The sequence below is a fragment of the Mycobacterium sp. 852014-52144_SCH5372336 genome (assembly GCF_001665615.1).
Taxonomy (GTDB): Bacteria; Actinomycetota; Actinomycetes; order Mycobacteriales; family Mycobacteriaceae; genus Mycobacterium; species Mycobacterium neumannii_A.
Window position 1 is genome coordinate 1 of record NZ_LZSW01000064.1, and the last position, 57181, is coordinate 57181.

At 66.7% G+C, this 57181-nt stretch carries 55 protein-coding genes and 2 pseudogenes (1 of these 57 cut by a window edge); 36 read left to right on the forward strand and 21 right to left on the reverse strand.

Annotated features, from left to right (window positions below):
* Window positions 1–50: 50 nt before the first annotated feature.
* From A5759_RS22790 to ribD, 5 genes are read left to right on the forward strand one after another with little or no spacing between them, the layout of a single operon-like run.
* Window positions 51–587 carry a LemA family protein gene (locus A5759_RS22790; protein ID WP_064348342.1) on the forward strand — a complete coding sequence of 179 codons (537 nt, stop codon included), beginning with the start codon at window positions 51–53 and terminating at the stop codon, window positions 585–587.
* A 42-nt stretch (window positions 588–629) separates the two neighbouring features.
* Entirely contained in the window at window positions 630–1559 is a 930-nt protein-coding gene (fmt, locus tag A5759_RS22795) for a methionyl-tRNA formyltransferase (protein ID WP_068201481.1), read from the forward strand.
* Window positions 1556–2929, forward strand: coding sequence for an RsmB/NOP family class I SAM-dependent RNA methyltransferase (locus tag A5759_RS22800; protein ID WP_068201482.1), 1374 nt, complete (start codon window positions 1556–1558; stop codon window positions 2927–2929). The genes fmt and A5759_RS22800 overlap by 4 nt, the downstream gene beginning before the upstream one ends.
* A gap of 4 nt (window positions 2930–2933) precedes the next feature.
* Window positions 2934–3611 (forward strand): ribulose-phosphate 3-epimerase, encoded by a 678-nt coding sequence (rpe, locus tag A5759_RS22805; protein ID WP_064395458.1) that lies wholly within the window; start codon window positions 2934–2936, stop codon window positions 3609–3611.
* A complete protein-coding gene (gene ribD / locus A5759_RS22810) occupies window positions 3608–4609 on the forward strand; it encodes a bifunctional diaminohydroxyphosphoribosylaminopyrimidine deaminase/5-amino-6-(5-phosphoribosylamino)uracil reductase RibD (protein WP_068201484.1) in 1002 nt (333 codons plus the stop codon). Before rpe ends, ribD begins: the two co-directional genes overlap by 4 nt.
* Before the next feature lie 115 nt (window positions 4610–4724).
* On the opposite strand, the pseudogene A5759_RS22815 reads toward ribD, so the two are convergent.
* The 3 genes and pseudogenes from A5759_RS22815 to A5759_RS22825 form a co-directional block, all read right to left on the reverse strand.
* Window positions 4725–5714 (reverse strand): annotated as a pseudogene (locus A5759_RS22815) (ATP-binding cassette domain-containing protein); the annotation flags it as partial.
* Between the two features lie 4 nt (window positions 5715–5718).
* Window positions 5719–6768, reverse strand: a complete 1050-nt coding sequence (locus tag A5759_RS22820; RefSeq protein ID WP_068201486.1) for an ABC transporter permease — start codon at window positions 6766–6768, stop codon at window positions 5719–5721.
* Between the two features lie 47 nt (window positions 6769–6815).
* Window positions 6816–7370 carry a type 1 glutamine amidotransferase domain-containing protein gene (locus tag A5759_RS22825; protein WP_197506170.1) on the reverse strand — a complete coding sequence of 185 codons (555 nt, stop codon included), beginning with the start codon at window positions 7368–7370 and terminating at the stop codon, window positions 6816–6818.
* Between the two features lie 174 nt (window positions 7371–7544).
* Between A5759_RS22825 and A5759_RS26185 the strand changes: the two genes are divergently transcribed.
* The gene (locus A5759_RS26185) at window positions 7545–7715 is read left to right on the forward strand and encodes a hypothetical protein (protein ID WP_197506172.1); all 171 of its coding nucleotides are present in this window, start codon (window positions 7545–7547) and stop codon (window positions 7713–7715) included.
* A gap of 15 nt (window positions 7716–7730) precedes the next feature.
* Here the strand turns inward: A5759_RS26185 and A5759_RS22830 are convergent, their stop codons facing one another.
* Window positions 7731–9356 (reverse strand): MFS transporter, encoded by a 1626-nt coding sequence (locus A5759_RS22830; protein WP_082962255.1) that lies wholly within the window; start codon window positions 9354–9356, stop codon window positions 7731–7733.
* Window positions 9314–10018: an LppX_LprAFG lipoprotein gene (locus A5759_RS22835; protein WP_068201487.1), complete on the reverse strand. Its 705-nt coding sequence runs from the start codon at window positions 10016–10018 to the stop codon at window positions 9314–9316. Before A5759_RS22835 ends, A5759_RS22830 begins: the two co-directional genes overlap by 43 nt.
* A gap of 103 nt (window positions 10019–10121) precedes the next feature.
* Here A5759_RS22835 and A5759_RS22840 point away from each other — a divergent pair, with 103 nt between their 5' ends.
* A complete protein-coding gene (locus A5759_RS22840; protein ID WP_068201488.1) occupies window positions 10122–10721 on the forward strand; it encodes a riboflavin synthase in 600 nt (199 codons plus the stop codon).
* A 34-nt stretch (window positions 10722–10755) separates the two neighbouring features.
* On the opposite strand, the gene A5759_RS22845 is transcribed toward A5759_RS22840, so the two are convergent.
* Window positions 10756–11082 carry a hypothetical protein gene (locus A5759_RS22845; protein ID WP_068201489.1) on the reverse strand — a complete coding sequence of 109 codons (327 nt, stop codon included), beginning with the start codon at window positions 11080–11082 and terminating at the stop codon, window positions 10756–10758.
* Window positions 11083–11260: 178 nt separating this feature from the next.
* On the opposite strand from A5759_RS22845, the gene A5759_RS22850 reads away from it, so the two are divergent.
* From A5759_RS22850 to A5759_RS22860, 3 genes are read left to right on the forward strand one after another with little or no spacing between them, the layout of a single operon-like run.
* On the forward strand, window positions 11261–12580 hold the full coding sequence (locus A5759_RS22850) for a bifunctional 3,4-dihydroxy-2-butanone-4-phosphate synthase/GTP cyclohydrolase II (RefSeq protein ID WP_064395633.1): 1320 nt from the start codon (window positions 11261–11263) through the stop codon (window positions 12578–12580).
* A complete protein-coding gene (gene ribH, locus A5759_RS22855) occupies window positions 12577–13056 on the forward strand; it encodes a 6,7-dimethyl-8-ribityllumazine synthase (RefSeq protein ID WP_068201490.1) in 480 nt (159 codons plus the stop codon). Before A5759_RS22850 ends, ribH begins: the two co-directional genes overlap by 4 nt.
* The gene (locus tag A5759_RS22860) at window positions 13053–13502 is read left to right on the forward strand and encodes a PH domain-containing protein (RefSeq protein WP_068201491.1); all 450 of its coding nucleotides are present in this window, start codon (window positions 13053–13055) and stop codon (window positions 13500–13502) included. The genes ribH and A5759_RS22860 overlap by 4 nt, the downstream gene beginning before the upstream one ends.
* On the opposite strand, the gene A5759_RS22865 is transcribed toward A5759_RS22860, so the two are convergent.
* The gene (locus A5759_RS22865; protein ID WP_068201493.1) at window positions 13489–13956 is read right to left on the reverse strand and encodes a GNAT family N-acetyltransferase; all 468 of its coding nucleotides are present in this window, start codon (window positions 13954–13956) and stop codon (window positions 13489–13491) included. The genes A5759_RS22860 and A5759_RS22865 overlap by 14 nt on opposite strands.
* Window positions 13953–15917, reverse strand: a complete 1965-nt coding sequence (locus tag A5759_RS22870; protein ID WP_197506174.1) for a gamma-glutamyltransferase family protein — start codon at window positions 15915–15917, stop codon at window positions 13953–13955. Before A5759_RS22870 ends, A5759_RS22865 begins: the two co-directional genes overlap by 4 nt.
* A gap of 53 nt (window positions 15918–15970) precedes the next feature.
* Here A5759_RS22870 and uvrC point away from each other — a divergent pair, with 53 nt between their 5' ends.
* From uvrC to ppc, 12 genes and pseudogenes are all read left to right on the forward strand, one after another.
* Window positions 15971–17965 (forward strand): excinuclease ABC subunit UvrC, encoded by a 1995-nt coding sequence (gene uvrC / locus A5759_RS22875; RefSeq protein WP_068201495.1) that lies wholly within the window; start codon window positions 15971–15973, stop codon window positions 17963–17965.
* An 11-nt stretch (window positions 17966–17976) separates the two neighbouring features.
* Window positions 17977–18876, forward strand: a complete 900-nt coding sequence (rapZ, locus tag A5759_RS22880) for an RNase adapter RapZ (RefSeq protein ID WP_197506180.1) — start codon at window positions 17977–17979, stop codon at window positions 18874–18876.
* On the forward strand, window positions 18873–19886 hold the full coding sequence (yvcK, locus tag A5759_RS22885) for a uridine diphosphate-N-acetylglucosamine-binding protein YvcK (protein WP_066842311.1): 1014 nt from the start codon (window positions 18873–18875) through the stop codon (window positions 19884–19886). Before rapZ ends, yvcK begins: the two co-directional genes overlap by 4 nt.
* The gene (gene whiA / locus A5759_RS22890) at window positions 19883–20860 is read left to right on the forward strand and encodes a DNA-binding protein WhiA (RefSeq protein WP_094286752.1); all 978 of its coding nucleotides are present in this window, start codon (window positions 19883–19885) and stop codon (window positions 20858–20860) included. Before yvcK ends, whiA begins: the two co-directional genes overlap by 4 nt.
* A 105-nt stretch (window positions 20861–20965) precedes the next feature.
* Window positions 20966–23575 (forward strand): NB-ARC domain-containing protein, encoded by a 2610-nt coding sequence (locus A5759_RS22895; protein ID WP_068201638.1) that lies wholly within the window; start codon window positions 20966–20968, stop codon window positions 23573–23575.
* An 8-nt stretch (window positions 23576–23583) separates the two neighbouring features.
* Window positions 23584–23856: a hypothetical protein gene (locus A5759_RS22900; protein ID WP_156617008.1), complete on the forward strand. Its 273-nt coding sequence runs from the start codon at window positions 23584–23586 to the stop codon at window positions 23854–23856.
* Between the two features lie 4 nt (window positions 23857–23860).
* Window positions 23861–24570 (forward strand): annotated as a pseudogene (locus tag A5759_RS22905) (ABC transporter substrate-binding protein).
* Between the two features lie 78 nt (window positions 24571–24648).
* Window positions 24649–25668, forward strand: a complete 1020-nt coding sequence (gap, locus tag A5759_RS22910; protein WP_066842305.1) for a type I glyceraldehyde-3-phosphate dehydrogenase — start codon at window positions 24649–24651, stop codon at window positions 25666–25668.
* Between the two features lie 4 nt (window positions 25669–25672).
* Complete coding sequence (gene pgk / locus A5759_RS22915) at window positions 25673–26911, forward strand: phosphoglycerate kinase (protein WP_068201497.1); 1239 nt, start codon at window positions 25673–25675, stop codon at window positions 26909–26911.
* A gap of 14 nt (window positions 26912–26925) precedes the next feature.
* Window positions 26926–27711 carry a triose-phosphate isomerase gene (tpiA, locus tag A5759_RS22920; protein WP_068201501.1) on the forward strand — a complete coding sequence of 262 codons (786 nt, stop codon included), beginning with the start codon at window positions 26926–26928 and terminating at the stop codon, window positions 27709–27711.
* A gap of 46 nt (window positions 27712–27757) precedes the next feature.
* Window positions 27758–27991, forward strand: coding sequence for a preprotein translocase subunit SecG (gene secG, locus A5759_RS22925; protein WP_066842301.1), 234 nt, complete (start codon window positions 27758–27760; stop codon window positions 27989–27991).
* A 51-nt stretch (window positions 27992–28042) separates the two neighbouring features.
* Window positions 28043–30841 (forward strand): phosphoenolpyruvate carboxylase, encoded by a 2799-nt coding sequence (gene ppc, locus A5759_RS22930; RefSeq protein ID WP_068201503.1) that lies wholly within the window; start codon window positions 28043–28045, stop codon window positions 30839–30841.
* Between the two features lie 9 nt (window positions 30842–30850).
* Here ppc and A5759_RS22935 read toward each other — a convergent pair whose 3' ends face one another.
* Together A5759_RS22935 and A5759_RS22940 are read right to left on the reverse strand one after the other, a co-directional pair.
* Window positions 30851–31222: an ATPase gene (locus tag A5759_RS22935; protein WP_066842294.1), complete on the reverse strand. Its 372-nt coding sequence runs from the start codon at window positions 31220–31222 to the stop codon at window positions 30851–30853.
* A 213-nt stretch (window positions 31223–31435) separates the two neighbouring features.
* Window positions 31436–32872: an HNH endonuclease signature motif containing protein gene (locus A5759_RS22940; RefSeq protein WP_068201506.1), complete on the reverse strand. Its 1437-nt coding sequence runs from the start codon at window positions 32870–32872 to the stop codon at window positions 31436–31438.
* Between the two features lie 143 nt (window positions 32873–33015).
* Between A5759_RS22940 and A5759_RS22945 the strand changes: the two genes are divergently transcribed.
* Window positions 33016–34248, forward strand: coding sequence for a DDE-type integrase/transposase/recombinase (locus tag A5759_RS22945; RefSeq protein WP_068201508.1), 1233 nt, complete (start codon window positions 33016–33018; stop codon window positions 34246–34248).
* 131 nt (window positions 34249–34379) lie between these two features.
* Here the strand turns inward: A5759_RS22945 and pgl are convergent, their stop codons facing one another.
* The 5 genes from pgl to tkt are packed head-to-tail and all read right to left on the reverse strand — an operon-like array spanning window position 34380 to window position 40780.
* Window positions 34380–35120, reverse strand: coding sequence for a 6-phosphogluconolactonase (gene pgl / locus A5759_RS22950; RefSeq protein WP_068201509.1), 741 nt, complete (start codon window positions 35118–35120; stop codon window positions 34380–34382).
* The gene (opcA, locus tag A5759_RS22955) at window positions 35117–36028 is read right to left on the reverse strand and encodes a glucose-6-phosphate dehydrogenase assembly protein OpcA (RefSeq protein ID WP_068201639.1); all 912 of its coding nucleotides are present in this window, start codon (window positions 36026–36028) and stop codon (window positions 35117–35119) included. The genes pgl and opcA overlap by 4 nt, the downstream gene beginning before the upstream one ends.
* Window positions 36025–37551 carry a glucose-6-phosphate dehydrogenase gene (zwf, locus tag A5759_RS22960; RefSeq protein WP_068201510.1) on the reverse strand — a complete coding sequence of 509 codons (1527 nt, stop codon included), beginning with the start codon at window positions 37549–37551 and terminating at the stop codon, window positions 36025–36027. The genes opcA and zwf overlap by 4 nt, the downstream gene beginning before the upstream one ends.
* Entirely contained in the window at window positions 37548–38666 is a 1119-nt protein-coding gene (tal, locus tag A5759_RS22965; protein WP_068201511.1) for a transaldolase, read from the reverse strand. The genes zwf and tal overlap by 4 nt, the downstream gene beginning before the upstream one ends.
* A 20-nt stretch (window positions 38667–38686) precedes the next feature.
* Window positions 38687–40780 (reverse strand): transketolase, encoded by a 2094-nt coding sequence (gene tkt, locus A5759_RS22970; protein WP_068201512.1) that lies wholly within the window; start codon window positions 40778–40780, stop codon window positions 38687–38689.
* A 188-nt stretch (window positions 40781–40968) separates the two neighbouring features.
* Here tkt and A5759_RS22975 point away from each other — a divergent pair, with 188 nt between their 5' ends.
* Window positions 40969–41895 carry a heme o synthase gene (locus A5759_RS22975; RefSeq protein ID WP_066850427.1) on the forward strand — a complete coding sequence of 309 codons (927 nt, stop codon included), beginning with the start codon at window positions 40969–40971 and terminating at the stop codon, window positions 41893–41895.
* A 3-nt stretch (window positions 41896–41898) separates the two neighbouring features.
* Here the strand turns inward: A5759_RS22975 and A5759_RS22980 are convergent, their stop codons facing one another.
* Entirely contained in the window at window positions 41899–42870 is a 972-nt protein-coding gene (locus tag A5759_RS22980; protein ID WP_068201513.1) for a quinone oxidoreductase, read from the reverse strand.
* 18 nt (window positions 42871–42888) lie between these two features.
* Here A5759_RS22980 and A5759_RS22985 point away from each other — a divergent pair, with 18 nt between their 5' ends.
* Window positions 42889–43830 (forward strand): RimK family alpha-L-glutamate ligase, encoded by a 942-nt coding sequence (locus A5759_RS22985; protein WP_068201515.1) that lies wholly within the window; start codon window positions 42889–42891, stop codon window positions 43828–43830.
* Here the strand turns inward: A5759_RS22985 and A5759_RS22990 are convergent.
* Both A5759_RS22990 and A5759_RS22995 read right to left on the reverse strand, forming a co-directional pair.
* On the reverse strand, window positions 43780–44709 hold the full coding sequence (locus A5759_RS22990) for a heme A synthase (RefSeq protein ID WP_197506181.1): 930 nt from the start codon (window positions 44707–44709) through the stop codon (window positions 43780–43782). The two genes, A5759_RS22985 and A5759_RS22990, sit on opposite strands and share 51 nt — an antisense overlap.
* Window positions 44710–44780: 71 nt before the next feature.
* Window positions 44781–45350 (reverse strand): TetR-like C-terminal domain-containing protein, encoded by a 570-nt coding sequence (locus tag A5759_RS22995; RefSeq protein ID WP_068201518.1) that lies wholly within the window; start codon window positions 45348–45350, stop codon window positions 44781–44783.
* 90 nt (window positions 45351–45440) lie between these two features.
* On the opposite strand from A5759_RS22995, the gene A5759_RS23000 reads away from it, so the two are divergent.
* Complete coding sequence (locus A5759_RS23000; RefSeq protein ID WP_068201520.1) at window positions 45441–46124, forward strand: hypothetical protein; 684 nt, start codon at window positions 45441–45443, stop codon at window positions 46122–46124.
* Here A5759_RS23000 and A5759_RS23005 read toward each other — a convergent pair.
* The 3 genes from A5759_RS23005 to mptB are packed head-to-tail and all read right to left on the reverse strand — an operon-like array spanning window position 46038 to window position 49440.
* Entirely contained in the window at window positions 46038–46811 is a 774-nt protein-coding gene (locus A5759_RS23005; RefSeq protein ID WP_068201521.1) for an ABC transporter permease, read from the reverse strand. The two genes, A5759_RS23000 and A5759_RS23005, sit on opposite strands and share 87 nt — an antisense overlap.
* A complete protein-coding gene (locus tag A5759_RS23010) occupies window positions 46811–47758 on the reverse strand; it encodes an ABC transporter ATP-binding protein (protein ID WP_066850412.1) in 948 nt (315 codons plus the stop codon). Before A5759_RS23010 ends, A5759_RS23005 begins: the two co-directional genes overlap by 1 nt.
* Entirely contained in the window at window positions 47755–49440 is a 1686-nt protein-coding gene (gene mptB / locus A5759_RS23015) for a polyprenol phosphomannose-dependent alpha 1,6 mannosyltransferase MptB (protein WP_068201524.1), read from the reverse strand. The genes A5759_RS23010 and mptB overlap by 4 nt, the downstream gene beginning before the upstream one ends.
* Before the next feature lie 91 nt (window positions 49441–49531).
* Between mptB and A5759_RS23020 the strand changes: the two genes are divergently transcribed.
* The 10 genes in view from A5759_RS23020 to A5759_RS23065 are tightly spaced (at most 49 nt apart) and all read left to right on the forward strand, a layout consistent with a single transcriptional unit that may run on beyond the window.
* The gene (locus tag A5759_RS23020; RefSeq protein ID WP_066850408.1) at window positions 49532–50251 is read left to right on the forward strand and encodes a metalloregulator ArsR/SmtB family transcription factor; all 720 of its coding nucleotides are present in this window, start codon (window positions 49532–49534) and stop codon (window positions 50249–50251) included.
* Complete coding sequence (gene sufB / locus A5759_RS23025) at window positions 50248–51693, forward strand: Fe-S cluster assembly protein SufB (RefSeq protein WP_066850403.1); 1446 nt, start codon at window positions 50248–50250, stop codon at window positions 51691–51693. Before A5759_RS23020 ends, sufB begins: the two co-directional genes overlap by 4 nt.
* Window positions 51693–52892 (forward strand): Fe-S cluster assembly protein SufD, encoded by a 1200-nt coding sequence (gene sufD / locus A5759_RS23030; protein ID WP_068201534.1) that lies wholly within the window; start codon window positions 51693–51695, stop codon window positions 52890–52892. Before sufB ends, sufD begins: the two co-directional genes overlap by 1 nt.
* The gene (gene sufC, locus A5759_RS23035; RefSeq protein ID WP_066850399.1) at window positions 52889–53659 is read left to right on the forward strand and encodes a Fe-S cluster assembly ATPase SufC; all 771 of its coding nucleotides are present in this window, start codon (window positions 52889–52891) and stop codon (window positions 53657–53659) included. The genes sufD and sufC overlap by 4 nt, the downstream gene beginning before the upstream one ends.
* 1 nt (window position 53660) lies before the next feature.
* Window positions 53661–54914 (forward strand): cysteine desulfurase, encoded by a 1254-nt coding sequence (locus tag A5759_RS23040; RefSeq protein ID WP_068201539.1) that lies wholly within the window; start codon window positions 53661–53663, stop codon window positions 54912–54914.
* Between the two features lies 1 nt (window position 54915).
* A complete protein-coding gene (gene sufU, locus A5759_RS23045) occupies window positions 54916–55374 on the forward strand; it encodes a Fe-S cluster assembly sulfur transfer protein SufU (protein WP_064395499.1) in 459 nt (152 codons plus the stop codon).
* Complete coding sequence (locus tag A5759_RS23050) at window positions 55371–55718, forward strand: metal-sulfur cluster assembly factor (RefSeq protein ID WP_068201541.1); 348 nt, start codon at window positions 55371–55373, stop codon at window positions 55716–55718. Before sufU ends, A5759_RS23050 begins: the two co-directional genes overlap by 4 nt.
* A gap of 49 nt (window positions 55719–55767) precedes the next feature.
* The gene (locus tag A5759_RS23055) at window positions 55768–56400 is read left to right on the forward strand and encodes a hypothetical protein (protein WP_068201542.1); all 633 of its coding nucleotides are present in this window, start codon (window positions 55768–55770) and stop codon (window positions 56398–56400) included.
* Window positions 56401–56440: 40 nt separating this feature from the next.
* Window positions 56441–56806: a thioredoxin gene (gene trxA / locus A5759_RS23060; protein WP_064395502.1), complete on the forward strand. Its 366-nt coding sequence runs from the start codon at window positions 56441–56443 to the stop codon at window positions 56804–56806.
* Window positions 56807–56832: 26 nt separating this feature from the next.
* On the forward strand, window positions 56833–57181 hold the 5' end (the start) of the coding sequence (locus A5759_RS23065) for an enoyl-CoA hydratase (RefSeq protein WP_068201543.1). It continues 500 nt past the right edge of the window; only the first 349 of its 849 coding nucleotides appear in the window; its start codon is at window positions 56833–56835; the stop codon falls past the right edge of the window.

Genomic DNA, 57181 nt, shown 5'->3' on the forward strand with positions numbered 1-57181 from the left:
GATCGGTCTCGTGGGCTCGGAGATGTGTATAAGAGACAGGGAGGCGGCTCATGGTGACGCTGCTACTGACGATCGCACTGGTGCTGGCGGTGCTGGCGTTCATCGTCTTCGTCGTCGGCTACAACAAACTGCGCTCGGCCGACGTACGCGTCGCCGAGGCGCTGAGCGGAATCGACGTCGAACTCACGCGTCGCGCGTCGCTGATCCCGAGCCTCGTGCACACCGTGCAGACCTTCGCCGCGCACGAGAAGGGCATCCTCGACCACGTCACCAACGCGCGCGCCGCGCTGACCTCGGCCACCACCGGCACATCGGTGGCCCAACGAAGCGCCGCCGAGAAGCAACTCGACACGGCGCTGGCCCCGCTGTTGGCGCTCGGCCAGAACTACCCGCAGCTGAACTCGTCGAACAACTTTCTCAACCTGCAGGAGAACCTCACCGACAGCGAGAACAAACTCGCGTTCGCGCGCCAGTACTACAACGACTCGGTCGCCACACTGAACCGGTTGATCACCACGATCCCGTGGATGTTCGTCGCACCGATGACCGGCGTGTCCGAACGCGAGTACTACCAGACCCCGCGCTGAGCACCCGGACGTCGTCACCGCCGCCGTCTCTAGACTGACGCGGTGCGCATCGTCTTCGCCGGCACCCCGGAACCCGCCCTGCCTGCGCTGCGCCGTCTCATCGAATCGCCACGTCACGACGTTGTCGCGGTGCTGACCCGCCCCGATGCGGCATCGGGTCGGCGCGGCAAACCGTCACCGTCGCCGGTCGCGCGGCTGGCGCTCGAGCACGACATCCCGCTGCTGCGGCCGTCGAAGCCGAACTCCGACGAGTTCATCGCCGAACTGACCGAACTGGCACCGGAATGCTGCGCGGTGGTCGCCTACGGCGCACTGCTCAGCGAACGACTGCTCGCAGTGCCCGAAAACGGCTGGGTGAACCTGCACTTCTCGGTGCTGCCCGCGTGGCGTGGAGCCGCGCCGGTGCAGGCGGCGATCGCCGCAGGGGACAGCGTGACCGGCGCGACCACATTCCTCATCGAACCGGCCCTCGACTCCGGTCCCGTCTACGGCGTCGTCACCGAAACCATCCGGCCGACGGACACGGCCGGTGATCTCCTTGAGCGACTGTCGATTTCAGGTGCGGAGCTGCTCGATCGCACGCTCGACGGAATCGCCGACGGCACGCTGACGGCGGTACCGCAGCCGCCGGAGGGGGTGACGATCGCCCCCAAGATCACCGTCGACGAGGCACGCGTGCGGTGGGATCTGCCCGCCCATGTCGTCGAGCGGCGGATCCGCGCCGTGGCACCGAGTCCCGGCGCCTGGACGATGATCGGTGACCTTCGCGTCAAAGTCGGTCCCGTCACCATCGACGAGGCCTCGCAGCCCCTGGCGCCGGGCGCGATCCGCGTCAGTCGCGACGGTGTGCGCATCGGCACCGCGTCGCACCCTGCGCTGCTTGGGCAGGTTCAGCCACCGGGCAAGAAGCTCATGAACGCGGCCGACTGGGCCCGCGGCGCCCGCCTCGACGATTCGGCACGAGCCGAATGACCAAGCCGCGCAGCGACCGTCCGCAACGGCGCAAGCCCCTGGACCCGGCTCGCCGGGTCGCGTTCGACGTGTTGCGCGCCGTCTCGGAGAAGGACGCCTACGCCAACCTCGCGCTGCCGGCGTTATTGCGGGAACGTGGCATCAGCGGCCGTGACGCGGCCTTCGCCACCGAACTCGCGTACGGCGCCTGCCGGACCAAAGGACTGCTGGACGCGGTCATCAGTCACGTGGCGGGCCGCCCCACCGACAGGATCGACCCCGTCCTGCTGGACCTGCTGCGGCTGGGCGCCTACCAGCTGCTGCGCACGCGGGTCGAACAACACGCCGCGGTGTCCACCACCGTGGAGCAGGCCGGCATCGAGTTCGATTCGGCCCGTGCGGGTTTCGTCAACGGCGTGTTGCGCAAGATCGCCTCGCGCGACGAACAGTCCTGGGTCGCGGAACTGGCCCCCGACGCGACGACCGACCCCATCGGTCATTCGGCGTTCGTGCATGCGCACCCCCGGTGGGTCGCGCAATCCTTCGCCGATGCGCTGGGCGGCGACGCCGGTGAACTCGACGCGCTGCTCGCCGCCGACGACGCTCGGCCCGCCGTGCACCTCGCCGTGCGCCCGGGGGCGTTGACCGCGCATGAGCTGGCCACGCAGGTCGACGGCACGGTCGGCCGGTATTCGCCGTACGCGGTGTACCTCACCGGCGGTGACCCGGGGCGGTTGCAGGCGGTGCGTGACGGCAATGCGCTGGTACAGGACGAGGGCAGCCAACTCGTCGCGCAGGCGCTGACCCTGGCCGAAATCGACGGCACCGACGGCGGACGTTGGCTTGACCTGTGCTCGGGCCCCGGCGGGAAGACGGCCATGCTGGCCGCGTTGGCGCCCGACGGCGCCCGGGTCACCGCGGTGGAGCCCGCACCCGCGCGCGCCGAGCTCGTCGAACAGAACACCGGCGGCCTGCCCGTGGACGTGCTGCGCGTCGACGGTCGCGAGCCCGGCGTGGAACCCGGCTTCGACCGGGTGCTCGTGGACGCCCCCTGCACGGGCCTCGGCGCGCTGCGGCGCAGGCCCGAGGCACGGTGGCGACGCAAGCGCGGTGACGTGCCGCCGTTGACGAAGCTGCAACGTGAACTCCTGGCGTCGGCGATCCGGCTGACGCGGCCGGGAGGGGTGGTCCTCTACGCCACCTGTTCGCCGCACCTGGCCGAGACCGTGGGCGTCGTCTCCGACGCGATGCGCCGACACCCCGTGACGGCGCTGGACACCCGGCCGCTGTTCGCGCCCGCGGACAATCTCGGCGACGGGCCGCACGTGCAGTTGTGGCCGCACCGCCACGGCACCGATGCGATGTTCGCCGCCGCGCTCAAAGTAGGGTAGGTCCATGGCAGGACCCCTAATCGCGCCGTCGATCCTGGCCGCCGACTTCGCCAGGCTCGCCGACGAAGCCGAGGCCGTGCGCGGTGCGGACTGGCTGCACGTCGATGTGATGGACAACCATTTCGTTCCGAACCTGACCATCGGTCAGCCCGTCGTCGAGTCGCTGTTGAAGGTGACCGACATTCCGATGGACTGCCACCTGATGATCGAGAACCCCGAGCGGTGGGCGCCGCCGTACGCCGAAGCGGGCGCCTACAACGTCACGTTCCACGCCGAAGCCACCGACAACCCGGTCGGCGTCGCCCGAGACATCCGCGCCGCGGGCGCCAAGGCGGGGCTCTCGGTCAAGCCGGGCACCCCGCTGGAGCCGTACCTGGAGATCCTGCCGGAGTTCGACACGCTGCTGATCATGTCGGTGGAGCCGGGATTCGGCGGCCAGAAGTTCATTCCGGAAGTGCTGGTGAAAGTCGGCACGGCGCGGCGCCTCGTGGACGCCGGCGAGTTGACGATCGTCGTCGAGATCGACGGCGGCATCAACGCCGACACCATCGAGCAGGCGGCCGAAGCCGGGGTGGACTGCTTCGTCGCAGGCTCGGCCGTCTACAGCGCAGAGGACCCCGCGGCGGCGGTGGAGTCGTTGCGCAGGCAGGCCGCCGCCGCCTCCAAGCACCTGCGGGCATGAATCTGGAGGCCGCGATGCGGCTGGCGGTCCAACAGGCCGAGAAGGTCAAGGGCACGACCTATCCCAATCCGCCGGTCGGAGCGGTAATCCTGGACCGCGACGGCGAGGTGGCCGGTGTGGGGGCCACGGAGCCTCCCGGCGGGCCGCACGCCGAGGTGGTGGCCTTGCGTAGGGCGGGAGAGCGCGCCGCGGGAGGCACCGCCGTCGTGGCGCTCGAACCGTGCAATCACTACGGCCGCACCCCGCCCTGCGTGGATGCGCTTGTCGCTGCCGGTGTTTCGGCGGTCGCGTATGCGGTCGCCGACCCGAACCCGATCGCTGCGGGTGGGGCAGCGCGGCTCGCCGAGGAGGGGGTGGCCGTGACCGCGGGCGTGCTCGGCGACGCGGTGGCTGGCGGCCCGCTGCGCGAGTGGTTGCACAAGCAGCGCACCGGATCGCCGCATGTGACATGGAAATTCGCGACCAGCGTGGATGGTCGCAGCGCGGCGGCCGACGGCAGCAGCCAGTGGATCACCAGCGAAGCCGCCCGTGCGGATGTGCACCGCAGGCGCGCCGTCGCCGATGCGATCGTGGTCGGTACCGGAACTGTCTTCGTCGACGATCCTGCGCTGACGGCGCGACTCCCCAATGGCACTCTCGCCGACCGTCAACCGCTGCGCGTAGTCGTCGGAGAGCGCGAAATCTCGCAAGAGGCAAGGGTTCTCAACGACGACTCCCGCACGATGGTGATCCGCACCCGCGATCCCCACGAAGTGATCAAGGCGCTGTCCGATCGCACCGATGTGCTGCTCGAGGGTGGTCCAACGTTGGCGGGCGCGTTCTTGCGCGCCGGCGTCATCAATCGGATCCTGGCTTACGTCGCACCGATCCTTCTCGGGGGCCCGATTACCGCGGTCGACGATGTCGGTGTGCTGAGCATCGCGCACGCCCAGCGGTGGCGCTTCGACAAGATCGAACCCATCGGCCCCGACGTGTTGCTGAGCCTCATTCCGGGGTAGCCGCGTCCTCGGTGTCCGGCGGACCCTCGTCAAATTCGCCGCTCAGCGGACCCTCGTCAAATTCGCCGCTCAGCGGACCCTCTTCAAATTCGCCGCTCAGCGGACCTTCGTCCAATTCGCCGCTCAGCGGACAGTGCTCGATGAGGTCGCGGACTCCGGCCATCCCCAACCGTTTCCGGAAAGCCTGCACGGTGTAGCCCACCACGGTCGCGTCGGTGCGCGCCCTGGCCGTCGCTGACCGGGGCAGATGGAACAGCGGCCCGATCTCGCCGAAATAGTCGCCTTCGATCGCCAACTTCAGCAATTCCTCACCGCCGCCGGCCAGTTCGCGCATGATCTCGATCTCGCCGTCATCGACGATGTAGATCTGGTCACCCATGGTGCCCTGCTCGAACAGCACCTGACCGGCTTCCAGCTCTACGGTCTCCGGTGGGCGGTCGGTGGAGGCGAAGTTCGGCACCATCTCGACGACCCGATCGGCCAGCGGCAGGATCCGGCTGTCATGCGTCGCGACGACCACCATCCGGTTGTCGGAGGCAAGCTCGCGAATCAGCTTCAGCACCTCTTCGACCTGAATGAAATCCAGATGCGCCGTGGGCTCGTCGGCCAGGATCAGCGGGGGATCGAGCGCGATCGCCCGGGCCACCGCCACCCGCTGCTGCTGCCCGCCGCTGAGGTCGCCCGGCCGGTGCTCGAGACGGTCCTGCAGCCCTACCCGCGCGAGCAGCTGTTCGGCCCGCTTCCGGGAAGCCCGGCGTGACATGCCGTTTGCGCGCAGCGGCACCATCACGTTCTCGACTGCGGTGAGGCTGGGCACCAGGTTGAAGGCCTGGAACACGAATCCCACCGCCTCGCGCCGGTATGTCGCGAGCTCGTTGGCGCCGAGCGAGGTCACCTCGACGTCGCCGAATTTAATCGCACCCGAGGTGGGTTGGAGAATCCCACCGAGGCACGACAACAGCGTTGTCTTCCCGCATCCGCTGGGGCCCATCAGAATCACCAGTGAGCCGGCCGCGACGTCGAGGTTCAAGCCGTCGATCGGGCGCACGGCGTGCCCGCCGCTGGTGTACTCGACGACGAGATTCTGGATCGACAGATCGCCCATGGGCTCACGGCCCCCCGAAGGCCAGTGCGGGATCGACTGACACGGCGCGGCGTAACCCCGCCGCGCTGGCGATGAGGCCGATCACCACCGCGACCACCGGCAGCGCGACGAAGGCCTCTGTGGGCACGATCACCTGCATGGGGAACAGCGGTCCGAGCAGCAGCGACAACCCGGCGCCGACCAACGCGGCCAGCAGCGCCACGATCACCGCCTGCAGGGCGAGCCCGGCCATCACCGAACGAGTAGGCACCCCAATCGCTTTGAAGACGGCGAAGTCTCGCAGCCGTTCCAGTGCGGACAGGTAGACGACCGAACCCACGATCAGCGCGGCGACGATCCACAGCAGGATCGCGACGATCGTGATGGAGTTGACGGCCACCTTCAACGGCCGCAGCAGGTCCTCGATCGCTCCGCCGCGGTCGACCGCCCGATAACCGTTCGGCACCTGCTCAAGTGAACCGCGGACACCGATGGAGGCGACCAGACGCTCACCGCCGTACACCAACTGCTGTGCACCCTCTGTGGTGAGAAACACATTCGGCAGGTTCGCCAATGCGGTCGAGTTCTCCACCAGGCCGACGATACGCAGCGTCTGAGAGGCGATCTCGACCTCATCGCCGACGCCACGACCCAATGTGGTGGACACCGCGACTTCGTCGGCGGTCGTGGGTGCGCGCCCTTCGACGACGGCGGGCATACCCGGTCCGCGTTCGGGCGCGCCGAAGATGTCGACGTTGCGTGTCTCCCCGTCGAGGGTGGCCGTGCCGCCGGCATAGGCCAGGGGGGCGGCGGCGTTGACGCCGGGAGCGGCAGCGATACGGCGCAATTCCACGGGCGCGAACGGTGTGGCCCCCACGAAGGGACCCGATGCGCCCGCCTTCACGATGAACTGGTCGACACCGAGGCTGTCGACGGTCCTTTCGGCCTCGGTCTGGAAACCGTTGGCCAGACCCGTGAGAACCAGCGTCATTCCGAAAATGATCGCGGTGGACAACACCGCGATGGCGAAACGTCGCCTTCGCCACTGCATGTCGCGCAGCGCGGCGATGAGCATGTCGGCGACGTTACCCCGGCTATGGTCCTCGGTGCCTGGGGTTTCGGCTACTTCGCGAAAGCGCTGACCAATGTGTTGCAGAAGGCCGGCAGGTCGTCGGGCTTGCGGCTGGAAACCAAAGTGTTTGGCCCACGCGAGCATTCGACGACCTCGTCATCCACCCAGTTGGCTCCGGCATTGACCAGGTCGGTCTTCACGCTGGGCCACGACGTCATGGTGCGTCCCCGCACCACGTCCGCCTCGACGAGCGTCCACGGTCCGTGGCAGATGACCGCGACCGGTTTGCCTTCATCGAAGAAGCTCTTTGCGAACGCGACCGCGTCGGCGTTCATGCGCAGGTTGTCCGGGTTGGCCACGCCGCCGGGCAGCACCAACGCGGCGTAGTCGGACGTCGACACCGAATCGGCGGACTTCTCAACTTCGAACGTGTCGGCGGGGGTCAGGTGGTTGAACGCCTGGATCTTGCCGACCTCCGTCGACACCAATTCAGGGGTTCCCCCGGCCTGCTCGACGGCCTTCCACGGCTCGGTCAGCTCGACCTGCTCGACACCTTCGGTGGCAACCAGGAACGCAATCTTCTTCCCATTCAGTGAACTTGCCATGAGCTTTCTCCGTTGAGGTTTGGTGTGATGCCACGCATACCCCGCGCGTCGGGGAGTCAATCAGGGCGGTTACGTCGGTACACTCGTACCAGAGTGGGCCGTGTGTGGCCCACCGTAATCGCGCTTTCACCGACGATTTGCGCGCTGGTGAGCACGAACAAAGGACGACGACCCATGACTGCACTGCAGGACTGGCTCAGCTATCGCCCGATGCACCCTCGAACCCTCAAGGCGTTGATCTGCGACACCTTCCGGGTTGAGCCCGCCCAGGCCGTCGCAGAGGAGGCCGCGCCGGTCAAGCCGGCCGAGCCGCCGCTGCTGCGCCCCGGCCTCGAGCGCTGCTAGGACCGTCGAGCGCTGCTAGGCGCCGTCGACGCGATCCGCGGCCGTTTCCCCGACCAATTCCGCCGGTTCGTCGGCGTGCTCCTGTTTGCCGCCGATGAGCAGGCCCAACAGAGCGCCGACGACGCAGACCACGACCGTGACGAGGAAGATGTCGCCGTACTGCAGCACGTAGGCCTCGCGGTAGCGGGTCGCTTCGGCGGCGAGTCGTTCGGCAAGCGTGTTGGCTGGCGGGAATGGCAGGGTCTGAAGGTGCTGGTTGAGCCGGTACAGACCCCATGCGGTCAAACCGGCCAGGCCGATGAGCATGCCGATCATCCGGGCCACCACCACGGCCGCCGACGCGATGCCGTGCTGGGCGGCCGGCACCACACGTAGCGTCGCCGAGGTCAACGGTCCGATCACCAAGCCAAGGCCGAGACCGGCGATCGCAAGGTCGGTGTCGAGCACTGGCAGGGCGATGAACCCGAGGTCGTGGTGGGTGGTCAGCACGTCGGTGCCCCACATCGAGATCAGGTAGTAGCCGCCTCCGGCGATCATCAGGCCGACGAAGGCAACCAGTCGGTCGCCGATGCGGGTCGCGACCCACCCGCCGATGACGGCGCCGATGGGTAGCGCGATCAGGAAGCGCAGCAGCAGAAGTACCGCGTCGGTCTGGTTCTTGCCGAGCACGCCCTGCCCGAACAGTTCCACGTTGACCAGCGTCACCATCAGCGCCGCGCCCGCGCAGAGGGACGCGCCCAGCGCGGCGAGGAACGGCCGGAAATGCACGCCGGCGGGTTCGATCAGGCGTGTGCGGGAGTACCTCTCCCAAACGAAGAAGGCCACGACGGCCACCAGTGCGGCCAAAAGCACCGGAAGCCCGTAACTCGGCAGGATCTTGCGGCCGTCCGGTGCCGGGTTGTAGAGCCCGATCACGATCAGGCCCAGTGCGACGGCCAGCAGGACTCCGCCGACGACGTCCACCCGTTCGGGGTTCTCGGGTTTGAGGCGCGAGGGCAGGCTGAAGTGGATCAGCACCATCGCCACGGCGGCCAACGGCAGGTTGATCCAGAAGACGTCGCGCCACGTGTTCAGCACCGCCACCACGGCGATGCCGTACAGCGGCCCCAACACGCTGCCCAACTCCTGTGCGGCGCCGATCCCGCCGAGCACCGTGGCGCGGTTGCGGCTGGCCCACAGGTCGGCGGCCAGCGCCAGCGTGACCGGCAGAAGTGCGCCGCTGGCGACGCCCTGGATCGTGCGGCCGATCACCATGGGGACCAGGTCGTTCGACATCGCGGTGACGACGGATCCGACCGCGAAGCCGGCCAGGCTCACCTGAAGGATGAATTTGCGGCCGAACCGGTCCGAGGCCCGGCCCAACAGCGGCATCGCGGCGATGTAACCGAGTAGGTAGCAGGTGATGATCGGGGTCACCCGTTGCAGCTGATTAATCGGAATACCGAGATCGATGATGATGTCGGTGATGATCGCGACCACGACATAGGTGTCGAGGGCGCCGAGCAGCACCGCGAGGCCGCCGGCGCTGATTGCGATTCGCCGATTCGACCCCGTGGTCAGGGCGGTTTCGGTGCCCGTGGTTCGCGTTGGAATCGACACTAGGCGGCCGGCGGCTTGTTGACAGTCACTGGTTTGCCCCATTCCGACATCGTCATAGTGACGCTGCTATCAGAGTCGGTCTGCAACTTGACCTGGGCCAATTTGTGGTCGCCGTCCTCGGCGATCCAGGCCGTACCGGGCACCGGACCGGTCACGTCGAGTTGCGGCGCAATCTTGTTGACCGCATCGGCGCTGACATTACCGGTGACGCGGACGGTCTCTACGCCGTTGACCGTCTCACGGCCCTCGGCCTTCGGGTCCGAGAAATTGTCCAGCACGTTGCCCAAACCAGTCTCGGGATTGAGGATCAGCGAAGCGTCGTAGATATCGACGGCAGGGCCGAAGTTCGACAATGGGCCCCCGGGGGTCAGAGTGGCGTAGAGGTCGCCGTCGAAGACCACGAACTCCACGCCCTCAATACGCTGGCCCCCCATCAGCAGGTTGACCTTCCCTTGGGCGGTGAACGTGGGTGCGTTACTCAGGTCACCCTCGAGCTGCTCGATCGGCAACATCTCGATCGTGCCCTGCACCTGCAGCTTCAGGTGCGCGCTGGTCTGCTTCTTGGTCGTTTCGCTGGACTGTTGCAGCAGGGTCGCGCCGTCGGGGAGGTCCTTCGTGGACTCCTCCGATGTGGAGGAGCAACCCGCCACAAGGGCGATGGCGGCAACGAGGGCGGCGAAGATCGTGAGGAGGCGCGTGGGCATGAGTGCATCGTAAAGGGTCCGAGCGGACCGTCTCGGCGCGCGGGCGCTGCCAGGGCGAACAGGTCCACGCCGGAGGAGGCGGCGATCTCGATAGTCTGGCGAGGTGTTCACCGGAATCGTCGAAGAGGTCGGCGAGGTCGTCGGCAAGGAAGATCTCGGCGATTTCGCCCGGCTCGCCATCCGCGGACCCCTCGTGACATCGGACGCTCGCCATGGTGACTCGATCGCGGTGAACGGCGTCTGCCTCACCGTGGTCGAGGTGCGCCCGGATGCGACGTTCACCACCGACGTGATCGGGGAGACGCTGAACCGGTCGAGTCTCGGCCGCCTCGCGGTCGGCGGCCGGGTCAACCTCGAGCGTGCGGCGGCGGTGAACAGCCGCCTCGGCGGGCACATCGTGCAGGGCCACGTCGACGGCACCGGCCACGTGATCGCGCGCACCCCGTCGGAACGCTGGGTCGTGGTGCGCATCGCGCTTCCGACCGCGCTGTCGCGGTATGTGGTGGAGAAGGGCTCCATCACCGTCGACGGTGTCTCGCTGACGGTGTCCGGGCTCGGACACGACTGGTTCGAGGTGTCGCTGATTCCCACGACGCTCGATCTCACGACGCTCGGCCGCGCCGAGGTCGGGACGCTGGTCAATCTCGAGGTGGACGTGATCGCCAAGTATGTCGAGCGGCTGCTCGCTCCGCAAAGCGATTGAGCCGCAGCCACTTTGGAGCAGCGGTCGTCAGCGTCTAGTAGCCGAGTGGCCCGCGGAACTGCTGGATGATGGTGAAGAGGTCGCTGACCTGAGTCGCGGTCGGAACGAAATCGTTGAAGAACCGGTCGACCGCGCCCATCTGGTCGGGCGGGGCCACATTTCGGGGCACGTACTGCTGCCACATTCCTTCGAGTACTCCCACTGCCGGGATCACGTCGGACGCGGTGGGGCCGGGTGCCGGAGGAGCAATGTCGCTCGGCTGGGCGGTCGCCGACGGTGCGACGGCAAGGAACAGACCGGAGGCGGCCACACCGCACGCGGCGAAGAGCAGCCTCGGAGCGGCGAATCGTGACGCATTCATATGAGTCCCTTTGAGCGTGACCAGGAACGTAGCGTAGACATCGGGCGCCTCGGCCAAGGAGCAATCCCGAAAATACACAGAGGTTCCACAGAGTGCCGCCGACGCCGAAAGCAGGAGTAAATGCCCAGCTCAGCGGCCTGGCAATAAGTTTTGAACCCCGGTGGTTCATACTGATGTGGTGACGAGGCTTGACACTGTTGAGCGCGCGGTGGCAGATATCGCCGCGGGCAAGGCCGTCGTCGTGATCGACGATGAGGATCGCGAGAACGAGGGCGATCTCATCTTCGCCGCCGAAAAGGCGACGCCGGAGCTTGTTGCGTTCATGGTTCGGTACACCTCCGGCTACCTCTGCGTCCCGCTGGACGGCGCTATCTGCGACAAGCTGGGTCTGCTGCCGATGTACGCGGTGAACCAGGACAAGCACGGTACCGCCTACACCGTTACGGTGGACGCGAAGAACGGTGTGGGAACGGGTATCTCGGCTGCCGACCGGGCAACGACGATGCGGTTACTCGCGGATCCGTCAAGCATCGCAGACGATTTCACGAAGCCGGGCCACGTCGTGCCGCTGCGGGCGAAGGACGGAGGCGTGCTGCGCCGTCCCGGGCACACCGAGGCCGCCGTCGACCTGGCCCGCCTCGCCGGTCTGCAGCCCGCCGGCGCGATCTGCGAGATCGTCAGCCAGAAAGACGAAGGCTCGATGGCGCAGACCGACGAGCTGCGCATCTTCGCCGACGAACACGACCTCGCGCTGATCTCGATCGCCGACCTGATCGAGTGGCGGCGCAAGCACGAGAAGCACATCGAGCGCATCGCCGAGGCCCGGATACCGACCCGCCACGGCGAATTCCGCGCCGTCGGTTACACCAGCATCTACGACGACGTCGAGCATGTCGCGCTGGTCAAGGGTGATATCGCAGGCCCGACCAGCGACGGCCACGACGTATTGGTGCGTGTGCACTCCGAATGCCTCACCGGTGACGTGTTCGGCTCTCGACGCTGCGACTGCGGACCCCAACTCGACGCGGCCATGGCGATGGTCGCCCGAGAAGGCCGCGGCATCGTGCTGTACATGCGCGGCCACGAAGGCCGAGGCATCGGGCTCATGCACAAGCTGCAGGCCTATCAACTACAGGACGCCGGTGACGACACCGTCGACGCCAACCTCAAGCTCGGCCTGCCCGCCGACGCCCGCGACTACGGCATCGGAGCGCAGATACTCGTCGACCTGGGTGTGCGGTCGATGCGGCTGCTCACCAACAATCCCGCCAAGCGGGTGGGGCTCGACGGTTACGGGCTGCACATCATCGAACGCGTGCCGCTACCGGTGCGGGCGAACAAAGAGAACATCCGTTACCTGATGACCAAGCGGGACCGGATGGGCCACGACCTGAGTGGTCTGGACGCCTATCACGAGGCCACCACCATGGCCGACTACGACGAGGGCGTATACCTGCTCGGTGACCGCCGCCCAACAGATCTCGGTGGAGCCCTGTGAGTGGTACAGGCGTACCCGATCTTCCAGACATCGACGGATCGGGGCTCAAGCTAGCCGTCGTGGCAAGCACCTGGCACGAGACCATCTGCGACGCACTGCTCGACGGGGCGCTCAAAGTGGCTGCGGGCGCTGGGATCGAGAATCCCACGGTGGTGCGGGTGCTGGGCGCGATCGAGATTCCCGTTGTGGCACAGGCGCTGGCGGCCGACCATGACGCAGTCGTGGCGCTGGGCGTGGTGATCCGAGGGGAGACACCGCATTTCGACTATGTGTGTGACGCGGTGACGCAGGGCTTGACCCGGGTGTCGCTGGATGCGTCGACACCGGTGGCCAACGGAGTGCTGACGACCAACAGCGAGCAGCAGGCCCTCGACCGGGCCGGGCTCCCGTCGTCGTCTGAGGACAAAGGCGCGCAGGCGGCGGCGGCCGCGTTGTCGACCGCGCTGACGTTGCGCGACATTCGTTCGTGCTCATGACCGACTGGGATGTCGAGATACGCCCGCACCTGGCACCGTATTTCGCTTACGCTGCCGCAGCGCTGATCCTCGCCGCGCATGTGACGGTAGGCGCATTGTTGAAGATCAGCTCGACCGGGGTGATCTTTCGGACCGCCGACCAGGTGGCGATCGCGCTGCTCGGCGTCGTCATCGCCGGGGTGGTCTTGATGTTCGCCCGGCCCCGGCTGCGAGTCGGCGCCGCCGGTGTGAGCGTGCGGAACCTCGTCAACGACAAGACGATTCCGTGGTCCGATGTGGTCGACATCTCTTTTCCGAGGGGCGCGCGGTGGGCGCGCGTGGACCTGCCCGACGACGAGTACATTCCGATCATGGCGATCCAGGCCGTCGACAAGGGCCGCGCCATCGACGCGATGGACCGCGTCCGCGACGTCCTCGAGCGTTACAAGGGCCTCAACTCACGCTGAGCGACATCGCGAGTTCATCGCGCTCGGAGGTGGTTTGGTCGTCGGCGACGGTGAACCCGATACTCTCGTACACCTGACGCGCCGCCGCGTTGTCGATCGCCACCCGTAAGCGGACCGTGTGCACATTGCTGGTGCGCGCCCAGTCGAGAGCCGCGGCGACCAGTTGCCGCGCCAGGCCCCGACCCCGTGCCGCGGGTTCCAGCCACAGCGAGTACAGATACACGGTCTCGTTGTTCTCCTGCTGCGCTCCGATCATGCCGACGGGACGGTCACCGTGGAGCGCGACGAACTGTGCATGGTCACGCAACCTCCGCCGCCACTGCGCTGCGGTGAAGGCCGCCTCGTCCCGGTAGCTTGAATCCCTTTCACCCAGCGAGTCGGCCAGCGCCCTCAACCGGATGGCAGCGAATGTCTGCCAGTCGAATTCACCGAGCCGGGCCACACATTCGGTCATCGGGTGTCGCCCATGACCAACCCTTCCCTGCGCGGATCCGCCCCGCCGATGAGGCCTGTGCCGTCGCGGATGATCGCCGACAGGCCGCTCGACTGGTCGGCCAGATCCACCTGATGGCCGAGTGCCCGCAACCCCTGCACGAGCGGGTCGTGATCGCCGTTATCGGAGGTGTCGATGATCGGATGCTCACCGCCGACATTGGTCTTCGGAGTGTTCGCCGCGCCGAAGTCGACCATCGACACCGCCTGCTGCGGGTCGAGTCCCCAATCCAGCATTCCCACAATGGTTTTCGCTACGAACTGGATGATCACCGCACCGCCGGGCGAACCCAGGACCGCATAGAGGCGTCCGCGCTCGCCGGCCCGGCCCTGTGCCCGGTCGAAGATCAGGGTCGGCGCCATCGTGCTGCGCGGTCGCTTGCCGGGTTGGACCCGGTTCGCCACCGGCGCCCCGTCGGGACCGGCCGGCTCGGCCGAGAAGTCGGTGAGCTGGTTGTTGAGGAGGAACCCGTCGACCATGTGGAACGAGCCGAACGCCGACTCGACCGTGGTGGTCAACGACGCGGCGTTGCCCTGTGAGTCGACGATGCTGACCTGGCTGGTGCCGTGTTCGGGGACGGGCGGTGCGGGGCTGGTCGGCGGACCGAACTCGCCGGGTTTCGCGGTGCCCATGCTGTGCTGCTCGGAGATCAGCGCGGCCCGACCGGCGAGGTAGTCACTGCCGAGCAGCGTGTCGGGTGACCCGCCCGGCAGCGGCACGAAATCGGTGTCGGCGACGTACTTGTCGCGGTCGGCGTACGCCAGTCGTTCCGCCTCGGATATCAGGTGTACGCCCATGACCGACGGTCGGCCGCCGTTGAGGTCGACGTCGCTGGGTTTGTGATCGGCCATCGGGAAGTGTTCGAGAATGCCGAGCGTCGCCAGCACGGCGATGCCGCCTGACGACGGCGGTGGCATCCCGCAGATCTCCCGTCCGCGGTACGGCCTGCACAGCGGTTCGCGTTCCTTGACCGAGTAGTTGGCGAGGTCTTCGACGGTCATCAGGCTTGGCGTCCGGCCCCCGGAGGCGTCGGCCGCTGCGGCGACGATGTCGCGGGCGATGGCGCCGGTGTAGAACGTCTGAGGGTCGGTGGCGATGACGCCCAACGTCTTCGAATACGCCGGGTTGGTCAGCCGGGTGCCCTCCGTCTTGGGGCTGCCGTCGCCGTTGAGGAAGTATTCGGCCGCTTGGGGGTCGAGCTTGAGCTCGGGCGCCGCGTCATCGATGGCCGCGGCCAGCCTCGGGCTGATGTCGAAGCCGTCGTCGGCCATCCGGACTGCGGGAGCGAACAGGTCGCGCCAGCCCGTCTTGCCGTGATCGGCGTGCACCTCGGTGAGCATCCGCACGATGCCGGGCACACCGATCGAACGCCCCGAGGCCCTGGCGTCCGGTTTGGGCTCCGTCCGGTCGGTTTCGGAAACCCAGCGCAGATAGTTCTCCGTGGCCGCAGCGGGCGCGATTTCGCGACCGTCGTAGGCCTGGACCTCACCGGAGGCCGCATCGAAATAGAGCAGGAAGCCGCCGCCGCCGAGGCCCGACGCCTGCGGCTCGACGAGGCCGAGCACGGCCTGCGCGGTGACGAGCGCGTCCGCCGCGGTGCCGCCGTCGCGGAGCACCTCGCACGCGGCCTGCGTGGCCAGCGGATTAGCGGTGACCACCGAGAAGCTGCTGGTTCGCACCGGCGTCATGTCGGTGCGGTAACCCGTGGCCACCTCGGGATTGGTTGAGATGTCGCGGGACGTCGGCGGCGACCCGGGAGAGGGTGCGGCGGTGGTCTTGACCACCGGGGTGCCGTTCTCGACGATCGCGCACGGTCCCGCGGCCTCAGACTCGGTGCTGCCGTCGTCGCTCGAGCAGCCGGCGAGTACCAGCACCAACCCGGTCAGCGGGGCCATCACCTTGGTCAGCGACGAGATCCGCATCACCCGACGGTAGTGGATCGGGCCGGTCGGAACGCGGCAGTAACCTGGATTGCGTGCCTGATCCTTCGACGTACCGACCCGCCCCAGGGTCGATTCCCGTCGAACCGGGCGTTTACCGATTCCGCGACCCGCACGGCAGGGTGATCTATGTCGGCAAGGCGAAGAGCCTGCGCAGCCGACTGAACTCCTACTTCGCCGACGTCGCGAGCCTGGCGCCACGTACACGTCAGATGGTGATGGCCGCGGGCAGCGTCGAGTGGACGGTGGTCAACACCGAAGTCGAGGCGCTGCAGCTCGAATACAACTGGATCAAGGAGTTCGATCCGCGGTTCAACATCAGGTATCGAGACGACAAGTCCTACCCGGTGCTCGCGGTCACGCTCAACGAGGAGTATCCGCGGCTGATGGTGTACCGCGGGGCCCGGCGCAAGGGCGTCCGGTACTTCGGACCCTATTCGCATGCGTGGGCGATCCGCGAAACCCTCGACCTGCTGACGCGGGTGTTTCCGGCGCGCACATGCTCTAACGGAGTGTTCAAGCGCCACAGGCAAATCGATCGACCCTGCCTGCTTGGCTACATCGACAAGTGTTCGGCCCCCTGCATCGGTCGGGTGAGCGCCGAAGAGCACCGCCAGATCGTCCTCGATTTCTGCGACTTCCTCGCTGGTAAGACCGATCGGTTGGTGCGCGACCTCGAACACCAGATGAACGAGGCCGCCGAGGAACTGGATTTTGAGAGGGCAGCACGCCTGCGCGACGACATCGGCGCTCTGAAACGGGCGCTGGAGAAACAGGCGGTGGTGTTCGGCGACGGCACCGATGCCGACGTGGTGGCATTCGCCGACGACGAACTCGAAGCGGCCGTGCAGGTTTTCCACGTCCGCGGCGGCCGGGTGCGCGGCCAGCGCGGATGGATCGTGGAAAAGTCCGGTGAGCCGGGAGAATCGAGCCAGGAACGTCTGGTGGAACAGTTCCTGACCCAGTTCTACGGCGATCAGGCCGAATTGGGCGGCGCCAGCGACAGCGGCGGGGACGAGGCGACCAATCCCGTGCCGCGTCAAGTGCTGGTTCCGTGCCTGCCGAGCAACTCCGACGAACTGGCCGCCTGGCTCGGCCAGCTGCGGGGCTCTCGGGTGTCGTTGCGCGTGCCGCAGCGCGGCGACAAGCGCGCCCTCGCCGAGACGGTCCGCCGCAATGCCCAGGATGCGCTCGCTCAGCACAAGCTCAGGCGTGCCGGTGACTTCACCGCGAGAACCGCTGCGCTGCAGAGTATTCAGGATGCGCTGGGGCTGGCCGAGGCGCCGTTGCGAATCGAGTGCGTCGATATCAGCCACGTGCAGGGCACCGATGTGGTGGCCTCCCTGGTGGTCTTCGAGGACGGCTTACCGCGCAAGTCCGACTACCGGCACTACGCGATCCGAGAGGCCGCGGGCGACGGCCGTTCAGACGACGTCGCCTCCATCGCCGAGGTGACCAGGCGCCGGTTCTACCGTCACCTACACGACAGCCAGCATCCCACAGAGCTTGCACCGGAAGGAAAGTCGCGCAAGTTCGCCTATCCACCCAACCTGTTCGTCGTCGATGGCGGTGCGCCACAGGTCAACGCCGCACAAGCGGTGCTCGACGAACTGGGTATCACCGACGTCGCGGTGATCGGCTTGGCCAAGCGTCTCGAGGAGGTGTGGGTTCCGTCGGAGCCCGATCCGCTGATCATGCCGCGCAACAGTGAAGGGCTGTACCTGCTGCAGCGCGTACGTGACGAGGCGCACCGGTTCGCGATCGCCTATCACCGCAGCAAGCGTTCCAAGCGGATGACCGCGTCGGCGCTTGACTCGGTTCGAGGGCTCGGTGAGCATCGCCGGAAAGCATTGGTCACCCACTTCGGCTCGGTGGCCCGATTGAAGGAGGCGTCGATCGAGGAGATCACCGCGGTACCCGGTATCGGTGTCGCCACCGCCCGTGCCGTGCTCGACGCGCTTGGCGTACCGCCCGAAAGCGACGCGCCCGAGTCGGCGATCAACGATGATCAGAGCAAGGTATCGGGATGACGGACCAGGGAATGCACGAGGATCTTCGCGACGAGGCCAGCGCCGACTCCGGCATCGACGTGGTTCTGGTCACCGGACTCTCGGGTGCGGGCAGGGGCACCGCGGCCAAGGTGCTCGAGGACCTGGGGTGGTACGTCGCCGACAACCTCCCGCCGGAGCTGATCGCGCAGATGGTCGAGTTGGGGCTGGCGGCCGGATCACGGATCACCCAGCTGGCGGTCGTGATGGACGTGCGCTCGCGCGGGTTCACCGGAGACCTGGACTGGGTGCGCAACGAGCTCGCGACCCGCAACATCGCGCCGCGGGTGGTGTTCCTGGATGCTTCGGACGAGAGCCTGGTGCGCCGCTACGAGCAGAACCGCCGAAGTCACCCATTGCAGGGCAATCAGACTCTGGCAGAAGGCATTGCGGCCGAGCGTGCGCTGTTGGCCCCCGTCCGCGCGTCGGCCGATCTGGTGATCGACACCTCGACGCTTTCGGTGCCCGCGCTGCGCGAGAGCATCGAGCGCGCCTTCGGGGGCGAGACCATCGCCCACACGAACGTCACGGTCGAGTCCTTCGGCTACAAGTACGGGTTGCCGATGGATGCCGACACCGTGATGGACGTCCGGTTCCTGCCGAACCCGCACTGGGTGGACGACCTGCGCCCGCACAGCGGCCAGCATCCCGCGGTCCGCGACTATGTTCTCGGGCAACCGGGTGCAGGCGACTTCCTGGAGACCTATCATCGGCTGCTCGACGTAGTCATCGACGGATACCGTCGCGAGGGGAAGCGATATATGACCGTCGCCATCGGATGCACCGGCGGCAAACATCGAAGCGTGGCGATCGCCGAGGCACTGGCGGCGCGGCTGCAGGGCGGTGATGACCTGACGGTGCGGGTGTTGCACCGGGATCTGGGGCGCGAATGAGCGCGCGAATCGTTGCGCTCGGTGGTGGGCACGGGCTCTATGCGACCCTGTCGGCGGCGCGCAGGCTGACGCCGCACGTGACGGCCATCGTCACGGTCGCCGACGACGGCGGCTCGTCAGGGCGACTGCGCAACGAGCTGGATGTCGTGCCACCGGGTGATCTTCGAATGGCGTTGGCCGCTTTGGCATCTGACAGCCCGCACGGCCGACTGTGGGCGACGATCATTCAGCACCGGTTCGGTGGCAGCGGGGCGCTGGCCGGGCATCCGATCGGCAACCTGCTGCTCGCCGGCCTCAGCGAGGTGTTGGCCGACCCGATCGCCGCGCTCGACGAACTGGGCCGCATCCTCGGCGTGAAGGGTCGCGTGCTTCCGATGTGCCCGATGGGGCTCGGCATCGAGGCCGACGTGGCGGGTCTGGAATCTGACCCTCGCATGAGCCGGGTGATTCGCGGCCAGGTGGCGATCGCCACCACCGTGGGCAAAGTCCGTCGCGTGCGGCTGCTGCCGGGGGATCCGCCCGCCACCCGACAGGCCGTGGACGCGATCATGGCCGCGGACCTGGTGGTGTTGGGCCCCGGCTCGTGGTTCACGAGCGTGATCCCGCATGTACTGGTTCCCGAGCTCGCGGCGGCGCTGCAGGCGACTGCGGCGCGCCGGGCGTTGGTGCTCAACCTGGTGGCCGAACCGGGGGAGACGGCGGGCTTCTCTGTCGAGCGACACATTCACGTGCTCGCGCAGCATGCGCCCGACTTCACCGTGCACGAGATCATCGTCGACGCCAGCAGGGTGCCCAGTGAACGCGAGCGCGAGCAACTGCGTCGGACCGCGAACATTCTTCGTGCTCAAGTTCAGTTTGCTGAGGTGTCCAGACCTGGTACACCTTTACATGACCCGGCGCGCTTGGCCGCGGCATTGGAGAGTGTGCGTCTTCGCGGCGCCGCCGCTCCGGCGCCGGCAGTGCCCACGTCGACAGCGAATGGACCGAGAGGTGACGACCCGTGGCGATGACAGCCGAGGTCAAGGATGAGTTGAGTCGGCTGATCGTCAATTCGGTCAGTGCTCGGCGCGCCGAGGTGGCCTCCCTGCTGCGGTTCGCCGGCGGATTGCACATCGTTTCGGGACGCGTGGTCGTCGAGGCGGAGGTCGATCTCGGCATCATCGCCCGGCGGCTGCGCAAGGACATCTACGACCTGTACGGCTACAACGCCACCGTGCACGTCGTATCGGCCAGCGGCATCCGCAAGAGCACCCGGTACGTGGTCCGGGTGGCGAAGGACGGTGAGGCGTTGGCCAGGCAGACCGGTCTGCTCGACCTGCGGGGCCGCCCCGTGCGCGGGCTGCCGGCCCAAGTGGTCGGCGGCAGCGTGGCCGATGCCGAAGCAGCCTGGCGCGGAGCATTTCTGGCACACGGATCGCTCACCGAACCGGGACGCTCGTCGGCGTTGGAAGTCAGCTGCCCGGGTCCTGAGGCGGCGCTGGCACTTGTCGGCGCCGCCCGCAGGTTGGGGGTGAGCGCGAAAGCGCGCGAGGTTCGCGGCACCGACCGGGTGGTGGTGCGTGACGGCGAGGCGATCGGCGCGCTGTTGACGCGCATGGGTGCGCAGGACACCCGGCTGACATGGGAAGAGCGCAGGATGCGGCGCGAGGTGCGGGCCACCGCCAACCGGCTGGCCAACTTCGACGACGCCAACCTGCGGCGCTCGGCACGGGCGGCGGTCGCCGCGGCAGCGCGCGTGGAACGGGCGCTGGAGATCCTCGGCGATACGGTGCCCGACCACCTCGCCGCCGCGGGCAAGCTGCGCGTCGAGCACCGGCAGGCGTCGCTGGAGGAGTTGGGCCGGCTCGCCGATCCGCCGATGACGAAGGACGCTGTGGCGGGCCGTATTCGGCGGTTGCTGTCCATGGCCGATCGCAAGGCCAAGCAGGACGGCATTCCCGACACTGAGTCGGCTGTCACGCCGGACCTGCTCGAGGACGCCTAGCTCCGACCGGCCACTTGTCAGGCGCATTTCGGTGAAAGGCGTGTGACAAGCGCTCTCTCGGCCGACACTTCACTTGTGTCCGCGGGCGTCCCGCCCACCGGCGTCGTGACATTCCTGTTCACCGACATCGAGGGTTCGACTCGTCGGTGGGAGTCCGACGCGGATGCCATGCGGGTCGCACTTGCTTGCCATGACAAGGTGTTGCGCTCGACGATCGAGGCGCACGACGGATTCGTGTTCAGCCACAGCGGCGATGGTCTCGCCGCTGCGTTCGCGTCTCCGAGCGCCGCCGTCGACGCAGCCATCGCCGCCCAGCGCGAGTTGGAGCTCCCCGTGCGCATGGGAATCGCGACCGGTGAGGCCGAACTGCGTGACGGTGACTACTTCGGAACGGTGCTCAACCGTGCGGCTCGCGTCACGGCGGCCGGGCATGGTGGCCAGATCCTGGTGGCCGAGTCGACGGCGGTTCTGCTCGACGGTGTCGAACTGCTGAACCTGGGGCCGAAGCGCTTACGCGACGTGACGCGCCCGATCACGATCTTTCAGCTGCGAACCCAAGGCCTTCCATGTGACTTCCCGCCATTACGCAGCCTGGACGCTGACCGGGGAAATTTCCGACCTGTGGGAAGAAGGTTGGTTGGGCGTGATGACGAAGTGGCCCGGATCGCGGCGGTGTTGCGCACCAATCGATTCGTCACATTGACCGGTGTCGGTGGAGTGGGCAAGACGCGTCTGGCGCTTGAGGTCGCTGGTCGTTTGAGCAACGATTTCACCGACGGGGTCTGGGTTTTCGAGCTTGCGTCTGTGGCCGACGCAGGTGCCGTGGCTGATTCGGTTGCCGCGATCCTAGGCATCGCTCAACAACCCGGGATGAGCATGTGTGATTCGGTCGCGGCTGTCTTGGAGAACCGGAAGCGGCTGTTGGTCTTCGATAACTGCGAACACGTGTTGGACGCGACCGCAGGACTTGTCGAGGCCATCCTCGCGAAGTCCTCGACCGTGAGCATCCTCGCCACGAGCAGAGAGGGCTTGGGCGTCGCCGAAGAACAGATCTGGCCGGTCCGCTCACTCTCTGACGATGCCGCGGCGGAGCTGTTCGTGGAGCGCGCCGGCAGCATTGCTCCTGGCGCTGCCGTCCACGAAATGGATGCGGTCACCGACATATGTCGTCGCCTCGACGGCATTCCGCTGGCGATCGAACTCGCTGCTTCTCGGGTTTCGGTGATGACGCTGACCGATATTCGTGACCGACTCGACAAGAGGTTCAAATTCCTCGTGGGGGCACGGCGAAGCTTGGAAAGACACCAGACACTTCGTCACGCGGTGCAATGGTCATACGACCTCTTGAGCGCCGAAGAGAAGAGACTGTTAGAGCGGTGTTCGGTGTTCGCCGGTGGGTTCGACATCCACAGCGCCTGCGCCGTGGCCGGACCGGAATACGATGAGTTCGCGGTCGTGGATCTTCTCGAGTCTTTGGTGCGCAAGTCGCTGCTCACGGTGGACCGATCCGAGCAGACGGCTCGGTTCTCCATGCTCGAGACCGTTCGCCAATTCGCAGAGGAACAGCTTGCCTCTTGCGGTGCGGCAGAGGAGGTTCGAAACGCCCACGCCCGCTACTTCGCGCAACTCGAGAACACGATGCTGTCCTTGTGGGACAGCCCTGAGCAACGCTACGCGTATCGCTGGTTGGCGTTGGAGCTGGCGAACTTGCGCACAGCCTTCCGCTGGGCGGCCGATACATGCGACATTGACGTTGCCGCCACAATCGCAACGTATGCGGGGCTTCTCGGCATAGGGGTCGAGAGTTACGAGCCGATGACCTGGGCCGAAGAGGTGATCGAGCTTGCCGTCGCTGTAAACCATCCCCGGCTGTCGAGTTTGTATGTGGTCGCAGCGGTGTGCTGGATGGCCGGCAGGTTGGAAAACGCGCTTCGATATGCCGAAGCAGGCGCCGCCGTAGTGGCGCGCAACGAGAATGCGCCGCCCTACGGGATGGAGGGTTGGCTGGGAGCGGCCTACCTTCCGGCCGGCGAGCCGCTGAGGTGGGCCGAACTATGTCAGGCTCAACTCGAACGGCGCGGTGATAACCACGTGTACATCCGTGGCTGCCGGGTGTTCGGCCTTTCGTTCGGGGGACTTGTTGACGACGCGATGGACGCGGCGAAGGGATTGGTCGAAGCGGGGGCGGCAACTCGAAACCCTTATATGCACACGTTCGCAATCGCCGCAAGTACGTTCCCACTCCATGCGAAAGGGTCAGACGCCGGCTTGGAGGACTGCCGCGAAGGGCTGGCGATGGCCCTGGATAGCGGAAATCGTTTCAACGCCTCGATTCTCGCTCTGGGGATGGCCAGGTTTGAGGCACTTGAGGCGGTTACCCCAGAGGCACTCGAGCACTTGACGTTGGTCCTACGCAATTACCACGACTCCGGCAACGTCGGTAGCATTCGCAGTCCACTCGCCGTGCTGACTACATTCCTTTACCGCGTGGGTCTGTACGAATCGGCAGCGATTATCAGCGGGTTTTCAATGAGCCCTCTGGCTCAAGCGGTACTGCCGGAGTTCAGCACCTCCATAGCCCACCTCCGGACGGTGCTCGGTGATGCCACCTACGAATCACTGGCCTCCAGAGGTGAGTCGATGTCGATGGCTGCCGTCGCGGAGTACGCCTATGGCGAAATCGACCATGCGCGAGCTGAACTCGGCCGACCGTGATGAGGCGCATGACGAATTTGTGTTCAGCCATAGCGGTGATGGACTCGGGCTGCCTTCACGTCGTCGAGGCTGCTGTCGACGCCCAGCGCCGATTCGAACTACCGGTGCGCATGGGCATCGCGACCGGTGAGACCAAGGTTCGCGATGGGGACTACTTCGGCACAGTCCTCCACCGGGTGATGGCGGTCGGGCCCGGCGGTCACATCCTCGTGGCCGAACTCGCGACCTCCGCCTACGAGCAGATCGATCAGGCCCGCGCGCAGCTGCAGCAACTACGGTGAACCCATGGAGACGCTGAGAGTCGGTGTGGCGATGCCCGACCCACCCTTCAACGGGATGCCCGACGACGGTGGGCTCGACATCGACCTGATGCGCGCGCTCAGCGAGAAGATCGGCGCGACAGTCGAATTCGTGCCCTACGACGGCGCCGACTTCGGCGGCATCTTCGATGGTCTCGGGTCGAAGTACGACTGCGTCGCCGCCGGAACTACCGTCACGCCCCAGCGCGAGGAGAAGGCGACGTTCCTCCCGCCCTACGTGATCTCCGGTCAGGCGCTGGCCGTCGACACTCCCGGCTGCCGCGTGTCACGTCCGTCGACGATCTCGAAGGTCTGACCATCGGCGTTCAGCGGGGCAACTCCAGCCGGCCGATCGCCGAGCGACTCGTCGCCGATGGCAAGGCCGGTGCCGTCCGCGTCTATGAGTACACGGCGATTCGCGACGCGTTGAGCGACCTCTCGACGGGTGGCTGTGATGCCGTGATGAAGCTTGCGCCGGTGCTGACCGAACTGGTCAAGCCGGTCCCTGGCGTCGAGGTCGTCCAGCGCGGCATCACGGTCGAGGACATTGCGATTGCCGTTCCGCGCGGTGACCAGGTGCTTCTCGGTCGGCTGACAGTCGCGCAAGCCGAGTTGGAGGCCGACGGCACGCTGCAACGGATCCGCCGTAAATGGCTCGGCAACCCCTATGCCGACCAGCGCCTGACCGCGCACTGACCAGGTGACGCGTGGCCGCTATCACACGACTAGGCTGGCGGCCGAGCACTACACGTTGAGGCGATCAAGGGAGAAACAGTGACCATCCGGGTAGGCGTGAACGGCTTCGGCCGCATCGGACGCAACTTCTTCCGCGCGCTGGACGCGCAGAAGCACGAAGGCAGGAACACCGACATCGAGATCGTCGCTGTCAACGACCTCACCGACAACGAGACCCTCGCGCACCTCCTGAAGTTCGATTCGATCCTGGGCCGGCTACCCGAAGACGTAGAGGTCGACGGCGAGGACATCATCATCGGCGGGCACAAGATGAAGGGACTGTCGATCAAGGAGGGCCCCTCGGCCCTCCCGTGGGGCGACCTCGGGGTCGACGTGGTGGTCGAGTCCACCGGCATCTTCACCAAGCGCGACAAGGCGCAAGGCCACCTGGACGCCGGCGCCAAGAAGGTCATCATCTCCGCGCCTGCCACCGATGAGGACATCACCATCGTCTTGGGCGTCAACGACGAAAAGTACGACGGCAGCCAGAACATCATCTCCAACGCCTCGTGCACCACGAACTGCCTCGGCCCGCTGGCCAAGGTGCTCAACGACGAGTTCGGCATCGTCAAGGGCCTGATGACAACGGTCCACGCCTACACGCAGGACCAGAACCTGCAGGACGGTCCCCACAAGGACCTGCGTCGCGCCCGCGCCGCCGCGCTGAACATCGTGCCCACCTCCACCGGCGCCGCCAAAGCGATCGGCCTCGTCCTCCCCGAGCTGAAGGGCAAGCTCGACGGCTACGCGCTGCGCGTGCCGATCCCCACGGGTTCGTGCACCGACCTGACCGCGGAGCTGTCCAAGTCGGCCACCGCCGACGAGATCAATGCGGCGTTCAAGGCCGCCGCGGAGGGTCCGCTCAAGGGCATCCTCAAGTACTACGACGCACCGATCGTGTCCAGCGACATCGTCACCGACCCGCACAGCTCTATCTTCGACGCGGGTCTGACCAAGGTGATCGACAACCAGGCCAAGACGGTGTCCTGGTACGACAACGAGTGGGGTTACTCCAACCGGCTGGTCGACCTGGTCGCGCTTGTCGGCAAGTCGCTGTAACGCCGTGGCTTCGTCTTCCATCAAGACTCTGGAAGACCTTCTTGGTGAAGGTGTTTCGGATCGGGGAGTGCTCGTCCGGTCGGACCTCAACGTTCCGCTCGACGATGACGGCAACATCACCGACCCGGGTCGCATCACCGCGTCGGTGCCCACGCTGAAGGCGCTCTCCGATGCCGGCGCCAAGGTGATCGTCACCGCGCATCTCGGTCGACCCAAGGGCGGCCCCGACCCGAAGCTTTCACTGGCTCCGGTCGCCAAGGCGTTGGGCGAGCAACTCGGCCGTCACGTGCAACTGGCCGGTGACGTCGTGGGCACCGACGCACTGGCCCGTGCCGAAGGCTTGACCGACGGCGACATCCTGCTGCTGGAGAACATCCGCTTCGACCCCCGCGAGACCAGCAAGGACGATGGCGAACGGATGGCGTTGGCCCGGCAACTCGCCGAACTCGTCAGCGGCGCAGACGGTTCGCCGGGGGCTTTCGTCTCCGACGGTTTCGGGGTGGTGCACCGCAAGCAGGCCTCGGTGTACGACGTCGCGACCCTGCTGCCGCACTATGCGGGCACCCTGGTGGCCGCGGAGGTCAAGGTGCTCGAGCAGCTGACCACCTCCACCGACCGGCCCTACGCCGTCGTGCTCGGCGGGTCCAAGGTGTCGGACAAGCTGGCGGTCATCGAGTCGCTCGCGGAGAAGGCGGACAGCCTGATCATCGGTGGCGGTATGTGTTTCACCTTCCTTGCCTCACAAGGCGTTTCGGTCGGTACCTCGCTGCTGGAGGAAGGCATGATCGAGACGTGCCGCAAGCTGCTCGACGCCTACGCTGACGTCATCCACGTGCCGGTCGACATCGTGGTGGCCGACAAGTTCGCAGCCGATGCGACGGCCGAGATCGTCGCCGCGGACAAGATCCCGGCCGACAAGATGGGCCTGGACATCGGTCCCGGCTCGGTCGAACGGTTCACGACGCTGCTGTCGAACGCCAAGACCGTGTTCTGGAACGGGCCAATGGGCGTCTTCGAGTTCCCGGCCTTCGCCGCGGGCACCAAAGGCGTCGCCGAGGCGATCATCGCGGCGACCGGTAAGGGTGGCTTCAGTGTCGTCGGCGGGGGCGATTCGGCTGCCGCGGTCCGTCAGCTCGGCCTGGACGAAGAGGGCTTCTCCCACATTTCCACCGGGGGCGGGGCCTCGCTGGAATACCTTGAAGGCAAGAAACTGCCCGGCATCGCTGTTTTAGAAGAAGAGTGAGAGGTCCTGGAATCGTGAGCCGCAAGCCGCTGATCGCCGGCAACTGGAAGATGAACCTCAACCACTTCGAAGCGATCGCGCTGGTGCAGAAGATCGCGTTCGCATTGCCTGCGAAGTACTTCGACAAGGTCGATGTGACGGTGATCCCGCCGTTCACCGACCTGCGCAGCGTGCAGACCCTGGTCGACGGCGACAAGCTGTTGCTCACCTACGGCGCGCAGGATCTCTCGGAGCACGACTCGGGCGCCTACACCGGCGATATCAGCGGCGCGTTCCTGGCCAAGCTGGGATGCACCTTCGTCGTCGTCGGGCACTCCGAGCGCCGCACGTATCACCACGAGGACGACGCCGTCGTGGCGGCGAAGGCGGCAGCCGCCTTCCGGCACGGTTTGGTGCCGATCATCTGCATCGGTGAGCAACTTGAAGTACGCGAGGCCGGTAACCACGTCGAGCACAATGTCGAGTCGCTGCGCGGGTCGCTGGCGGGCCTCTCGAACGAACAGATCGGCCAGGCCGTGATCGCCTACGAGCCGGTGTGGGCCATCGGTACCGGCCGGGTGGCCAGCGCCGCCGACGCCCAGGAGGTCTGCAAGGCGATCCGCGACGAGCTGGGCCAGTTGGCGACGCCGCAGCTGGCGGCCGGTGTGCGGGTGCTCTACGGCGGGTCGGTGAACGCGAAGAACGTCGGCGACATCGTCGCGCAGGAGGACATCGACGGCGCTCTGGTCGGGGGCGCCTCGCTCGACGGCGAGCAGTTCGCCACCCTGTCGGCCATCGCGGCGGGCGGCCCCCTGCCCTGACCGTCCGATTGGTGAGCATCGTCGTCGATTAGGTAGTCTTGCGCCCATGGAATTGGCCCTGCAGATCACCCTGGTCGTGACCAGCCTCCTGGTCGTGCTCCTGGTGCTGCTGCATCGCGCCAAGGGCGGCGGTCTGTCCACGCTCTTCGGCGGCGGCGTCCAGTCCAGCCTGTCGGGGTCGACGGTGGTGGAGAAGAACCTGGATCGGCTGACGCTGTTCGTCACCGGCATCTGGCTCGTCTCGATCGTCGGCGTCGCGCTGCTGATCAAGTACAGCTGATTCCCAGCACCTCGCCGTGCGGGCCGACTGTGGCCCGTCGATACTTGAGTCATGGCTGAGATCGCCGGGCTCGAACCGATAGGCGCGGTCAGGCGGACCAAGGTGGGGCGTGACGCCACCGAGCCGATGCGCGAGGACATCCGCCTTCTCGGCGCGATACTCGGTGACACTGTGCGCGAGCAGAACGGCGACGAGGTGTTCGACCTCGTCGAGCGCGCCCGCGTCGAGTCGTTCCGGGTGCGCCGCTCCGAGATCGACCGCGCGGAGCTGGCGGGGATGTTCAATGGCATCGACATCCGTCAGGCGATCCCGGTCATCCGTGCCTTCACCCACTTCGCGCTATTGGCCAACGTCGCCGAGGACATCCATCGAGAGCGTCGTCGGGCGATCCACGTCGAGGCGGGGGAGCCGCCGCAAAACAGCAGCCTTGCCGCCACCTACGCCAAACTCGACGCCGTCGACCTCGATGCCGACACCGTCGCCGAAGCCCTCGCCGGGGCGATGGTTTCGCCGGTGATCACTGCGCACCCGACCGAGACGAGGCGCCGCACGGTCTTCGACACCCAACACCGCATCACCGAGCTGATGCGGTTACGACTGCTCGGGCGCGCCGGGGCCGACGGCCGCGATATCGAACTCGAGCTGCGCCGCCACATTCTGACTTTGTGGCAGACCGCGCTGGTCCGGTTGTCGCGCTTGAAGATCCAGGACGAGATCGAGACAGGTCTGCGGTACTACCCGGCCGCGTTCTTCGACGTCATACCGCAGGTGAACGCCGACGTGCGCGCCGAACTGCACACCAGGTGGCCCGACGCCGATCTGCTCGCCGAGCCGATCGTGCGGCCCGGGTCGTGGATCGGCGGCGACCGCGACGGCAACCCCAACGTCACCGCCGAGGTGGTGCGGCTGGCCACCGGCAGCGCCGCCTACGTCGCGCTGGACCACTTCTTCACCGAGATCACCGCGCTGGAAGAGGAGCTGTCGATGTCGGCGCGGCTGGTGCGGATCAGCGACGGTCTCGAAGCGCTGGCCGCCCGGTGCGAGGAACCTGCGCGCGCCGACGAGCCCTACCGGCGAGCGCTGCGCGTGATCCACTCCCGGCTGACGTCGACGGCAAAAGAGATTCTCGACGAGCAGCCCGAGCACGAACTCGATCTGGGGCTCGAGTGTTACGAGTCGCCGGCCGAGCTGCTCGCCGACTTGGATGTGGTCGACGAGTCGCTGCGGAGCAACGGCAGCGCGGTGTTGGCCGACGACCGACTGGCCAGGTTGCGGGAGGCGGTGCGCACGTTCGGGTTTCATTTGTGCGGCCTCGACATGCGGCAGAACTCCGACGTGCACGAGGAGGTAGTCGCCGAGCTGTTGGCGTGGGCCGGTGCGCACCCCGACTACGGCTCGTTGAACGAGGCGGACCGGGTGGAGCTGCTCGCGGGTGAGCTGTCGACCCGGCGCCCGCTGGTCAAGGCCGGCGCTGAACTGTCCGAGCTGGCCCGTAAAGAACTCGACATCGTCGCGGCGGCCGCGCGGGCGGTGCGGGTCTTCGGGTCTCGGGCGATTCCGAACTACATCATCTCGATGTGCGAGTCCGTTTCGGACATGTTGGAGGCGGCGATCCTGCTCAAAGAGGTCGGGCTGCTGGACGTCTCGGGGGAGACGCCGTACGCACCCGTCGGCATCGTCCCGCTTTTCGAGACCATCGACGATCTGCAGCGTGGATCGTCGATTCTCGAAGCGGCGCTCGATCTTCCGGTGTACCGCTCGGTCGTGTCCGCGCGCGGGGAGAGCCAGGAGGTGATGCTCGGTTACTCCGACTCCAACAAGGACGGCGGCTACCTCGCGGCGAACTGGGCGTTGTACCGGGCGGAACTGGACCTGGTGGAGTCGGCGCGCAAGACCGGAATTCGGTTGCGCCTCTTTCACGGTCGCGGTGGCACCGTGGGTCGAGGCGGCGGGCCGAGCTACGACGCCATCTTGGCCCAGCCGCCGGGCGCGGTGAACGGATCGCTGCGCCTCACTGAGCAGGGCGAGGTCATCGCGGCGAAATACGCCGAACCACAAGCGGCGTACCGCAATCTCGAGACCCTTCTGGCCGCCACATTGGAGGGCACGCTGCTCGATGTGGAAGGTCTCGGTGAGGAGGCCGGCCCAGCCTACGAAGTGCTCGACGACCTGGCCGCACGCGCTCAGCGCGCATACGCCGAATTGGTGCACGAGACACCGGGATTCGTGGACTATTTCAAGGCTTCGACGCCGGTGAGCGAGATCGGCGCGCTCAACATCGGTAGCCGGCCATCGTCGCGCAAGCCGACGACGTCGATCTCAGACTTGCGCGCCATCCCGTGGGTGCTGGCGTGGAGCCAGTCGCGGGTCATGCTGCCCGGCTGGTACGGCACCGGCACGGCTTTCGAGGAGTGGATCGCCGAGGGGCCGCAGTCGGAGGAGGACCGTGTCGAGGTGCTCCGGGACCTGTACCGGCGGTGGCCGTTCTTCCGTACCGTGTTGTCGAACATGGCACAGGTGATGGCCAAATCCGATCTGGGGCTGGCTGCCCGCTACTCCGAGCTGGTCGATGACGAGGAGTTGCGGCGGCGGGTGTTCGACAAGATCGCCGCCGAGCACGAGCGCACGATCCGGATGCACAAGCTCATCACCGGTCAGGACGATCTGTTGGCGGACAATCCCGCGCTGGCCCGTTCGGTGTTCAACCGCTTCCCGTACCTGGAACCGCTGAATCATCTCCAGGTCGAGTTGCTGCGGCGTTACCGATCCGGGGACGACGACGAACTCGTCCAGCGCGGGATCCTGCTGACAATGAGCGGGTTGGCAAGCGCCCTGCGCAACAGCGGCTAGCCGGCAGGACTAGAGACCTGCGGAGCGGCGCACCTTGTTCACGGCTCCCCGCACCACTTGCTCAGTCGCCGCGAGCGGTGAGATCACCGACTCACCGAGGCCGACGATGCGTTCCACCCGCCCGACGATGCCCTCCATGCGGTCCACGACGGCGTTGAGGCGCGGGGCCAGCTGATTGATCTGGTTGATCGTCTCGTTAAACCGCTCCAGGGTGGCGTCGAGGTTGGCGGTGGAGCTGTTCAGGTCCTCGAGCGTCTCGCTTAGCCCCTCCAGGATGGTGTCGACCTGCTCGACGGTGACGTCGGCGTTCAGCGCCGCCTGGGCGAGCTTTCTGATGCGTTCCGGTCCTGTGCGGACCGGTCGACCACCCTTGTCTGCCATGAGGGCCATTATGACCGCAGCCGGGGAACCGCTGGCCGTAACCCGGCGTCTGAACAGATGTGAACCAAGAGGAAACCGCGTCCCGGCAGTGCCCCGTGGATCCGCGAATGGTCATGGCCGGATCGGATACCAGGACCGCAAGGGCCGACTACGACGCAGGCTTTCGCGACGGACACGACGATGATCTCTCGGTCCTCTCGGGCTGAACGCTGGTCAGAACGGCGGTGGTTCGTCGTCCCTGGCGAGCCGTTCGGCTAGCAAGAACTGAATGCGGCGGTTGCGCGCGGCGTTGTGCTGACGTTCCAGCGCGATCCGATACGCCTTGTCCTCTGCGCGGGTCCGCCTGCGGGTTGGCATCTTCGCGCCGCGATGAAGGTCGCCTGGTCCGCTCGGGTGCGATGCCACCGTGATGTCGCCCGTGGGCCTACCTAGCTGTTCGAAGAACTCGGCACCGCCAGGGGTGGTGGTGTACGTCTGCCCGTTGGGCGCCGTCCATATGACAGTGCCGTCCGCGAATTGTCGGTCTGACCACCCGTCGGAGCCGCACCAGAAAGTCTTCAGCAGATGGTGAAAGCCGCAGAGCAGCTTCAAGTTCGACGGATGAGTGGGTCCCATTGGGTACGGGACCGTATGGTCGATCTGGCACGCGGATGCGGGCACATCACAGCCGGGAAAGCGGCACGTCAGGTCGCGCCATCGGATGAAACGAGCTAACGCCGCAGAAGGCCGGTAGCCCTGCTCGGCGCAGGGTTCGGGTAGCGGAACCGGGCGCACCTGCGCGGTCGCGATCATCTCGCGCAACATCGAGGCGGGCACCGCGCCGAAGCCTGGCAGGTACCCCGGATTGTCCGACCGACCCTCGATCGTGGCCTGCTCGGCGATGACATTGATGACGACCTGACTGGTGGGCCCGCCGGGGTACCCGTTCTGGCAATCCTCGGCCCCGCAGCCGCACTCGAGCCGCATCTGCCCCGCGCTCATCGCCGTCATCGCGTCCGCACGGCGCTGCGAAACGGTGCGCGGATCGTCGCGGCATACGGTTGCGGCGATCTCGTCGAGTCGCGTGTCGAAAGCCATGCCGTCGGCGAAGGCGAGTTTGGCCCAGACCCCGACCATGCCAGGACCGATCGGACCGACCTCGACGTAGCGGTCGTCGTTGGGCGGCTTCGGTTCCCGAACTCCGTCCGGGTCGAACTTCTCCACCCACATGTCGATGCGTTCATGCAGTTTCGGCCCGGACAGCTTCATCCATTTCGGCGACCATTTCGCGAAAGCCGCGTCGAGCCGGGCGAGGCGATCATCGTCCTTGACGTTGGAGCTGCGGTTGACCAGAGCGGTCATCATCCGAAAGTCGATCTGCCCGCGCGCGAAGACCTCGGCGACCTTGGGCAAGCGCTCGTGCAGGTCGATCGCGTAGTGCAGGCGACTGGCGGCTCGCCCCCGGCTGATGTTGAGCGCCGCCGCGACCTCGGCGACCACATTGGCGTGGCCGTCGATCGCCCAATTCGCTCGTTCGTCGTCGTCCTCGGGGGCGCGGCGGGCGTAGAGCTCACCGATCGCCATGAGTTCACGGCCGCAGGCCGCGCTCTGCTCGCGCGAAGCCGCGGTGATGGACTCAACCAACGCCGCGTCGTCGAGTGTTTCGAACATGTGTGCGACACTACTCGCGCCCACCGACCGCGTTGACTCATCAGAAATGCGCGCGAAAGGGGGGTTCGTTGACTCATCAGAAATGCGCGCGTGGACGGCGCGTCTGGCTGATCGGTCAGCAATGACTTCGGTAGGCCCGGGTGATGGGATTGTCATTGGGTGAGCGCAGGGCTGTGACGCGGGCAGCGGCGATGCGCTATCAGCAGGCCGGTAAGCGCGGGAAGAGCCGGATTCTCGATGAGTTGTGCGCGAATACCGGCTGGCATCGCAGTCATGCTCTTAAGGCGCTGACAGCCGCGCTGGTGCCCACGATCGTCACCGCGCCTCGGCCTCGGCCGGTGACGTACGGACCTGAGGTCGTTGCGGCGCTGACGGTCTGTTGGACGGTGCTGGGCATGCCCGCCGGCAAACGGCTGGCCCCCATGCTCGCAGAGCTGGTGGCCGTGCTGCGCCACTTCCGGGAGCTGGTCATCAGTGACGAAACCGCGGCGCTGTTGGTGTCGATGTCGGCGGCCACCATCGATCGCCGCCTGGCCGATGAGCGAGCCAAGCACAAGATCAAAGGACGTGTGGGCACCAAGCCCGGATCGCTGCTCAAAAGCCAGATTCCGGTGCGTACCTGGGCTGAATGGGACGACGCTGTGCCCGGCTTCGTCGAGATTGACACGGTCTTTCACGACGGCGGCAACCGCGGTGGGGGCCATGCCTTCACGCTGACGGTCACCGACATCGCCACCGGCTGGACCGAGACCCGCTCCCTGCCTGACAGGGCCGCCAAGACCGTGGTGGCCGCCCTCAGTCACATCGCTGCGGCGATGCCGTTTCCGATCCGGGGTGTGGACTGCGATAACGGGTCAGAATTCATCAACGACGACCTGCTGGCTTGGTGCCAGGACCGTCGCATCACCTTGACCCGGTCACGGCCGGGCAATAAAAACGACGGCTGCCACGTCGAGCAGAAGAACTGGACCGTGGTACGCGCCGTGGTCGGCTACTACCGCTACGACACCGCGTCAGAACTGTTGCTGCTCAACGAGATCTGGCAACTGCAGTCGAAGCTGACCAACTACTTCCTGCCCCAGCAGAAACTGATATCCAAGACCCGCACAGGGGCCAAGGTGTCCCGCAAACACGACAAGGCCAGAACGCCGTTTCACCGCGCGACCAATCACCCAGGCACCACCGCGCAACGCATCGTGGCGCTCAAGCGGCGCTACTCGCTGATCAATCCGGCCGCCACCCAACGCCAGATTCAGGCGCTGACCAGCCAACTGTTCACCCTGGCCACCAGCAAAGCCCCAACCGGTGTCCCCGCTCCAGTCTCCAAGCGCGCACGCTCACGTGAGGCAACGAACCACCCTTCGCGCGCATCTTGACGTGAGGCAACTTGCCGACATTGATTCTGTTCAACCGCATGTATCCGGGTCTCAGCAAGGAAGAAGTCTGGGCCGGCGAGCGGCGGATCGAGGCGTTCGTCGTAGAGCGGCACTGAGCTCCACTGCCTCAATCAGCCAAGCTTGCTTGCCGCGGCCTCATCGAGCAACCACACGGTCGTCTCACGGCCCACCGCGCCCGCCGCGGGCACGTCGTCGGCATCAGCGCCGCCGACCGCCGCCGCGACCGCGTCGGCCTTCCCGTCACCGGAGACCACCAGCCACACCTCCCGCGACCGTCGAACCGCGGGCAACGTCAACGTGATTCGGCGCGGCGGAGGCTTAGGCGAGTCCTCCACACCGACGACCAGGCGCTCGGTCTCACGTACCGCTGGGGTGTGGGGGAACAGGGAGTTGATGTGCCCCTCGCCACCCATTCCGAGAAGATGTACGTCGAAGTCGGGGGCCGGCTCACCGCCCTCGGCGTTGGCCGCCAGCACCTGCTCGTATGCGGCCGCGGCAGCGTCGAGGTCGTCGCCGAACTCCGCACCGCTGGCGGCCATCGGGTGCACGTTCCCGTCCGGGATGCTCACACGATCCAACAGCGCCTCACGGGCCTGCTTGTAGTTGCGCTCGTCATCGTCTGCCGGCACGAAGCGATCGTCACCCCAGTACAGATGCACCTTCGCCCAGTCGATCTCGGCGCCCTTTTCCGCCACGCGCTTCAACAGCCCGGTACCGGTGCCCCCGCCCGTGAGGACGATGTGCGCCGACCCACGCTTGTCAATGGCTGCGACGATGGCTGCGACTAGTCGATCACCTGCGGCCGCCACCAGTGTCGCGGTGTCGGGATAACGCTCGATGGTCGCGCTCATGCGTATTGAACCTTATCGATTCCCTGCAGGGCTTCGTGATAGATCTCATCGGGGTCGAGCCTGCGCAGATCCTCGGCCAGGCACTCCTTGGCTTCTCTGCGCGCCAATGGGATTCGCGCTTCGGGCCGACTGGTGCGGCTCAGTGTCGCGGTGACGCCGGTCTGCGGCCGACGCAGAGTGATCGTCTCACCGTCGCGCATCAGCTCCACTTTCAGCTCGCCCACCTCGCGGTGCACCGGACCGTCGATTCGTGCGGCGAGCCAACCCGCGAGGACGTCGAGCGACGGCTCGTCCCGTAGACCCGACACCACCGCAGAAGTGATCGGCGCGTGCGGTTCCTGGTCGACGGCCGCGGCCAGCAGGGCCCGCCAGTATGTGATCCGCGCCCAGCAGAGGTCGGTATCCCCAGCGGTATAGCCGGCCAGCCGCCCCTTGATCGCGGACAACGGATCGGAGCACTGCGTCGCGTTGGTGATCCGACGGATCGCCAACCGGCCCAACGGATCCTTGGCGGGCACCGCAGGCCCACCAGCGGGCCACCACGCCACCACCGGTGTATCCGGCAATAGGAAGGGCAGCACCACAGCGCTCGCATGGTCGGCGAGCTCGCCGTACAGGCGCAGCCCGACGATCTCCCCGGCGCCGGCATCCCCGCCGACACGTAATTGCGCGTCCAAGCGCGCGTCGTCGGCGTTGCGGTCCCCGGGCACCACGATGATCACCCGGCAGGGGTGTTCGCGGCTGGCGAAGTTGGCGGCTTCGATGGATTCTTCCAGCAGCTCGTCGGAGTCGAGCGAGATCACAAGGGTGAGCACTCGGCTCAGCGTGATCGCGCCGCCCTCCTCGCGCAGCCCGGTGATCTTCTTGTTGATGTCGTTGGTGTTCGTATCCGGCAGGTCGACAATCATGGCCGCCTCCATTCCCGACCCATGCGGTGCAACATCTCGTCGGCCGAGGCCGGGCCCCAGGTACCCGATTCGTAGGCCTCGGGCTTACCGTGCGCGGCCCAGTAGTCCAGCACCGGATCGAGGATCTCCCAGGACAATTCGACCTCTCTGTTCACCGGGAACAGCGAGGGTTCACCGAGCAGCACGTCGAGGATCAGCCGTTCATAGGCTTCGGGGGAGTCCTCGGCGAACGCCGACCCGTAGGAGAAGTCCATGTTGACATCGCGGACCTCCATGGCGCTGCCGGGCACCTTGGAGCCGAACCGAATCGTGATGCCCTCGTCGGGCTGGACCCTGATCACCAACGCGTTCTGGCCGAGTTCCTCGGTCATGGTCTTGTCGAAGGGCAGGTGCGGCGCCCGCTTGAAGATCAGCGCGATCTCGGTCACCCTGCGCCCCAACCGTTTTCCGGTGCGCAGGAAGAACGGCACACCGGCCCACCGCCGGGTGTCGACCTCCAGGGCGATGGCCGCGTAGGTCTCGGTTTTCGAATCCTTCGAGAAGCCTTCCTCTTCGAGCAGGCCCACCACTTTCTCGCTGCCCTGCCAACCCGACGCGTACTGCCCACGCGCGGTGGTCTCGTTCAGTGGCTCCATCGGTCGTGTGGCCGAGAACACCTTGATCTTCTCGATTTGTAATTCCTTCGGACCGAAGCTGACAGGCTCCTCCATGGCGGTCAGGGCCAGCAGCTGCAGGAGGTGGTTCTGGATGACGTCGCGCGCGGCACCGACTCCGTCGTAATAGCCTCCGCGTCCGCCGAGCCCGATGTCCTCGGCCATCGTGATCTGCACGCTGTCGACGTAGTTGTTGTTCCAGATCGGCTCGTACAGTTCGTTGGCGAACCGCAGCGCGAGGATGTTCTGCACCGTCTCCTTGCCGAGGTAGTGGTCGATGCGGAACACCGACTCCTCGGGGAACACGCTGTTGACGACCTCGTTGAGTTCCTGCGCACTCGCCAGGTCGTGGCCGAACGGCTTCTCGATCACCACCCGGCTCCAGCGGCCCTCCTGTGGGTTGGCCAGCCCCGACTTGTGCAGCTGCTCGCACACCGGCTGGAACGCCTTCGGTGGAATGGACAGGTAGAAAACGTGATTGCCGCCCGTTCCGCGTTCGGCATCGAGTTTCTCGAGGGTCTCGGCAAGCCGGCCGAACGCCGCATCGTCGTCGAACGTGCCCTGCACGAACCGGAAGCCTTCGGCCAGGCGGTCCCACACCTCCTGCCGGAACGGCGTGCGGGCATGCTTCTTCACCGCCTCGTAGACCACCTCACCGAAGTCCTCGTCGGCCCAGTCCCTTCGGGCGAATCCGATCAGCGAGAAGGACGGAGGCAGCAGGCCGCGGTTGGCCAAGTCGTAGATCGCCGGCATCAACTTCTTACGCGACAGGTCGCCGGTGACGCCGAAGATGACGATCCCGCAGGGCCCCGCGATCCGCGGCATCCGCTTGTCGCGCTTGTCGCGAAGCGGATTCACCCAGTCCGTCATTTCTTGGCGGCGTCGAGCTGTTCCTGCGTCGCCTCGAGCAACTCGAGCCACGACTTCTCGAACTTCTCCACACCCTCGTCCTCGAGGAGCCGGAACACGTCGGGTAGGTCGATACCGACGTCGGCCAGCTTGTCGAACAGCGCCTGCGATTCATCGGCCGTGCCCGTCACGGTGTCACCGGTGATCACGCCGTGTTCGGCGACCGCGTCGATCGTCTTCTCCGGCATGGTGTTCACCGTGTTCGGGGCCACCAACTCGGTGACGTACAAGGTGTCCGAGTACTCCGGATTCTTGACGCCGGTGGAAGCCCAGAGCGGACGTTGCACACGGGCGCCGTCACCCTTGAGCGCTTCGTACCGTTTGCCCCCGACGAACACCTCTTCGTATGCGGCGTAGGCGAGTCGCGCGTTGGCGACACCGGCCTTACCCCGCAGATCCAGCGCCTCCTGCGATCCGATCTTCTCCAGGCGCTTGTCGATCTCGGTGTCCACCCGGGACACGAAGAACGAAGCGACCGAATGGATCTTGGACAGGTCGTGGCCGGCCTCCTTGGCCTTCTCCAGGCCTTCGAGGTAGGCGTCCATCACCAGCCGGTGGCGTTCCACGGAGAAGATCAGCGTGACGTTGACCGAGATGCCTTCGGCGATCACCGCGGTGATCGCGGGAAGGCCCGCCATGGTGGCGGGAATCTTGATCAGCAGATTCGGCCGGTCGACGGTCTTCCACAGATCGATCGCCTGCAGGATGGTCTTGTCGGTGTCGTGCGCGACCCTCGGGTCCACCTCGATCGACACCCGGCCGTCGACTCCGTCGGAAAGCTCATTCTGCTTGGCCAATACGTCGCAGGCGTTGCGGACATCGTCGGTGGTGACGGTGCGGATCGTGGCGTCCACGTCCGCGCCCCGCTCGGCCAGTTCGTTCACCTGATCGTCGTAGGCGTGTCCCTTGGACAGCGCGGACTGGAAGATCGACGGGTTGGTGGTCACCCCGACAACACTCTTGGTGTCGATGAGCTCCTGCAGATTTCCTGTCTGCAGTCGGTCGCGCGACAGATCGTCGAGCCACACCGACACGCCTGCCTTGGATAATGCCGCGAGATTCGAATTCTGAGCCATAGCTGTGCCTTTCCTAGACCTCAGTTGTCTATCGATCGCTCCGCGGCGGCCACCACGGCCTCGGGAGTGAACCCGAACTCACGGAACAACGTCTTGTGATCGGCGGATTCGCCGTAGTGCTCGATCGAGACGATCTCCCCGGTGTCGCCGACGAGCTTGTACCAGCTCTGCGCGACGGCCGCCTCGACCGCCACGCGCGCCGAAACACTCGGCGGCAGAACCGAATCGCGGTACTCGCGCGGTTGCGACTCGAACCATTCCACACACGGCATCGACACCACGTATGCCGTGATGTCCTTTTCCGCCAGCTGCTTTCTCGCCTCCACCGCCAGCTGTAGTTCGGAGCCCGTCGCGATGATGATCACGTCCGCGTCGTCGGCGGGGTTACCGCCGCCGAGGACGTAGCCGCCGCGGGCCACCCCGTCGGCGTCGGTGCCCTCCAGCACCGGGATGCCCTGGCGGGTCAGGATGAAACCGACCGGACCGCTGCCGTTTCCGCGGGCGATGATGCTGCGCCAGGCGTATGCCGTTTCGTTGGGGTCGCCCGGTCGCACGACGGACAGGTTCGGGATCGCCCGCAGCGCCGCCAGGTGTTCGATCGGCTGGTGGGTCGGGCCGTCCTCACCGAGACCGATCGAGTCGTGGGTCCAGATGTAGATGGTGTCGATGTCCATCAGCGATGCAAGTCGCACAGCGGGCCGCATGTAATCGGAGAACTGCAGGAACGTGCCACCGAACGCGCGGGTCGGGCCGTGCAGCACGATGCCGGACAGGATCGCGCCCATCGCGTGTTCGCGGACGCCGAAGTGCAGCACGCGGCCATACCAGTCCGCCGTGAAGTCGTCGGTCGAGATAGACGGCGGGCCAAACGAATTCACGCCCTTGATCGTGGTGTTGTTACTGCCCGCAAGGTCGGCCGAACCGCCCCACAACTCGGGCAGCTTGGGCGCGACGTCGTTGAGGACCTGGCCGAACGCGGCGCGGGTGGCTAACGGCTTGGAGCCCGGCTCCCAGTAGGTCAGGTCGGAATCCCAGCCATCGGGCAGTTTCTGAGCCAGCAGCCGGTCCAGCAGTTCCTTGCGCTCGGGCTCACGTTCGGCCCATGCGTCGAAGTCGATCTGCCACTTCGCATGTGCCTCTTTGCCGCGATCCACCAGCTTGCGGGTGTGCTCGATGACCTCGGGCCGCACCTCGAAGGTCTTGTCGGGGTCAAAGCCGAGGATCTTCTTGGTGGCCGCGACCTCCTCCTCGCCGAGCGCCGAACCGTGCACGTCGCCGGTGTTCATCTTGTTGGGCGCCGGGTAGCCGATGATCGTGCGCAGCGCGATGAACGACGGTTTGTCGGTGACCTTCTTCGCCTCGACGATGGCCTGTTCGATGCCGACGACGTTCTCGCCGCCCTCCACCTCCTGCACGTGCCAGCCGTAAGCGCGGTAGCGGGCCGCGACGTCTTCGGACAGCGCGATGTTGGTGTCGTGCTCGATCGAGATCTGGTTCTTGTCGTAGAACACGATCAGGTTGCCTAGCTGCTGCGTGCCCGCCAGCGACGACGCCTCGCTGGTGATGCCTTCTTCGATGTCACCGTCGGAGGCGATCACGTAGATGTAGTGGTCGAACGGGCTCTCACCCCACGGCACGTCGGGATCGAACAGACCGCGCTCGTAGCGAGAGGCCATCGCCATACCGACCGCGGATGCCAGACCCTGTCCGAGCGGGCCGGTGGTGATCTCCACGCCATCGGTGTGGCGGAACTCCGGATGGCCGGGGGTCTTGGACTTGAACGTCCGCAGGGCTTCGATGTCGTCCAGCTCGAGCCCGAATCCGCCGAGATAGAGCTGGATGTAGAGGGTCAGGCTGGAATGACCACACGACAACACGAAGCGGTCGCGGCCGAGCCAGTGCACGTCGCTGGGGTCGTGGCGCATCTGGCGCTGGAAGAGCGTGTAGGCCAGCGGCGCCAAACTCATCGCCGTTCCCGGGTGGCCGTTGCCGACCTTCTGCACCGCGTCGGCCGCCAGCACCCGGACGGTGTCGACCGCCACCGAGTCCAATTCGGTCCAGTCCTCGGGGTGGTTCGGGCGGGTCAGCGCGGAGATTTCTTCGAGTGTGGTCACAGGCGCACTCCTGGTCGGCATAGAGCATTTCTCAGCTGCACGTTCAACCACCCTAGTGCGGGATGGTCGACCAATGCAGGCTGCTGGTGCGAGATGCCTGGGCAGGATTAGGCCGGTGTTGTCGTGCGGTCTACCATCGTCTGTAGTAGATGCCCGCGCGCTGGGACCATTTCGACAGGAGTAACTGCGTGAGAGTTCGCGACGTGCACCTCGTCGACGGGGCGCAGATTCGGATTCGCGACAAGTTCCTCGGCTACGTCTCACTGACCAAGCCGCGCGTCATCGAACTGCTTCTGGTCACCACGATCCCGGCCATGCTGCTGGCGAGCCGGGGCACGGTCGACCCGCTCCTGATTCTGAACACCCTGTTCGGCGGACTGCTGGCCGCGGCGGGCGCCAACGCATTGAACTGCGTCGCCGACGCCGACATCGACAAGGTCATGAAGCGCACCGAGCGCAGGCCGCTGGCGCGTGCCACGGTTCCGCGCAGTCACGCGCTGATCTTCGGGCTGGCCCTGTCCGTCGCGTCGTTCTTCTGGCTGTGGTGGACGACGAACATGCTGTCGGCCCATCTCGCCGGCGCGACGATCGCGTTCTACGTGCTCGTCTACACGCTGTTGCTCAAGCGCCGCACTTCGCAGAACGTGGTGTGGGGCGGCGCGGCCGGCTGCATGCCGGTGATGATCGGCTGGTCGGCGGTCACCGGGACGATCGCCTGGCCCGCGCTGGTCATGTTCGCGATCATCTTCTTCTGGACTCCGCCGCACACCTGGGCGCTGGCGATGCGCTACAAGGAGGACTACCGCGCCGCGGGCGTCCCGATGCTTCCCGCGGTCGCCACCGAACGCCAGGTCACCAAGCAGATCCTGATCTACACGTATCTGACGGTGGCCGCGACGCTCGCGCTGACGCCCGTCACGGGCTGGCTGTACGCGGCGGTGGCGCTGCTGGCGGGCGGATGGTTCCTGGTGATGGCGCACCAGCTCTACAACGGCGTGCGTCGCGGCGAGGCGGTCAAGCCGCTGCGGCTGTTCCTGCAGTCGAACAACTACCTCGCCGTGGTGTTCCTGGCCCTGGCGGTCGACTCCGTCCTGGCGCTGCCCACCGTTTTCTAGCCCCTAGGGCACCAGCACCACCGAACCGACCGTCTTGCGACCCTGCAGGTCGCGGTGCGCTTGCTCGGCATCGGCGAGACGGTAGCGCTCACTGACCGTGATCGTCAGCGTGCCCGAGGCGATCGCGTCGAGAAGTTCGCCCGCACGCCAGGCGAATTCGTCGGCCGTGCGGGTGTAGTGCACGAGTGTCGGACGGGTCAGGAACAGTGAGCCCGCGGCGTTGAGCAGCTGCGGGTCGAACGGCGGCACCGGTCCGCTCGAAGCGCCGAACAACGCCAACGTGCCCCGCACCCTGAGACTGGCCAGGCTGGCTTCGAACGTGGCCGCCCCCACCCCGTCGTACACGGCTGCGACGCCACCGTCGGTCATGTCTTTGATCTCGGCGCCGAACGCGGCCGGATCGTCGGGATAGTCGAGCACGTGCACCGCACCCGCCTGACGCGACAGCTCCGCCTTCTCCGGCGTCGAGACGGTGGTGATCACGCGTACCGCCATGCTGGTCGCCCATTGGGTGAGGATGAGCCCGACGCCGCCCGCGCCCGCGTGCACCAGAACCGAGTCGCCCTGCTGTACCGGATACAGCGACTTGATCAAGTAGTGCGCCGTCATACCCTTGAGCAGGGATGCGGCGGCCGCGTCGGGAGCCACGCCTTCGGGTACGTAGGCCACGAAATCAGCTGGGGCGAGACTGTATTCGGCATAGGCCCCGTTGGCTTGAGCGGTGACGACGCGATCGCCGACCTTCAGCGCGGCGACGTCTTCGCCGATCGCCGCCACGGTGCCGCACACCTCGTTGCCGACGATGAACGGCGTCTCCCGCGGGTACTGGCCCGACCGGAAGTAGGTGTCGAGGAAGTTCACGCCGATGGCCTCGGCCTTGATGAGCACCTCCCCGGGGCCCGGCGTGGGCTGTGTTTTCTCGACGTAGGTGAGGACTTCGGGTCCGCCGGTCTGGGCGACTTCGATGGCATGCATGGTTCTATCGTGCCAACTATGAAGCTTGCGCGGCCCGACGTGTTCCATCCGCGCATCGTGTTGGCCGGATGCCCCGCACTGCCGGAGGGGGACGGCGACGACGCCGGCCTGGTCGCGGCCCTGGGAAAGCACGGGCTCCACGCGCGCTGGATGTCCTGGGATGACCCGGCGACCTTGACGGCGGATCTGGTGATCCTGCGGGCGACGTCGGACTACATCGACCGGCTCGATGAGTTCCTGTCCTGGACGCGACGGGTCCGCAACCTGCTGAACCCGGCCCGAGTGGTGCCCTGGAACACCGACAAGCGCTACCTGACCGACCTGGCGGCAGCGGGAGTCCCGACGGTCCCGGGCCGATTCTTCGCCCCCGGCGACGCGGTGAGGCTGCCGAACAGTGCCGAAGTCGTGGTGAAACCTGCTGTCGGCGTGGGATCGGTTGACACCCTTCGCTTTTCGAATCGGGAGGATGCGCGGCGCCATGCCGACCGGTTGCTGGCGGCCGGTCGGACCGTAATGATCCAGCCCTACGACCCGCGCATCGAAGACGGCGAGACCGCATTGGTGTTCATCGGCGGCGCGCAGTCGCACGCCTTCAGGAAGGGCCCGATCCTGCAGCGCCCCGGCGAGGCGCCTCCGTTCGACGAGTCGGGCACCTACGCGCAGGAGTCCCTCAGCCCCGCCGATCCCGATTTCGAGGTCTGGGACGTCGGGCACCAGGCACTTGCGGCGGCGGCTGCGCACCTCGACCTCTCCGCGGAGGAGTTGCTCTACGCGCGCGTCGACGTCATCGGCGGGCGCGCGGACCCGCGCGTGCTGGAAGTCGAACTCGTCGAACCGTCGCTGGGCTGGATGCAGCTGGACGAAACGACCAGAGGCCGACAGCAGCGCGAGTTCGTCGTCGCCGTCGAATCAGCGCTCGACCGGTTCGGGCTTGGCCCGCTCTCGCATCGACGCCCATAGCGCGGCGGTCGCCGCGGTGCAGAGCGCGGCACCCGCGACGTGCACCGCCACCAACGCGGCGGGTACACCGGTGAAGAACTGCACCGTGCCGACCAAACCCTGACACACCACCAGCGCGACAAGGACAACCAGCCGCAGCAGGACCGGACGGGGTGCGCGCACCGCCAACAGGCCGAAGCCGAGGCCGATCAGCAGCGACAGATAGGCGACCATCAGCGCCGAGTGAGCGTGCACCAGCGTGGTGATCTCGACCTCGAGGCGGGGGATCGTGCGGTCCACGCTCTTGTCGCCGGCATGTGGGCCCGCGCCGGTCACCAGCGTGCCCGTCACCAGCACGGCGGCCAGGGCCGCGGCACTGAGGAGGGCCAGCTGCCGCAACGCCTTGGGCGCCCGCCGGACGAGGACACCGTCGTCGGGCTCGCCGATCTTGACGAACAACAGCACCGACAGCCAGACCATGGTCATCGACGCCAGCAGGTGAATCGCGACCGTCCACCACAGCAGCCCGGTCAACACCGTTATGCCGCCGATCACCGCTTGGACCACCGTCGACACCGGCATCAGCCACGCGTAGACGAGCACCTCGCGGCGGCGACGGGCCCGCGTCACGGCCAGCACGGCAGCCGCCGCGGTGAGCACGACGAGGAAGGTGACCATCCGGTTGCCGAACTCGACCGCCTGATGCACCACCGGCACCTCGGCGACCGGCACCGGTGTGAAACTGCCCGGGAAACACTGCGGCCACGTCGGACAGCCCAGGCCGGACGCGGTGACACGGACGATGGCACCCGTCACCGAGATCCCGCCCTGGGTCAGGATGACGAGGAAGGCGATGACGCGCTGGGCCCGCAGGCTCGGCAGCGGCAGCAGATCGACCAGCCGCAAAAAGGCACGTCGCACGGTTCGATGGTAGAGCAGCGCAACTACAAGCCGTAGTAGCGGGTGAGCGGCTACCGCGGCGACACGAACGGCACCAGCACCTCATCGACCAGTTGCACCGCCAGATCGTCGTCGATGCGGTCGCCGGTGATCAGCAGCCGATGCCACAGCACGCTCTGCCCCAATTCGCGGGCGATCTCGACGGGAACGTCGGCGCGCACGTCGCCGCGGGCGATACCGCGCGCCAGCAGTGCGGCCATTTCCTGCTTTCGCCAGCCGATGACGCCGTTGCGGAAGGCCTCGGTGAGGTCCGGATCGTGCGCGCCCGCCGCGATCGCGGCCCGAATCACCGGTGCCCGAGGGCCGGTGAACAACGCGGCCCATCCACGCAACACAGCGAGCATGTCGCCGCGGTAACTGCCCGTGTCCTCGTGCGGAATCGCGTCGGTGGCGATGCCGAGCAGGGTGTCTCGGAGCAGGGCGGTGGCGTCCGGCCAGCGCCGGTACAACACGGGTTTGCTCGTCGCGGCTGCCGCGGCGACGGCCTCCATCGTGACGCCGGCCGGACCGTGCCGGGCGAGCACGTCGAGCACGGCGTCACGGATGGCGTCGTCGAGTTCCTGTCCGCGGCGACGCGGCATCCGACACTCCTTCCAGGAAACGCTTGCGTATCTTATCGCAGGAGCTTAGCGTCATGCTCAAGAAACGCTTCCGTATCTTAGGAGGATCTCATGGTGCGTCCGGTGCTCTATCCGTTGCGTTCCGTCGACACCGCGACGGTGCAGTATCTCGACCATCGCCACGGCAGGCGCCGCATCACCATCGACCACCGGCCGCTGGCCGGCGTCACCCCGGCGATGCTGCTGGACTGGTTCACGCACCTGGGCGAAACGATGGTGTACGGGGGAGAGGTCATCGACCGCTATCTCGCCTGGCATCCGATCGATCACATCCATTGGGCACTGGCGCGTCCGGCGCCAGTAGGTGGAGCGGCCGACGGTGCGCGTTTCCGCATGGTCGAGGCGTTCGGCGGTCGACCGGAGTACAGGATCGACGAGGTCGCGCGGGTCGAGAAGCTCGACGAGACCGGTATCCGACTGGTCAAACGGGTTGCGGGAATTGCGATCTTCCAGCTCGAGCACACCTGGTCTGCGGGCGCCGACGGTGCCCATTACGTGACGGTGATGGATCTCGGCGCGCGCTCGCCGCTGCTCTCTGTCGTCAACAGCGTCGTGCGCCGACGATTCCCGGCGAACAAAGTGCGCGCGTGGGTGAAGCACAACATCGAAGAGGTCGGACAGCTCGAATACCTGCTGCCGCTGTTGGCTTCAGGTGAAGCGGAACCAGCGCAGCGCGCACAACGCGGCGACGGCGCCCCAGACCGCGAGCACCAGAAGGCCGAACCAGTCCACTGACAACGTCATCGCCTGGGTCAGCGCTTCGGTGAGGGCGCCGGACGGCGTCAACCGGGCCACCCACTGCGCGGCGGACGGCACCATGCCGCCCTCGAGCGTCAGCGCGCCGAGCCCCGCGAAGACAAACCACAGCAGGTTCGCCGAGGCCAGCACGATCTCGGCGCGCAGCGTGCCGCCGAGCAACAGGCCCAGCGCTGCGAAAACCGCTGTGCCCAAAGCGATCACCGCCGCGCCGAGCGCAAGCCCCGCCAGGTGCGGTCGCCAGCCGAGCGCCACCCCGATGGTGCCCAACACGATCGCCTGCAGGAACACGACCGCCACCACCGCCAGCGACTTGCCCGCGATGATGCCCCACACCGGAAGCGCCGTGGCGCCAAGGCGTTTGAGGGCCCCGTAGCGGCGATCGAATGCCACGGCGATCGCCTGCCCGGTGAACGCGGTGGAGATCACGGCCAGCGCCATGATCGCGGGCACGAACGTCGCCGCCCGGTTCGGCCCGAACGACCCCAGCGGCAGCAGCGTCAAGCCCACCAACAAGGTGATGGGGATGAACATCGTCAACAGGAGCTGTTCGCCGTTGCGCAGCAGCAGCCGCAGCTCCAGGCCGAATTGCGCGGCGAGCATCTTCTGCACGGTCGCCGGTCCCGGATCGGGCGTGAAGGTGCCCGGCGCAAAGCGATTCGTCATTACGGCCGCAACTCCCGCCCGGTCAGGTCGAGGAACACGTCCTCGAGGCTGCGCTGTTCGACACGCATATCGGTGGCCAGTACGTCCAGACGTGCGCACCACGCCGTCACCGTCGCCAGCACCTGCGGGTTGATCGCGCCCTCCACCAGGTATTCGCCAGGGGCGGTCTCGGTTGCCTTGTAACTCTCGGGCAGTGCGGAAACCAGCAGCGACAGGTCGAGCATGCGCGGCGCGCGGAATCGCAACTGGTTCTCGGCGCCGCTGCGCATCAGCTCCTCGGGCGAACCGGTGGCCACCGGAACGCCGTGGTCGATGATCATGATGCGATCCGCGAGCTCCTCGGCCTCGGTGAGCTGATGGGTCGTCAGCACCACGGTCACGCCGTCACGACGCAGCGCATCGATCAAGTCCCACACCACGATTCGGGCATGGGCGTCCATACCCGCGGTCGGCTCGTCGAGGAACACCAACTCCGGGCGACCGACCACCGCACAGGCGAGCGCCAACCGCTGCTGCTGGCCACCGGACAGCCGCCGGTAGGTCGTGCGGGCCGCCTCGGTCAGTCCGAGGGTGTTCATCAGCCATGCCGGATCGAGCGGGTTGGCCGCGTAGGACGCCACCAGGTTGAGCATCTCGCCCGCGCGGGCCGCCGGGTAACCGCCGCCGCCCTGCAGCATCACGCCGATGCGCTCACGCAACCGGGCGTTGTCGCCGAACGGATCCAGGCCGAGGATCTCGATCGAGCCGGAGTCGGGCCTGATGAAGCCCTCGCACATCTCCACGGTCGTCGTCTTACCTGCGCCGTTCGGCCCGAGCAGCGCGAACACCTCGGCGGCGCCTACCTCCAGGTCGAGCTCGGACACCGCGACCGTCGACCCGTAGCGCTTGGTGACCCCGCGCAGGCGTACGGGGGCGGGGGACGACGCCCCGGATCCAGAGTGGGTCACGGGGACTCAGCGTATGCGTCGGGCCGCGCGGGCTGTGGCTGCGGTGGCGGTGGGCGTTCATGCGGCGGGCTCGCCACGCTGCGCCAGGGCAACCGGTTGTACGTGAGCAGAAACAGCGCGACGACGATCACCGTGCTCGCCGCGGTCGCGAGCAGAATCTGAAAGACCGTGAAGCGGTCGCCGTTGGCGGTCGGGCCGAAGATGCCGACGGCCAGCGTCACCACGATCGTCGTGCTGCGGAACGCCGGCCGGGTCGCCCACGCCGCGAGGGGCAGGACGGCCCACAGCACGTACCAGGGCTGGACGACCGGGAACAGCAGCACCGTCATACCCAGCGCGACGCCGAGCCCGCCCACCGGATGCAGGCGTCCCCGGAGCACCAGCAGCAACAGCCAGGTCACCAGGATCGCGATGATGAACACGCCGATCGCACGGGTGAGCCCCAGCACCGCCGTGGTGTGATCGCCGAGCCCCAGCAGGATGCCGACCTGACCGGTGCCCAGGGCCAACAGGGTGGGCAGCGACATCCAACTACGCACGACGTTCGCCGTGCCCAGCGTGTTGAGCCAGCCGAACCCGAGGCCACTTGCCCACCCGATCAGCGCCATCACCACCACCGACACCGCGGTCAACGACCCGCCGGCCAGGAAGAACGCCTTGACCGTGCCGCCCCAGCGGCAGGCCAGCGCCATCGCCACGAATCCCAGCGCCAGCAGCGACGGCAGTTTGACCTGTGACGACAGCGTGATCAGCACCACGCCGACCAACAGCATCGTCAGCGGCCACCATCGTGCCCACTGGTCGCGGCCGTCCGGCCAGGACAACGGCCTGGGAAGCAGCGGTGCGGCGGCGTCGACCCCGCGTAGCGCGAACTCGGTGCCTGCGAGCATCAGGCCGAGCATCAGCGCTTCGTTGTGGATGCCCCCGACCAGATGCATGATCAGCAGCGGATTGGCGGCGCCGAGCCACAGCGCGCTCACCTCGGCGACGCCGCAGCGCCGGGCGAGGCGTGGGGTCGCCCAGACGATCAGGCCCACGCCGAACAGCACGACCAACCGGTGGCACAGCACGGCGGCGACGATGTTCTCACCGGTCAACGCCGAGATACCCTGACCGATCCACAGGAACAGCGGCCCGTACGGCGCGGGTGTCTCGCGCCACATGTTCGGCACCGAGAGCGTGAACACGTGGTCCAGACCCAGGCCGGTGGCCGGGCCGACCCGGTACGGGTCGAGGCCTTTGACGCCGATCTCGCTCTGCGCCAGATAGGAGTACACGTCGCGGCTGTACATCGGCGGCGCGATGAGCAGCGGCAGCACCCACAGCCACAACAGCCGGTCGAGCTGGCTGCGCGACATCCGCCGGTCACCCAGGGTGAACCGCCCGAGCATCAGCCAGGCCAGCGCCATCATCACCGCGCCGGTGGTGGTCATGGTCAGGCTCACGGTCTGCAGGCGCGAGGGTAGGTTGAGCAGCCGCACGCCGAACGTCGGGTCCTGCACCACCGGCCTGGCCCCGACGCCCAGCGCCCCGATCGCCATCAGGACGGTGCCGGCCGCTCCGAACAGCCGGGTCCGGCGCAGCGCGATGACCTCGGCATCGTTGAGGGGTGAGCCCACCGGGGGTTCGTCGGCGTGCCAACGGGCAATCGACGAGCTGAACGACGGGAGGCGGGCTGCCACCTCAGCAGCGTAACCGTCAACGTTATGGCTCAAGTCACGCTAAGGGTGCCCTTGCTTTACAGGGGTTTCCGAATTCCGTCACAATAGTGTTGTGAAATTCGGTCCGGAGGCAGGAGCCGATCGCCACACGCGTGGGGCGATCGTGCAATTGCTGCTCGAATCCGGACCGATCACCGCCGGTGAGATCGGTGAACAGCTCGGAATCTCGGCCGCAGGCGTGCGTCGCCACCTCGACGCCTTGATCGAGGCCGGCGACGCGCAGGCCAGCGCCGCAGCGGCCTGGCAGCACACCGGACGCGGCAGGCCCGCGAAGCGGTATCGGCTTACTGCGGCGGGTCGTGCCAAGCTCGGCCACGCCTACGACGACCTGGCCGCGGCGGCCATTCGTCAGCTGCGCGAGATCGGCGGCGACGACGCCGTGCGGACGTTCGCGCGGCGCCGTATCGACGGGATCCTCGCGGGAGTAACCGAGGGGCCCGATGACGTTGTATCTAAAGCCGACCGGGTGGCCGACGCGCTGACCAAGGCCGGCTACGCGACCAGTGTGACTTCGGTGACACCGGCGCCTGGATCGATCCACGGAATCCAGCTGTGTCAGCATCACTGTCCGGTCTCACACGTCGCAGAGGAGTTCCCCGAGCTGTGCGAGACCGAGCGTGAGGCGTTCGCGGAGATTCTGGGAACCCACGTGCAGAGGCTCGCCACCATCGTCAACGGCGACTTTGCGTGCACCACGCACGTACCCCTGGTCGAAAAGATCAGTGCTTCAGCCCCAACAGCCCCCACTAACAAGCAAGGAGCGTCGAGATGACGACGACACCTGAGGTCCACAAGGTAGGCGAACCGCTCAGCCAGGACGAGGCGATCGCCTCGCTGGGCCGGTACGGCTACGGCTGGGTGGACTCCGACGTCGCGGGCGCCAGCGCGCAGCGCGGGCTGTCCGAGGCGGTGGTTCGTGACATCTCCGCCAAGAAGGACGAGCCGCAGTGGATGCTCGACATCCGGCTGAAGGCGCTGCGCACCTTCGAGAAGAAGCCGATGCCGAACTGGGGTTCCAACCTCGAGGGCATCCACTTCGACAACATCAAGTACTTCGTGCGGTCCACGGAGAAGCAGGCGGCCACGTGGGACGACCTGCCCGAGGACATCCGCAACACCTACGACAAGCTGGGCATCCCGGAGGCGGAGAAGCAGCGGCTGGTCTCCGGTGTCGCGGCCCAGTACGAGTCCGAGGTGGTCTACCACCAGATCCGCGAGGACCTGGAGGCGCAGGGCGTCATCTTCCTCGACACGGACACCGCGCTGCGTGAACACCCGGAGATCTTCAAGCAGTACTTCGGCACGGTGATCCCGGCCGGCGACAACAAGTTCTCCGCGCTGAACACCGCGGTGTGGTCGGGTGGTTCGTTCATCTACGTCCCGCCCGGTGTGCACGTAGACATCCCGCTGCAGGCCTACTTCCGGATCAACACCGAGAACATGGGCCAGTTCGAGCGCACGCTGATCATCGTCGACGAGGGTGCCTACGTGCACTACGTCGAGGGCTGCACCGCGCCCATCTACAAGAGTGACTCGTTGCACTCGGCGGTCGTCGAGATCATCGTCAAGTCCGGCGGCCGCTGCCGCTACACGACCATCCAGAACTGGTCGAACAACGTCTACAACCTGGTCACCAAGCGGGCCAGGGCGGAGGCCGGCGCGACGATGGAGTGGGTCGACGGCAACATCGGCTCCAAGGTCACCATGAAGTACCCCGCAGTGTGGATGACCGGTGAGCACGCTCGCGGTGAGGTGCTCTCGGTGGCGTTCGCCGGCGAGGGTCAGCACCAGGACACCGGTGCCAAGATGCTGCACCTGGCGCCGAACACGTCGAGCAACATCGTGTCCAAGTCCGTCGCCCGCGGCGGTGGCCGGGCCTCTTACCGCGGCCTGGTCCAGGTCAACAAGGGCGCCCACGGATCGCGGTCGAGCGTGAAGTGCGATGCGCTGCTTGTCGATACGATCAGCCGCTCCGACACCTACCCGTACGTCGACATCCGCGAAGACGACGTCACGATGGGTCACGAGGCCACGGTGTCGAAGGTCAGCGAGGACCAGCTGTTCTACCTGATGAGCCGCGGCCTGACCGAGGACGAGGCGATGGCGATGGTGGTGCGCGGCTTCGTCGAGCCGATCGCCAAGGAGCTCCCGATGGAATACGCGTTGGAGCTCAACCGGCTGATCGAACTGCAGATGGAAGGCGCGGTCGGATAGTGACGGCACAGAATCTGACCACTGCGATCGAGGGGACACCGGCCGGGTCGGCACTCAACAAGGGCGAGATCTTCACGTCGTTCGACGTGAACGCCTTCGAAGTGCCCGGCGGTCGCGACGAGATCTGGCGGTTCACGCCGTTGAAGCGCCTGCGCGGTCTGCACGACGGATCCGCGGTCGCCTCCGGTAGCGCCGGCATCACCGTGAGCGAGCGCCCCGGCGTCACCATCGAGACGGTCGGCCGCGACGACGAGCGGCTCGGCCAGGGCGGCGTGCCCGCCGACCGCGTTGCGGCACAGGCGTACTCGTCGTTCGACAGCGCGACGATCGTCACGGTGGGCCGTGACACCGAGGTCGCCGAACCAATCGAGATCGACATCGACGGTCCCGGCGAGGGCGCGGTCGCCTACGGGCATCTGCAGATCCGCGTCGAAGAACTCTCCCGCGCGATCGTCGTGGTGGACCTGCGCGGCAGCGGGACCTACGCCGACAACGTCGAGATCATCGTCGGCGATTCGGCAGGCCTCGGGGTGATCTGGATCGCCGACTGGGCAGACGACACCGTCCACGTCAGCGCACATCACGCGCGCCTCGGCAAGGACGCCGTGCTCGGCCACGTCAACGTGACGCTCGGCGGGGACGTGGTGCGGACGACGGCGAACGTGCGTTTCACCGCGCCCGGCGGCGACGCCAAGATGCTCGGCACGTACTTCGCCGACGACGGCCAGCACTTCGAGTCGCGGCTGCTGGTCGACCACGCCCACCCGAACTGCAAGTCCGATGTGCTGTACAAGGGTGCGCTGCAGGGTGATCCGGCATCCAACCTGCCCGATGCGCACACCGTGTGGGTCGGTGACGTGTTGATCCGCGCGGAGGCCACCGGCACCGACACCTTCGAGGTGAACCGCAACCTGCTGCTCACTGACGGCGCTCGGGCTGACTCGGTGCCCAACCTCGAGATCGAGACGGGCGAGATCGTCGGAGCCGGACACGCCAGTGCCACCGGGCGTTTCGACGACGAGCAGTTGTTCTATCTGCGGGCCCGCGGCATCCCCGAGGATCAGGCGCGACGTTTGGTGGTGCGCGGCTTCTTCAACGAGATCATCGCGAAGATCGCCGTGCCCGCGGTGCGCGAGCGCCTCACCGAAGCAATCGAACGAGAACTAGCGATCACGGAATCGAGAACAGTCCAATCATGACCACACTTGAAGTCAAAGACCTGCACGTCTCGGTGCAAACCCCTGAGCAGACCGAGATCCCGATCCTCAAGGGTGTCGACCTGACCGTGAGGTCGGGGGAGACCCACGCGGTGATGGGACCAAACGGCTCCGGCAAGTCAACGCTGTCCTACGCGATCGCCGGTCACCCCAAGTACACGGTGACGTCCGGTTCGATCACGCTGGACGGCCAGGACGTACTGGAGATGAGCATCGACGAGCGCGCCCGCGCGGGCCTGTTCCTCGCGATGCAGTACCCGGTCGAGGTGCCGGGTGTGTCGATGTCGAACTTCCTGCGCACGGCCGCGACGGCGGTGCGCGGTGAGGCGCCGAAGCTGCGGCACTGGGTCAAAGAGGTCAAGTCGGCGATGAGCGACCTCGACATCGACCAGTCGTTCTCCGAACGCAGCGTCAACGAGGGGTTCTCCGGCGGTGAGAAGAAGCGTCACGAGATCCTGCAGCTGGCGCTGCTCAAGCCGAAGATCGCGATCCTCGACGAGACCGACTCCGGCCTGGACGTCGACGCGCTGCGGGTGGTCAGCGAGGGGGTCAACCGGTACGCCGAGACCGAGAACGGCGGCGTGCTGTTGATCACCCACTACACCCGCATCCTGCGCTACATCCAGCCGCAGTTCGTGCACGTGTTCGTCGACGGACGCATCGTGACCTCCGGCGGTCCCGAGCTCGCCGACGAGCTCGAGGAGAAGGGCTACGTCCGCTTCACGCAGACGGCCGCCGCGGAGGCCTAACATGACCGCCACCGTTCGCCCGCTGGATCTGACCGCCGTCCGCGCGGACTTCCCGATCCTGAAGAAGCAGATGCGCGGCGGAAACACGTTGGCGTATCTGGATTCCGGGGCTACCTCGCAACGGCCGGTGCAGGTCCTCGACGCCGAGCGCGAGTTCCTGGTGACCTCCAACGGCGCGGTGCACCGCGGCGCGCACCAGTTGATGGAGGAGGCGACCGACGCCTACGAGGACGGCCGCGCCGACATCGCGGCATTCGTCGGTGCCGATGCCGATGAGTTGGTGTTCACCAAGAACGCGACCGAGGCGATCAACCTGGTCTCGTACGCGATGGGGGACTCGCGGTTCGATCACGCTGTCGGGCCCGGCGATGTGATCGTGACGACCAAACTCGAACACCACGCCAACCTGGTTCCCTGGCAGGAGTTGGCGCGCCGGACGGGCGCCACGCTCAAGTGGTATGGCGTCACCGATGACGGACGCATCGACCTGGACTCGCTGCAGCTCGATGAGCGTGTGAAACTCGTTGCGTTCAGCCATCATTCGAATGTCACCGGCGCCCTGGCGCCGGTTGGCGAGCTGGTTGCGCGCGCCAAGGCCGTCGGCGCACTGACCCTGCTCGACGCCTGCCAGTCGGTGCCGCACCAGCCCGTCGACCTGCATGCGCTCGACGTGGACTACGCGGCGTTCTCCGGGCACAAGATGCTGGGACCGACCGGGATCGGCGTGCTGTACGGGCGGTCTGCGCTGATGAACGTGATGCCACCGTTTCTGACCGGCGGGTCGATGATCGAGACCGTCACGATGGAAGAGACGACGTACGCGCCTGCGCCGCAGCGCTTCGAGGCCGGAACGCCGGTGACGTCGCAAGTGGTCGGGTTGGCTGCCGCCGCGCGCTACTTGCGCGAGATCGGCATGGGCGTCGTCGAGGCGCACGAATCCGAGCTCGTGGCGGCCGCGCTGGAGGGACTGACCGCGATCGACGGCGTGCGCATCATCGGGCCGACGTCGCTGGAGAATCGAGGCTCACCGGTCAGTTTCGTCGTCGACGGAGTGCACGCGCACGACGTTGGGCAGGTGCTCGACGACGAGGGCGTGGCGGTGCGTGTCGGTCATCATTGCGCGTGGCCGCTGCATCGGCGGTTCGGGATCGCCGCGACCGCACGGGCGTCGTTCGCGGTGTACAACACCTTCGACGAGGTCGATCGGTTGGTAGCCGGTGTGCGCCGCGCCGTCGAATTCTTCAGCAGGGACTGACGTGCGGCTGGATCAGATCTATCAGGAAGTGATCCTCGATCACTACAAACACCCGCACAACCGCGGATTGCGCGAGCCCTACGGCGCGCAGGTTCACCACGTCAACCCGACGTGTGGTGACGAAGTGACCCTGCGGGTGGCGTTGTCCGACGACGGTGAGCAGGTGGTCGACATCTCCTATGACGGGCAGGGCTGTTCGATCAGCCAGGCCTCGACGTCGGTGCTGACCGATCAGGTGATCGGCCAGAGCGTCGGCGACGCACTCAAGACCGTCGCCGCGTTCAGCGAGATGATCTCCTCGCGCGGGACCGTCGAGGGCGACGAGGATGTCATCGGGGACGGCATCGCGTTCGCCGGTGTCGCGAAGTATCCGGCGCGGGTCAAGTGCGCGTTGCTGGGGTGGATGGCTTTCAAAGATGCACTGTCACAGGCATCGGAAGGATTTCAGGAGGCAGGATGAGTGACACCGCAGTACCCAACGAGGAACTGTTGTTCGACCTCGAGGAGGCGATGCGCGACGTCGTCGACCCCGAGCTCGGTATCAACGTGGTCGATCTGGGCCTGGTCTATGGAATCAACGTCGAGCAGGGGGAGCAGGGCAAGGTCGCGTTGATCGACATGACGTTGACCTCGGCGGCCTGTCCGCTGACCGATGTGATCGAGGACCAGTCGCGCACAGCGCTGGTCGGGACGGGGCTGGTCAACGAGCTGAAGATCAACTGGGTCTGGAACCCGCCGTGGGGCCCGGACAAGATCACCGAGGACGGCCGCGAGCAGCTGCGCGCGCTCGGTTTCACGGTCTAGCTCAGGCGGCGTCGGGTTCGGCGCGCGGCGTCCGTACGCTCGATGCGATATGACGCACCCTTACGTGGCCACCCGCCGCCAACTGCGCGGGGTGGCCGAAAGCCTGATCGCCGGCCCGCAATACCGGTCCGCGGGCACGATCAGGCTCGCCGTGCGGCCTGACGGATTCGCGGCGGTCGCCCTACCCCTGTCGGTGCACGGTACCGACCTGATGTTTCCGGACGGAAGTGTTCCGCTGGCCGGCCGCGTCGAAGCCATCGCGGAGGCGGCCGGTGTGGTGCCCGGCCCTCCGGACGGCGTCTACCAGATCGTCGACCCGTTGCCCACCGACGCCGATCTCGAGCTCGATCCCGATGCCGCGGCGTGGCTTCAGCGTTCGCACTACGCCGGCGGGTATGCGTTGAAACATGTTCTACCGGAGCAGCATCCGACGCTGTGGCCGGAACACTTCGACGTCGCCGCCGTCGAAGACGAGGTGAACTACGGGGTCTCGGCCGGTGACGAAACCCATCCGACGCCGTATGCATACGTCGGCCCGTGGCAACAGCGGACGGGTCCGTTCTGGAACGCGCCGTTCGGCGCCCTGTATCCACTCGACGCCACACATGACGTCGACACGTTGGCCGCCCAGATCACCGACTTCTTCGAGCGTGGCCGCACTGAACTGGGTATCCGTCCGTAGGCTGGGAACAGAGAGCTGACCATCAGCGTTAGGAATCAACGTGGCTACCCAAGACATCACTGCCGAACAGTTCAACAACACCATCAACGACAACGAGATCGTGCTGGTGGATTTCTGGGCGTCGTGGTGTGGCCCGTGTAAGGCGTTCGCGCCCACGTTCGCGGCGTCCTCCGAACAACACCCCGACGTGGTGTATGCCAAAGTCGACACCGAGGCCGAGCAGGAGCTGGCCGCCGCGGCCGACATCCGGTCCATCCCTACGCTGATGGCGTTCAAGAAGGGCAAGCTGGTGTTCAACCAGGCAGGCGCGTTGCCGCCGGCCGCCCTGGAGGAACTGGTTCAGCGCGTCAAGGAGTTCGACATCGACGCGGCGATCGCCGCGCAGGACAACGGTCAGCCGGAGTGAATGTCCGCACGCGATAGCGTGCATGCGTGAGCGAGCGAGCAGACAACAACACCGACGATCTCGAGGGCGGCTTCGTCCTGGTCGACCGACCGCGCCCCGGCGTCGCGTTGGTCACGCTGAACCGCCCCGAGCGAATGAACTCCATGGCGTTCGACGTCATGGTTCCCCTCAAGAAGGTGCTCGACGAGCTGACCTACGACAACTCCGTGCGGGCCGTCGTGCTCACCGGCGCGGGCCGCGGGTTCTCCTCGGGGGCGGATCACAAGTCGGCCGGTTCCGTGCCGCACATCGACGGGTTGACCCGGCCGACGTTCGCGCTGCGCTCAATGGAGGTGCTCGACGACGTCATCCTGTCCCTGCGCAAGATGCACCAGC

Coding starts and splice junctions, on each gene's coding strand:
- A5759_RS22825 (WP_197506170.1), bottom strand. CDS start 7,370: ATGGCAAGTTCACTGAATGGGAAGAAGATTGCGTTCCTGGTTGCCACC.
- rapZ (WP_197506180.1), top strand. CDS start 17,977: ATGCACGAGGATCTTCGCGACGAGGCCAGCGCCGACTCCGGCATCGAC.
- A5759_RS23055 (WP_068201542.1), top strand. CDS start 55,768: ATGACGCACCCTTACGTGGCCACCCGCCGCCAACTGCGCGGGGTGGCC.
- yvcK (WP_066842311.1), top strand. CDS start 18,873: ATGAGCGCGCGAATCGTTGCGCTCGGTGGTGGGCACGGGCTCTATGCG.
- rpe (WP_064395458.1), top strand. CDS start 2,934: ATGGCAGGACCCCTAATCGCGCCGTCGATCCTGGCCGCCGACTTCGCC.
- tal (WP_068201511.1), bottom strand. CDS start 38,666: ATGGCTCAGAATTCGAATCTCGCGGCATTATCCAAGGCAGGCGTGTCG.
- whiA (WP_094286752.1), top strand. CDS start 19,883: ATGACAGCCGAGGTCAAGGATGAGTTGAGTCGGCTGATCGTCAATTCG.
- A5759_RS22860 (WP_068201491.1), top strand. CDS start 13,053: ATGACCGACTGGGATGTCGAGATACGCCCGCACCTGGCACCGTATTTC.
- opcA (WP_068201639.1), bottom strand. CDS start 36,028: ATGATTGTCGACCTGCCGGATACGAACACCAACGACATCAACAAGAAG.
- A5759_RS23005 (WP_068201521.1), bottom strand. CDS start 46,811: ATGACGAATCGCTTTGCGCCGGGCACCTTCACGCCCGATCCGGGACCG.
- A5759_RS22830 (WP_082962255.1), bottom strand. CDS start 9,356: ATGGGGCAAACCAGTGACTGTCAACAAGCCGCCGGCCGCCTAGTGTCG.
- zwf (WP_068201510.1), bottom strand. CDS start 37,551: ATGACGGACTGGGTGAATCCGCTTCGCGACAAGCGCGACAAGCGGATG.
- pgl (WP_068201509.1), bottom strand. CDS start 35,120: ATGAGCGCGACCATCGAGCGTTATCCCGACACCGCGACACTGGTGGCG.
- A5759_RS22845 (WP_068201489.1), bottom strand. CDS start 11,082: ATGAATGCGTCACGATTCGCCGCTCCGAGGCTGCTCTTCGCCGCGTGC.
- A5759_RS22865 (WP_068201493.1), bottom strand. CDS start 13,956: ATGACCGAATGTGTGGCCCGGCTCGGTGAATTCGACTGGCAGACATTC.
- A5759_RS22980 (WP_068201513.1), bottom strand. CDS start 42,870: ATGCATGCCATCGAAGTCGCCCAGACCGGCGGACCCGAAGTCCTCACC.
- A5759_RS22820 (WP_068201486.1), bottom strand. CDS start 6,768: ATGCTCATCGCCGCGCTGCGCGACATGCAGTGGCGAAGGCGACGTTTC.
- sufB (WP_066850403.1), top strand. CDS start 50,248: ATGACGACGACACCTGAGGTCCACAAGGTAGGCGAACCGCTCAGCCAG.
- A5759_RS22985 (WP_068201515.1), top strand. CDS start 42,889: ATGAAGCTTGCGCGGCCCGACGTGTTCCATCCGCGCATCGTGTTGGCC.
- A5759_RS23040 (WP_068201539.1), top strand. CDS start 53,661: ATGACCGCCACCGTTCGCCCGCTGGATCTGACCGCCGTCCGCGCGGAC.
- A5759_RS22945 (WP_068201508.1), top strand. CDS start 33,016: ATGGGATTGTCATTGGGTGAGCGCAGGGCTGTGACGCGGGCAGCGGCG.
- A5759_RS22935 (WP_066842294.1), bottom strand. CDS start 31,222: ATGGCAGACAAGGGTGGTCGACCGGTCCGCACAGGACCGGAACGCATC.
- A5759_RS23000 (WP_068201520.1), top strand. CDS start 45,441: ATGGTGCGTCCGGTGCTCTATCCGTTGCGTTCCGTCGACACCGCGACG.
- ribD (WP_068201484.1), top strand. CDS start 3,608: ATGAATCTGGAGGCCGCGATGCGGCTGGCGGTCCAACAGGCCGAGAAG.
- A5759_RS23050 (WP_068201541.1), top strand. CDS start 55,371: ATGAGTGACACCGCAGTACCCAACGAGGAACTGTTGTTCGACCTCGAG.
- ppc (WP_068201503.1), top strand. CDS start 28,043: ATGGCTGAGATCGCCGGGCTCGAACCGATAGGCGCGGTCAGGCGGACC.
- sufC (WP_066850399.1), top strand. CDS start 52,889: ATGACCACACTTGAAGTCAAAGACCTGCACGTCTCGGTGCAAACCCCT.
- A5759_RS22800 (WP_068201482.1), top strand. CDS start 1,556: ATGACCAAGCCGCGCAGCGACCGTCCGCAACGGCGCAAGCCCCTGGAC.
- secG (WP_066842301.1), top strand. CDS start 27,758: ATGGAATTGGCCCTGCAGATCACCCTGGTCGTGACCAGCCTCCTGGTC.
- A5759_RS26185 (WP_197506172.1), top strand. CDS start 7,545: ATGACTGCACTGCAGGACTGGCTCAGCTATCGCCCGATGCACCCTCGA.
- A5759_RS22790 (WP_064348342.1), top strand. CDS start 51: ATGGTGACGCTGCTACTGACGATCGCACTGGTGCTGGCGGTGCTGGCG.
- A5759_RS22835 (WP_068201487.1), bottom strand. CDS start 10,018: ATGCCCACGCGCCTCCTCACGATCTTCGCCGCCCTCGTTGCCGCCATC.
- A5759_RS22870 (WP_197506174.1), bottom strand. CDS start 15,917: ATGCGGATCTCGTCGCTGACCAAGGTGATGGCCCCGCTGACCGGGTTG.
- A5759_RS22900 (WP_156617008.1), top strand. CDS start 23,584: ATGACGAATTTGTGTTCAGCCATAGCGGTGATGGACTCGGGCTGCCTT.
- A5759_RS22940 (WP_068201506.1), bottom strand. CDS start 32,872: ATGTTCGAAACACTCGACGACGCGGCGTTGGTTGAGTCCATCACCGCG.
- A5759_RS22995 (WP_068201518.1), bottom strand. CDS start 45,350: ATGCCGCGTCGCCGCGGACAGGAACTCGACGACGCCATCCGTGACGCC.